Raw genomic sequence first — 40,877 nt, forward strand, 5'->3', positions numbered from 1 at the left:
ATACTTTAAAAGGTATTGAATGTATTTACGGTCTATATAAAAAGAACCGCAGGTCTCTTCAGATCTGCGGATTTTCGCCATGCCATGAAATTAGCATCATGCTAACAAGTTAACACAAAGTATTATTTTAAAATTGAGATTAGACATTTATTTTTCAACTTTGCAGCAGAACCTAATTTTTTCTCTTTGTAAATAAATGCAAAGAGATACCATAAGGATCTCTTACATAACCATAACCTTCAGTATAGAATTCTGGACTAAATGTTTTCAATACCTCACTGCCTTTTTCTATTAACTGGTCATATACATGTTTAGTTTCTTCTACTTGGTCAAAAGTGAGACAAAGAGATATATTATTACCTTGTGTTATGGGCAAACCTTCAGTGTCATCTGCGATCATAATTTTTATATCTCCAAATTGAAGTACACATTGATCAATTTTATTTAAATCATTTTCGTCAATATTAAGTTTCTTATCTATAGGTCTATCTTTAATACGTTGAATATACAGTGTTTTAGCGCCAAACAGCTCTTCATACAACTTTTTTAAACCCTCTGCATTTTGAGTGATTAAAAAATATGGACTTACTTGAAATTTCATGTTTTTTCCTCCTTAGATTTGTTATAAATAGAGTATATACTTAATTAGTGTCATCTATTGACACTAAAAGGAGAATAATAATGAAAAAATCTGTTAGATTATATAATATGATTGAATATTGTAATGAAAATAGGAACTTCAAATTAAATGATTTAATGTCAGAATTTAATATTTCTCGTAGTACCGCTTTAAGGGATATAAAAGAAATTGAAGCATTAGGAGTACCTTTATATAGTAATCCAGGGAAAAATGGTGGTTATACGATCATAGGTAATCGAGACCAAACGAAAATAGCAATCTCAGATGAAGAGTTGAAAGCTTTAGTATTTACACTTTCGAGTATTTCAAATGTGAGTAATCTACCTTTTCAAACAGAATATCAAGAAATATTAAAAAAATTATATAATAACTCGAATAAAAAAGAGTTAATAAACCAATATAATGATCTATTTCAATATTTTAATGAAGATAAGTATCAGTTCAAAAGTTATAAGTTATTTAATGAAATCATTAGATTGATAATTGAGAATAAGTCTTTTGAAACCTGTTATTCACAAAACTATATTAAAGAACAATATAAAGGTATTGGCATTATGTATAAAAATCATCAATGGTATTTTGTTGTAGCTAATATAGAATCAAAGTTAGTGAATCTATTAAATATTTCGAAAATAAAAGAACTATATGAAATGGGAGAGACTCAAGAGTGTAATGATATAACTATGCAGAATTTTCAACAGTTCATGGTTAAAAATGAAACAGCTATTGATATTCTTATTAGAAGCAATGTTATGGGATTGAATATCTTGAAAGGCTACCTGTGGAGTGACTATATGATTGAAAATATTGACGAAGAGACATATTTATTTAAATCAAAAGTGAACGCGAAAGATATAGATTTTATAGCTAAGTTAATTGTCACAGGTGGTGTCAATGTAAAAGTAGAGACCCCTAATAGTTTGAAAAATGCTGTTAAAGTTGAATTAACTAAAATAATAAACATGTATTAATAGTAATTTAATCATAATTGTAATAACAAAAAGATGACAACATTAAACAATTTAAATTTATACAAAAAAGCATTACCAAATTTAAAATTGGGTAGTGGTAGTGCTACAGCATACATAAATAGTTATAATTAAATAAAGATGGGTCAATGAAGGTGAATTAAGTGAATAAAAATATTACAGCTCTAAAATCTACTGAAAATACTACATATATGCAGTATACGGTTCATATCGATGATCAAATTATAAATAATATAAAAGAGTGTACCAAAAAGTTTAAAATTTTGCCTATGGAAGATAAAATTCCATTATCACCGTTGTTACAACCAGAATATGCAGGAGAGGTACAAGATTTTATTAGTACATATGAGCAGTTTATGATTAATTTTGGTAAAGTAATATTGGATAGTCAAGGCATAAAAATACAGTTTGAAAGTGAATCATTAAGTAGTATTCAACGAGGCATTCAAGAACATTGTTACTTAAATGAGCGAACAAATGACATTGATGTGACTAAAGAATGGTATTTATGCAAATTTTCAAATCAAATATTAGAAGAGGATAAAAATCAATTGTATAATGCTTTAAAGCAACTCATGAATGATTCTAAAAATAAAAAGCAAGCTTTTCAAGAGGTGTTTAAGGTTCATATTGATATTTATCTCTACAATAAAGAAAAATCTGAATATAAGTATCAAGTATCTAGTTATTTCAATCTTGTAAAAGAAAATCCTAAAATAACTTATAAAAAAAGACATTTACAAGAGAAACAAGGTGTCAAGGGTACAACTTTCACGAACAAATTAAAATTATTGAACAAAATGTATGGTGTAGATGTTGCAAAATATCAGCCATTTTATAATTCTAATAATCCTGAATATGAAAGAGGTCAATTTGGTGAAAGATACATTTCTCAAAGATCTAACTATGAATTTAATAGACTTCAATATCAAATTATAGATATGTTATCGAAAATACTTGATAAGCATCCATTACCAAAGTCAGATAATAATTATAAACATATTCCAACTATTGAAAAAGCAATATTAAGTGGGGATTCTCATAGTTTTTATGAGTATTTTGAAGATATAATGAAAGAAATTATAAGTATGGAAAATTCTTCTTTAAAGGAAAAATTATTGACTGATTTTACATATCAATCTCAATGTAGATGGTACTCTGAAAGTGAAAAATTAAAATTGCAACTTGAAAGTTTTATGCATAAAGTTTTGGAGAGCAATTATTATGAGGGTAACAAATTATATAGAATGTTGTCTCATGCAATTGAAGAAACAATCAATGAGGCTGATGAAGATAAGGTTCATTTCAATTATTTTAAAGATTATTTTTTGACAGACGGTGGGGTGAAGAATTGGGAGCAGATTAGCGAGAAAATTACTGAATTCAATGGTAAAGTTATTAACGATATCCAAAATGAATATAATAAGATTCAATTTAATAACGCAAATCGAAATCAGAAACTAAACTTTAATTATTTATACCATTGCTTTGAGTTTAGTAATAACTTAGTAAAAGCAAGGGTAAATGGAAATAGAGGTTACATTTTATATTTTGTAGATAAATATAAAATAAAAATGCCCTTTTTGGATCAATTATTAATCAATTATTTGAATCAAGAAATAGGTCAGGAAAGTATTAATTATAATATGCAAACATTGTTTGAAAAAGAAAGATATGATAGAAGTAGTACCATTGAAAAATTAGTAGCAACAAGCAAATTTAAGTATGAAAAAGATGATTCAGATTTATTCAAACAACTTTTCAATGATGTTGAAAATTCAATAGACAGATTAGGTATTTACTTACTAAATAATGGTATAAATTCGAATGATGAAAATGCAAGATATTATAGATCGTTTTTAAAGGAACTTAGTAGAATAAAAAGTAAATTAACGCCATTTTCTCTTGAAATAAGTAAGTCTAGCGGAAGAGAGCAACATTATCCTGATGATGCTATTGATGATAAAGATGAGAGAAGAAAAAATAAAGAAGAAACATATCATGCTTTTGATGATAAAAGCGATATTGACTCCAAATTAAAGAATAAAATAAATGTTTCTATCGATAATTTATTGTCAGTTAAAATTAAGAGCAATTTGTATGATATTAGTCCAAATACAAAAAAACAATAACTATAATGAGCCAACTCAAGAATGAGTTGGCTTTTTAATTGTAATTTTACGCTTCCATTACAGGAATCAATGTTATGGAAGCCATTAAGCAATTAATTTGAGTCATTTATAGTATAGGTACAACGTTGTGATGTTCACATGATAATCAGCCCGGGAGATTATTGTGTAATAACTTATAGAAGGAGCAAATCACCATGTATCAAGCAAATATACGTGATTTAATTACAAAATTGCCTCAAAGCAATAAAACAGAACACTTTTTAATGAACAAATTTTCAAATCAAGATAAAGTTCAGCAGCTACAAAGACAAATTAGCCAACAGCTAGATCAACAATATAATGAGCTTTTGGCTAATGAAAAAGCTAAGCTAGACCAATACGTGGAAGTACACCATAATTTAGAACCATTAAAGAAAGAGATTGAATCAGAATCTATTAACCTTGATACCGATAAATTACCTGATATCAAAGCGACAATGCTTGAAAAGGCTAAGAACGATGAACATTTTGATAAAATCGAACAGCTATTTGATAGATTAGATCAGTCATTAAATGGTACGAATCGATTATATACGCAATTATCGTTGATTGGCACACGAACACATCGGATCACAACGAAAAGATTTAATGTTCAAGGCTTGCCTAAATTAGTCCAACAAATGATTTTACCTTCGCAATTTAAAAAGGTTTATACAATAGATTTTAAATCATTCGAACCATCAGTTGCTGCGTATATGACACAAGACGAACAACTGATTGACTACTTGAATCATGAAGAAGGGTTATACGATGCATTACTGAGAGACTTATCTTTGTCAAAAGAGAAGCGCGTGAGTGTGAAACGTGCATTTATAGGGTCATTTCTTTTTGGCGGTCGTTATAGTAGCTCTAAATTCAAAATCAATCAAGAGGTTAGTGAAATTAACTGGCTACAAGTAATGAGCAAATTCAAGAAGGTCATTGAATTTAAGGAGCAAGTCGAAAAATATAAAACAATGCCTACGCCTTACGGCATTGAACATGATATGAGCGCATTTCAAGGTAGTAGTATTATGGCAATTTATGTACAAACGGTAGCAAGCTATATTTTCAAGCACATTTTGTTGGAAGTGTACAAAGCACAGTGCGAAAAAAAAACGTTCAAGATTATAGTGCCGATACACGATGCGATTATGATTGAATGTAATGATAAGGGGATTGCACAAAATGTAGCACAGCTCATGAAAGATACAGCTAATCAACTGTTTAATGGTGAATTTGCACATGTGACAGTGGAAGCTTTAGGAGGTATAGACAATGAATAATGATAGAGGAAAAAGTCTTCAAATTCCCCAAAGTACATTGTTAAAAGAAGGATCTATATACGTTGCTACGTTACATTCTGTGTACGAGAAGAACTTCTCAGGTGATATTAAACATCAGTTTACGTATGAAGTAGAACTTAACCAAGAAACGCACTATGTAAATCGCAATATTACCGTAAAATCTATGAGTCACCAATTATCAATTGCTGATTGGATTAAACGTCACAGTAACTATAACGTAAACCACATTAATTATGATCCATACATTGATCGAAAACATTTGGTCCTTGTAGGGCAATATAACGGAAATTATTATATTCAAGATGTAGCACCATTAGATGAATTTGGAGGGGTATTGTAATGAATCATATTTTAGAAATGTTAATAAAATTATTAAAAGTGGGTATGGAGGCAATCGACCGTAAAGGTCTGATTGCCATCCTAACAAGTAGTATTGGAAATGATGAAATGGATGATTCTGAACAAGCTGTAATGGTGTATAACGAGCTTATCGATAAGCTACAGCTTAACATTCCTAAAGATGTCGACTATAGACCTAACATATACAGTTATTTTGGTATTCAAAAAAAGCCAAATGACACAATATTAGTGGAAATGATGATATGTATTTTTCATATCAAGCGTTTTGATTCAGAGTTGTTTGTTTTCAAAGATAAAGGTTGGCAAAAGGTAAGTGAAGATGAATTGCAAGGGTTGATATCTAAAATGATACAAGTGTTGCTAGTTGATTATAAACCTTCACTAAGTACTTTGAAAAACGTAGTAGATGGCATACAGAAATCAACGGACATAGAAAAACTTGTTGAGCATAGACAGTACATTGGTTGTGGACGAAATATGTTCAATCTAAAGACCTTTAAAGTGGTTGATAATGACCTTGAAATATTCCCTAAAACACGCTTAGATTTGGAATTAGATATAAATGACACGATTACGGACAAGATACCCCCGAATTTCAAACAATATATGTTAGAGTTGGCGAATTATGACCATGATTTACAATATTTCCTTTTCCAACATATGGCAGTGTTATTGACGGCAGATACTAAACTACGTCGTGGACTTTTTTTGTATGGAACTGCAAAAAATGGGAAATCGGTCTATATTAAATTAGTTAAGTCATTCTTTTATAGTAATGATATCGTATCTAAAACACTTAATGAACTTGGCGGGCGTTTCGATAAGGAAAGTCTAATTGGTAAACGAATTATGGCAAGTGATGAAGTGGGGAAAGCTAATATTGATGAAGCAACTGTGAATGATTTCAAAAAATTACTATCTGTTGAACCAATTCATGCTGACCGTAAAGGAAGAACGCAAGTAGAAGTTACTTTAGATTTAAAACTCATTTTTAATACGAATGCTGTACTCAATTTTCCATCATCACATGCAAAAGCATTAGAGCGTAGAATTGCTGTTATTCCATGTGAATATTATGTTGAAAAAGCTGACCCTGACTTAATTGAAAAGTTACAGGATGAAAAGAAAGAAATCTTTCTTTACTTGATGTATGTGTATAAGCAAATTGTAAAAAATGATATCGAGTACCTCCAAAATGATCGTGTTACTGAAATTTCTCATGATTGGTTAAATTTTGGATATGAATTTGTTTCTAGTAAATCAGCAAATATTGCACATCAGAAAGCGTGTATTAATTTACTCAGAAAACTTATAGAAATCAAACCAGGGTCACGTATCAAAGTGTCTAGGCTAAATGAGGTTATTAGAGATGAAATTAAAGTAAGCTCTCAAGTTATTAATGATTTGGTTCAAGCTAACTTTAATGTACAAAGTAGACTAAATAATGGTTATAAGTATTGGGTCGATTTAGGATGGAAAGAAACTGATAAAAAAGATGACATGATTTCATTCGATAAAAATGAGAATGTAACAGATGATGAATTCTTATACGAAGATGATTTGAACTTAGGTTGGGAGGACTTTGACGATGAATAATGAACAAATTGAAGCATTTGTAGAAGTGCTTGTGCCTATCATAGAAGAACGTATCAATAAAGGTAAGTAATCTAATTACGTACTACAGGCAGTTGCCTGTAGTACTCATATGATTAAGTGGTAAAAGTGATAAAAATGAAACGAAATTATAAATATATATTATCTATATGTTGTTACAAGACCGATGGTCTGTAGCAATAATCTAATAAAAGGAGCGGTATGATATGAAGGGTAAAATTGCACTTTATTCACGTGTTAGTACGTCTGAGCAGTCAGAACATGGTTATTCTGAAAAGGAGCAGGAACAACTACTCATCAAAGAAGTTATGAAAAATTTCCCAGGTTATGACTATGAGACATATACTGACTCAGGCATTTCAGGTAAAAATATTGAAGGTCGTCCGGCAATGAAACGTCTATTACAAGATGTTAAGGATAATAAAATCGAAATGGTATTAAGTTGGAAATTGAATCGTATTTCTCGCTCAATGAGAGACGTGTTTAATATTATTCATGAATTCAAAGAACATGACGTAGGGTATAAATCGATTTCTGAGAATATTGATACATCCAATGCTTCTGGAGAAGTACTCGTTACAATGTTTGGACTAATAGGATCTATAGAACGCCAGACTTTGATTTCCAATGTGAAACTTTCTATGAATGCTAAGGCAAGGAGCGGAGAGGCAATCACCGGTCGTGTTTTAGGCTACAAATTATCACTTAATCCATTGACACAGAAAAATGATTTAGTTATTGATGAAAATGAAGCTCATATTGTACGGGAAATCTTTGATTTATATTTGAATCACAATAAAGGATTTAAAGCAATCACGACAATTCTAAATCAAAAAGGATATCGTACCATTAATCAAAAACCATTTTCAGTGTTTGGCGTGAAATACATTTTGAATAATCCAGTCTATAAAGGCTATGTCAGATTCAATAATCATCAAAATTGGGCTGTTCAGCGAAGAAGTGGTAAAAGTGATAAAAATGATGTGATATTGGTCAAAGGTAAGCATGAAGCCATTATAAGTGAAGATGTATTTGATCAAGTTCATGAGAAACTAGCTTCTAAAAGTTTTAAACCGGGTCGACCTATTGGTGGAGATTTCTACTTACGTGGCCTTATTAAATGCCCAGAATGCGGAAATAATATGGTATGTCGACGGACGTATTATAAAACGAAAAAGTCCAAAGAACGCACAATCAAACGCTATTACATTTGTTCATTATTCAATCGCTCAGGAAGTTCTGCCTGTCATAGTAATGCGATTAATGCTGAAGTCGTCGAACGCGTAATCAATGTTCATTTGAATCGTATTCTTTCACAACCTAATGTTATTAAGCAGATTGCGTCAAGTGTGATAGAAGAACTGAAACAAAAGCATAGTAAACAAACAGAAATAAAATATGATATTGATAGTCTAGAAAAACAAAAAGCAAAAGTTAAAACACAACAAGAACGATTATTGGAATTGTTCTTAGATGATGAAATGGATAGCGAAATGTTAAAAGCTAAACAAAGTGAAATGAATCAACAGTTAGAAGTATTAGACCAACAAATTAAAGAAGCAAAACAAGCAAATCAATCACAGGATGATATACCCAATTTTGATAAGTTAAAAGCACGACTCATTTTGATGATAACACGATTCAGTGTGTACTTAAGAAAGGCTACACCCGAAGCTAAAAATCAACTTATGAAAATGTTAATTGATTCAATTGAAATTACGACAGATAAACAAGTAAAACTTGTAAGGTATAAAATTGATGAAAGTCTTATCCCTCAATCTTTGAAAAAAGATTGGGGGTCTTTTTTTATGCCCAAATTCCAATTTGAAATATATGGTCAAAATGATTATTTCATCGACCAAATTACCACTTTTACCACTTAATCATATTAGTGATAGAAGTGAGGGAAATGAACTGAATATCAGATATATATTATAAAAATGATGTGATAAATGTGTGCATCAATCAAATACACTAGGAGGTCATAATTATGACATTGGAACAACAAGTCAAAAACTATATTACGAATCTATTCAAATTACCCAAAGACGAGGTGTGGGACTGTGAAGCAATTGATGAAGTTGCTGATAATATCATACCTGATCAATATGTAAGACTCGGGTCAAAGAAGTATTGGATATGTTAGAAACAAGCAATAAAAAGGTTAGCATTCTGACAAATCCTCAAACAAATGAGATGATGCACCCGTTGAATCTCTTTGCCAGAAAAGCATGGACAATCAAATCATTAAAGGAAATGAAAATAAATAATTTATGACACTTTCTTATTAGTTAGTTATTTTAAAAAGTCTTTATTATCAAAATAAATATAGAGAAGTTTTGTAAATTTGATATATAATGATAACAAACGAAGTGTAAATGCATCGCTTATTATATCATTAGTGATATTATTGGTAATTTTATTAGCAGTAGGATTAGATACAGCAAGTCATATGTATCAGGTTGATTGAAGATATGTAGACCTCTAAAAAGTCTAGCAGCAGTTTATTATATCGTCGTAGTTTGGGGTTACTAATTTAAAATAATAAGGGGAGATAAAATGAAAAATTTATTAATGGTCTTAGCATCAGTAGCTTTATTAGCAGTTATCTTAGCGGCAGGAGTATTTGGATATAAGAGTTTTACAGATATTAATAATAGTAAAGAAGATAAGAACGGAGAGGAAGTAAAATCAAATAAAGAAAAAGAGTCTAAAAAAGAAGCAAAAAAAGAGCAAAAAAATGAAGAACAGAATGTTGAAGAATCAACTGAATTAGCACAAGAACAAACTGTAGAGAAAAATAAAGAACTAGATGTAAATGCGGAAATTGCTAAAGCAGATAAAGATGGTGACGGTGTTGCAACAAGAGATGAAATGACACCAGAATTATGGGAATTAACCAGACAAGGAAAGTTCCAACCAACTTCTCGTGAAATATATTATCAAGATCCAAACGCAAGTGAAAAAGATGATGAGCCAGTAACAGATAATGAAGTTAACAATATTGATGATGAAGAAGAACGTGGAGATGTAGGTATGGACATGGAGCAACAACAAAGAAACATTGATGCTCTTAAGGAATCAGAATAAAATAATAAGGAAAGTAATTATTTAAAATATCAATGATGATAAACATCCTAAATGCCCTTTATGAAAAATATTATGGATGCCGACTTGATTTTATTAGCTTGAAGAACAAATCAAAACGTCTCAACAATCTAATCTAGAAGAAACAAAAGTACCAGACTTTGATAAGTTGAAGAGTCGTCTAAATTTGATAATAAGTCGTTTTAGTGTTTATTTAAGAGAAGCAAATCCTGAAGCAAAAAATCAGCTTATGAAGTTGTTGATTGATTCTGTTGAAATTACTACAGATAAAAAAGTGAAGCTCATACGGTATAAAATTGATGAAAGTCTTATCCCTCAATCTTTGAAAAAAGATTAAGGGTCTTTTTTTATGCCTAAATTTAACTTTGTGATAAATGTCGCAAATAAAAATAGGATTGAAAATTTATCACTTTTACCACTTTTTTAGAGTGACAAAAGTGGAGGAATTTTGAAATATTTTATAAATATATATTTTATTTATGGAGTACACATTATTAATTAAGGAGGTCATTATAATGACGCTAAGCAAACAACTTAAAACGTATATTACTGAACGATTTAAATTAAATTATCAAGAAACTTGGGCTTGTGAAACCGTAGATGCGGTGGCTGAAGATGTATTACCTGAAAAATATATTAAAAATAGTCCACTTGAAAATAAAATTTTAAATACTTTTACCTATTACAATGATGAATTACATGAAATTAGCATTTACCCTTTTTTATGTTATCTAGATAAGGAATTAGTAGCAATAGGTTATTTAGATAATTTTGATTTAGACTTTATATTTTTAAATGACACTCATCAAGTCATTATTGATGAACGCTACTTGTTACAAAAAGGGGGCGAGTAATTATGAACTGGATCAAGGTCGCTCAACTATCTGTCACAGTTATCAATGAATTAATTGAGATTATGAAAGAAAAACAAAATGGAGGGGAATAGTATGAACATCAATCGATACATTACACGAGGGATTAGTGAACACATATCTCTAGACCTTCAAATTTTACTTTGGAATATGGTAAAAGAACGGGACAATCAACCTCATACAGATTATCTACACATTTTTAGACTGCAGGAAGATGAGAATATACTCTCAATCACACATGAACAAGAACAACCCGCATACAAATTGGAATATCACTATATAAACTATGTAAAAAATCAAAAAGCAATACCTAAGAAAGTCTACGTCATCCGAGAAGATGATGTAGACGTTTTTTATTATGTCATGCTTTTACCTGAAGAATATTAAAAGGAGTGAAGATGATGAATACAATCAAAAGTACGATACACACAGAAGCGATTTTTAGCGATGATGAACAACACCGCTACTTACTCAAGAAAATTTGGGATGAAAAGAAACCTGTTTGTACGGTGATAACCATGTATCCTCATTTAGATGGCGTATTATCACTCGATCTTACGACTGTTCTTATCCTCAATCAATTAGCGAACTCTGAACAATATGGCGCTGTATATCTTGTAAATCTATTCTCTAATATTAAAACCCCAGAGAATCTTAAACATATTAAAGAACCTTATGATAAACACAGCGACATTCATTTAATGAAAGCTATAAGTGAAAGTGACACAGTGATTTTAGCCTATGGTGCTTATGCGAAGCGTCCCGTTGTTGTCGAACGCGTTGAGCAAGTGATGGAAATGTTAAAACCTCATAAAAAGAAAGTAAAAAAGCTCATAAATCCAGCAACGAATGAAATTATGCATCCGCTTAATCCTAAAGCGCGTCAAAAATGGACATTGAAATAAAGGAGGATTATCTATGAACCATGAAACTAAACAATCAGATTGGCGAACGGTTGCTAATTGTTTAGAATCGAAAAATTATATATCGATTGTAAAAGGATTAGTACATCATTTCACAGCGATTGAAGATGAAGAAATACTTGATAAAATCTATGAAGATTTTATGAATGATGACTCTATTACAACGGTCCTTAACAATGATTTACAAGATATTATTAATTATTACCTATCAAAATAAAAATATATTACTTTTAATAAAATTAGAGCATCCTTCACTTTGCGGTGAGGGATGCTCTTTTAGTTTATTTTTTATTGATTACTCGCCATAAGTTCTGCTTGTTCTACGACCTGCTCTACAGCCATTTTTTGTAAATCTGGCGGATAGCCATATTTCTTAAGCAATCGTCTAACAGCTACACGCATTTTAGCTTTTGCGCTATCACGTTTAGACCAATCAACACTCATGTTTTCTTTCACTGTTTTAGTTAGCTCGTGAGCAATCGCACGTAGTTCTTTGTCTTCCATCGCTTTTTTCGCTGTTTCATGTGAAACTAAAGCATCGTAAAACGCAATCTCATCCGAATTTAGGCCTAATTCATTTCCTCGTTGTTGTTCTTGTTTAATATCTTTGGCAAGTTGAATGAGTTCTTCAATCACTTTTGATGTTTCAATGGAACGACTATTATATTTATTAATCGAATTTCCTAACATCTCAGAGAAGCGCTTAGATACTGTCGCATTCGTTTTCATTAATGATTTAACTTGCCCTTTGAGTAATCGATTTAATAATTCTACCGCAACATTTTTTTGTTTCAATCCTTCGACATCTTTTAAGAAATCATCAGATAGGATTGATAAATCGGGTTGTTCAAGACCTAGCGTTTGATAAACATCAATGACATCTTCAGTCACAACAGATTGTGACACAAGTTGATTAATCTCTGCTTCAACTTCTGCAGGTGTTTTACGTGTTTTTCCTTCTTTTGGCGGTTGTAACAATTTAACAAGTCCTGCTTTAACCGCTTTAAAGAAGGCAATTTCATCATTGAGTTCTTGGGCTGTAGGTTCAGTCGCACAAAGCGCAAAGGCTTTACCTAACTCTGTGACCGTTTTAATAAAACGTTGACGTTCATCTTCACCTAAACCAATCACATAATCCATCGTATTCGATATTGTATAATAACGTTCCGATTTTTTCTCTGAATTAAATTTAGAATAATCAAGATTATATAACATATCTTGAATCACATCATACTTCAATAACATCAATTCAACCGCTTTATCTGTATCTATTGCCGTTTGAGCTTGATCAGATTCTGTATATTCTTTAAGAGCTTCTTTTAAGCTTTCGGCGATACCCACATAATCGACAATTAATCCACCCGGCTTATCTTTAAACACTCGATTAACTCGAGCAATTGCTTGCATCAAATTATGCCCTTTCATTGGTTTATCAATATACATGGTATGCATAGAAGGAACATCAAACCCTGTGAGCCACATATCTCGAACAATCACGAGTTGTAATTCATCATTCACATCTTTCATACGTTTTTCTAATACACTACGACGTTTTTTAGGACCAATATGTCTTTGGAAAGAAGTTGGGTCACTAGATGAACCTGTCATCACTACTTTGATGACCCCTTTATCATCATCATCTGAATGCCATTCTGGTTTTAGACGAATGATTTCATCATATAAATCAACAGCAATTCGACGACTCATCGTTACAATCATTCCTTTACCTTTCATCGCTTGTTGACGTGTTTCAAAGTGTTGGATGATATCTTTGGCTAGGGCTTCTACACGAGGTTTTGCGCCTGCTAAAGCTTCAATACGGGACCATTTTGATTTTAAACGCTGTTTTACATCCTCTTCTTGATCTTCAGTAATGTCATTATACGCTTCATCTAAATCTAAACTTTGAGGTAGATTTAATGGAATTACACGACTTTCATAGTAAATTTTAACCGTACTTCCATCAGCTACGGCTTGTGTCATATCATAAACATCGATATAGTTTCCGAAAACCATTTGCGTATTTTTATCCGTTGAAGCTACGGGTGTGCCTGTAAATCCTACGAATGTTGCATTCGGTAAAGCATCTCTTAAATATTTGGCATAACCATATTTAATGCCTTCACCTTTATCATCATATTTAGCGTTAAAGCCATATTGTGTACGATGTGCTTCATCTGCCATGACAATCACATTTTTACGTTCAGTTAGGGCAGCCATGGTCGTTTCATTTTGTTCAGGTTCAAATTTTTGCATTGTTGTAAATACAATACCACCCGACTCAACAGATAATAACGATTTTAATTCTTTACGTGTTTCAGCTTGTTTTGGTGTTTGTCTTAATAATCCTTTACCAGATCGACCTTTTGATTTAACAAACGTACTGTACAGCTGGTTATCTAAATCATTACGATCCGTCACGATGACTAAGGTAGGATTATTAAGCATTTGAATTAATTTTCCTGAGAAAAAGACCATAGTCAAACTTTTACCAGACCCTTGGGTATGCCAAATAACGCCTCCTTTTCCATCACCTTGCCCAGATGAAGCTAATAAAGCTCTGTCAACCGCTTTATTAACGGCATAGTATTGATGATACGCTGCTAGAATTTTACTGATATGTCCTTTGCCATCATCTTGGAATAAGACAAAATAGCGAATTAAATCAAGTAAAGTTTCTGGATTCAACATGCCATGTATGAGTATGTCTAAGCTAGATAAACTTGATGATGATTCAGTTTCTCCATCTTTAGAACGCCAAGTCATAAAACGATCATAATTTGCGGTTAGGGAGCCCCCCTTTGTATTAATACCATCACTTGTAATAAGTACTTCATTAAATGTAAATAATTGTGGAATACGCATCTTATACGTTTCTAATTGATGATAACCGTCTTCGACGCCTACAGTTTCATTAGTTGAATTTTTAAGTTCAATGACAACGATAGGTAAGCCATTGATAAAGAGTACAATATCGGGACGTTTTGTATAGTCTCCATTAACGACCGTGAATTGATTGACTGCTAAAAAATCATTGTTTTGTGGATGTTCAAAATCAACGATTTTAACAATTTCTACTACCGATTGTCCTTCGTCATCATAGTCTTCGATTTCAATACCATTAATCAAATTTTCATGAAAGGTAAGGTTATTTTCTAAAAGATTGGGCGACTTCTCTAAAATTAATTCATGCATCGCTTTTTCAATAAAACGAGGATGGATGTCTGAGTTGATTTTTCTTAATGCTTTCTCTAAACGTTCATGAAGGACAACTTCTTTATCACTTTTACGTTCTGGCGCTAGACCTGTCATACTAATCTCATTACCTTTTTTATAGTCGTAGCCTAGTGATTGTAACCATTCTAATGCGACTTGTTCTAAATCATCTTCATTAAATTGAAAGTTCATCCGTATTCACCTCAACATCATCAGATATTTCTAGTTCTCCAGACATTAGTTTAGGGAGAAGAGTATCTCGTAATTTTACTAAATTATTAGTTTCTTTATTAAGATTACTAATATTTTTAAAAAGATTTAAATGAATTTGATTTGCTTTTAATAACATTGGATGATTTAAGTTAGGTAAAGCAATTTTAAAATTTTCAAATACTTTCTTAGTGTAAAATTCTCTAGCAGAACCTGATGTTTGATTACTTACATTTTTATTTATTATTTTTATTATATTATAAATTAAAGGATTATTTATATTTGAATTGAGAGTTCTAAATCTCCACATATTTTGATTTTGTAAAGATGGTAAATTAGATTCTGTAATAATACCTATATTACCTATAGATCCCCCAACTGTTACTAATAAAGTATCAAAAATTTCCAATGAATATTTATTATATTTTGATATATTTATATAATCATTAGAAACAAATTTTAAATTACTCATCTCAATTAAGCAGCTAGTCTTAGATATATTTAAAGTTCTTAAGACTGATAATTTACTACTGTAAATATATTCACTTGATTTAAATGCGTATCCTGTTCTAATATCTGTTATATTTTTTAATGCATTAACATTCCAATTTAAAGGTATTTTACCTAACTCACTATCAACCATTTCTCCACCACTAGATTTATAAGGATTACCATTTTCATCTGGAAATTCAAAATCTACAAACCAGCGTTTGAATAGTGTTTGCGACAGTTCTTCAAGGTTTGCTATGATTTTTTGATTTAGCTCAATTTTTTTATCTAAATTAGATAATATTGTTCCAATATGTTTTTGTTGCTTTTCATTAGGTATATTTACAATAAAATTTTCTAAAGTTTTTTTGTTTACGGAACTAAAAATAGTTCCTGTTGCTTGAGATTCCAATTCATTAATTTTTGACTTCAATAAATAAAATAAAAATTCTTGATTATTATTTATTGATCTTATTGCACATAGTCCCCGACCAATACATAGATCGACAGGTGCTATATTTATATCTCCCACCGGAGCCCTAACTGAAAATAAAATATCATTAGCATTAGCTAATTTAGTAACTTTTTTTGTATAAGTATCAATAACTGGATAAATGTGCTGAAAAGTTCTATTTCCTTGTAAAAATGGTGTACCATCAATTTCACTATAAAATTCTGATTTAGGAGATTGCCCCATAGTTATAATAGATATCTCACCTAATTTAACCTTTTTAAACTCCATAACCTAACCCCTCCAGTGATTTACGGATTTGGTCTTCAAGTTCTTTTGATTTAGCAAATTGTTCACTTAATTCAGAAGTAATGCGTTCCATTTTTTGTTCAAATGGTTCTTCATCCTCTTCAACATCGGCTAAACCGACATAACGTCCAGGTGTCAAAATATATTCGTTATTTTTAACTTCTTCCACCTTAGCTACTTTACAAAATCCAGCTATATCTTCGTATGATTTATCGTTTGTACCTCTCCAAGCATGATATGTTTGTGTTACTTTTTGAATATCTTGATCTGAAAATTCTTTTAATGTTCTAGTTACCATACGACCGATTTCACGAGCATCAATAAATAAAATTTCATTTTTACGTTCTTTTTTACCAATTTGACCTTTATTATTACTAATGAACCAAAGACATACAGGTATTTGTGTTGAATAAAAGAGTTGACCAGGTAAAGTAACAATACATTCCACTAAATCTTGTTCAATAAGATTTTTACGAATTTCTAATTCATCTTTTCCACTTGTAGACATTGATCCATTGGCTAATACAAATCCTGCTGTACCATTAGGTGCTAATTTTGAAATCATATGTTCAATCCATGCATAGTTGGCATTACCTTTTGGAGGTATTCCAAATTGCCAACGATAATCATCAAGTAATCGTTCTTGTCCCCAATCACTTGCATTAAAAGGAGGATTGGCTAATATGTAATCTGCCTTTAATCCTTTATGTAGATCGTTATGGAATGTATCAGCATTTCGTTCACCTAAGTCATTATCAATACCACGGATAGCTAAGTTCATTTTTGCTAATTTCCAAGTCGTAGGGTTAGATTCTTGTCCGTAAATCGCAATATCGTCTAATCGACCTTGATGTTTCTCAACGAAGCGTTCACTTTGTACAAACATCCCACCTGAACCGCAACATGGATCGTAAATACGACCTTTATAAGGCTCAATCATCTCAACTAATAATTTTACAATTGATGATGGTGTATAGAACTCTCCGGCATTTTTACCTTCGGCACTTGCAAACTTAGCAATAAAGTATTCATACACTCGGCCCAATACATCTTGTTTACGACTTTCAGTATCGCCAACCTTAAATGTAAATAAATCAATAATGTCACCTAATTTTTCTTTATCTAACGCAGGTCGTGCATATTCTTTTGGTAACACACCTTTTAATGATTCATTTTCATTTTCAATTGCAATCATGGCTTTATCAATTATTTGTCCAATTTCTGGTTTTTTCGCATTATCATTGATATATTGCCATCTTGCTTCTTTTGGTACCCAGAAAATATTTTCCGCTAAGTATTCATCTTGATCTTCTTCGTCAGCATAAGGATCTTGCTTCAATTCTTCATACTTTTCTTCAAAAGAATCTGATACATATTTTAAAAATATTAAACCTAATGCTACATTTTTATACTCAGCAGCATCCATGCTTCCTCTTAATTTATCTGCAGCTTGCCATAGTTTTTCTTCAAATCCAATAGTTGCCATTTAATAATTCCTTTCAAATTATTCTTAGCTTAAATATAGCAAAATATTGAATTTTGATGTACATAATCTAATTGATTTTATAAAAAATAACAAATAGACTAAAAATATTAATTAGATTATTATTAAATAAAAGTGGAAAAATGGAGCGGTGTCGTAATATTGCTCTTATAAAATATAACTAGGTGGAATTATGAAAAATTTTAAAGTTCAAGAAGCTAAAGAAACTCCATTAAGTGCTCAAAATGCAAATGTATTCATTAAATGTGTTAAAAAATATAATTGGCTTAAAGACATAATAATAAATGGTTATTTCCAATTTAGGTATGTAACTGAAGAAGTAGAATATTTAAATATAGAGACTACTGACTTAAGTGGAAAGAGAATTCCTATCGAAGACATTACGTTTCCAATGTTATGTTTTTGTGATATACCATTAAATCAATTAAAAGATCATAATAAATGGTATGGAGACTATGCGATATGTATGAAAAAATCTTGGGGAGTAAACAAAAACCTACAGCCATTGCATTATGTATCGAATACTAGTGAGTATATTAAAATGTATCAAGAAGTGTTTAATAATATAGTTAATAAACCAGACACTGATGAAAAAGTATATGAATTTATATTCGCTTCATTATTTTTCTTAAAACATTTTAAAGGAAGCCAATATTGTGAAAAAACTGATAAAATAGAAGAGAAAATATTCATGGATGAACAAGAATGGAGAAGTATAAAATTAGTTGATGAAGATTTAGATCCTTTTTACATCAATGAAAATAGTGACTCTAAAAGAAATTATTATAATGAAGCTTTAACAAAATTATCAAGTAATAAATTAGAATTTAATTGTGAAGATATTAGGTACATTATTGTTGAAAAAGAAGAGGACGTTATTCAGCTAATAAATGATATTAATTGCTCTAATTACGATGATCAAGAAAAAAGCTTACTCATTTCAAAAATAAGTGTCTTAAATCACTTAAGAGAGGATTTTATGTAATGCTTAGTAAAAAACAAATTAAAAAAACTTTAAACAGCGATAAAATGCCGTCATTAATTGTTAATGAATTAGATAGAGAATTGCAGAATAAATTGAAAAAACAATATCCAAGTAAAGAAGAATTAATTAAAGAATTGAAGTATGACGCAGTTAATGAGAATTCTGCAGTATTAAAAAATGAATTGACGAGTAAACTAAAATTCAAACTTAAGGATTATCAAAATTCAAATGAATTTTTATTTTACTTAAAAAATAGTCAAAAGATGATTGAAATACATGATTATAAAATGGAGCAATTTTTTGAAGATATACCTCTTGAAGATAGTGATGTTTATAAATCTATTGCGAATAATGAAGATACAGAAACATATATAATAATGAAAGCTCCAGAATTTAATGAAGAAGATAAACTAAATATATCAATTAAAGTTGATGGGAAATTTAAAGAATTAGATTTTTATAGAAAAGCATATGATAGTAAAAAAGAAATGAAATATTTATATCGGGACCGATATATAAAGATATCCATGTTAATAGAAAAAAATTTAGAATATATTAGTTGGGGATTTCATCATCTTTTTAATGAAAATAAAGGGGAGGTAAATACAACTAATATAATTGATACTTATAAAATGTTAATAGCGCTAGCTAGTGGCGAAATGTATACAGCAAATAAGATAAAATTTAATAATGATTCAGCAAGTAAAAATAAAGAAATCTTAGAATCTTTAAACAAAGATTTAAAATTATTTGAAATTATTCATGAATTTCAAAATTCGTTGGATAAAGAATTTAAGATATCCACCCCGTTTAATTCTAAAGAAATTATAGAAGGAGTAAAAACCTACTTTTTATTATATAAACAAAAACTAATATTGGAAGAAAAGCGTTTAGAAAGTTTACTAATCAAAACATCTTCCTTCGATTTAGAAGATATAAAAGGAAAAAAATTCACCTTAATTCAAGAGGAAGAAGTAACAAAAACTATTTTTACTCAAAAAATCTCTTACACACAATATCAATGTTATTATCAAGTAAAATCCTCAGACTATGAAAAATTACAAGATGATGAATTTAAACTAAAATTTAATCCTGAAGATGTAATTACTACTATTTTAAAAGCTTCATTCAACACAACCGAACCTATCGGATTAGAAAATATTGCTTTTGAAGAAGCGGAAACTTTAGATGCCTTTATTAGTAACTATAAATCAAATTAAATACTCTTTAAGATGGGTTTCACTCGTGAAATAAATAAAACTAAAAGATACTTTGGTTTCATATTAATAGCACTGAATATAAGAAAGGTAACAGCTCAATAAGCTGAAAATAATACGAAAATTTATAAAAAAAAGACGATTTCTATATTATATCAATAGAAATTGTCTTTTTTCATCTATTTAGAAATGTTATATCTACAGAATTTTTTAGTAAAATCACTGGTAGGGAGAAGCATATCATAAGTGATGCGGTTTTTTCAGATGCTGCATAAAGTGCTTTTTAATATTCAATTGTAATATAAAATTTTTATAATAAATGTTCCTAAAAAGTATATTATAAATAATATTATTTATAATTAAATATAATAAGAGAAGTCATTAATATAATTAGAAAATTGGAGGAAAATTATAATGAAAGTTATATATTTTGATGAAGGTACTGCAACAGATTACTTAAAAATTATTAATAACGGATTAGAAGTACTAGAAAAAAAGGATAAAAAAGGCAGTGATAAGAATCTAGGTATAGGTGCTAAATTAGGAATTGGTCCAGCTTTTTCGAGATTATTTGAAACTTTTTTTTCAGGAGAAACAAGTGTAGCTGGAAGACTAAGTCATACTTCTGAGAAATATATCGAAAAAACATTAACTAGCGCTATATTAAGCGACTTTAAAACGATTGCAGATAAAGAGGATTTTATAACCAAATTTAGCAATTATTCTCTTAATTATATTCCTAATTCTATAGCCCATTTTCAAACAATAGCACCATATTTAAGTATGATGGAAGGTAAACTACAATTAGATAATGAAATATCTATTGATATAAGTAAAATGCACAAAACGTTAGAATTCAGTAAAGGGTATTATGAAATGATTGCTGAAAATGAGAATGAAGAAGTTATTTTTAGATTTAATAATAAAGCATTTTCAAATAATTATAGTATTGCTGATTTATCTCAAATGAAATTAACATTATACGGAGTCAATGTAGGAGAGGTTGATAAAAATAAACTAGATTTTCAAAGTGCAATACAATCATTTGAAAATCAAGATAGGATTATAACTTCTATTTCAGAAGAAGATACATTTGATGAATCTAGCAATATATTAGAAATGTACGATATTATATTAGCAGGGATTGATAATAACGATGAGCAAAATTAAAATAATAGTTGGTCCAAAGTCATACTTACAAAGTTTTTTAAATTTTAATTTTATTTCTTTAGAAGACTATGTAATAAAAACTGAATCATTAATAAGAAATATCGTATATAAAGTTAATGAAGAGGACTATAAAAATTTACTTGAAAATAAATTTATATTAGCTAAAACTGAGTCTTATTCTGCTATTAATGAAGAAGCACTAAATAATTTTATACACTACATTCAGCAATCTATAAAATACGGAGAAGGAATTTATCTTCAAAATCCTCCGAAACTTATAATTAATCAAATTAAATCTTCTTTTGATTGTGATGAATACGAAATATTTAAATACCAGTATCCAAAAACTGATTTACAAGTGTTAAAAGATATAAACTACAAAACTAGTAATCAAATTTTAGGACAAGATACTTCAATTCATAGAATTTTGGCATCGATGTATAAATTAACTAAAACAAGTAAAAAACCGATTGTTTTAATGTTTTACGGACCTTCAGGCGTTGGTAAGACGGAAATAAGTAAAATAATCAGTGAATGTTTAGGTGGTAAATTATTAAGAAAACAAATGTCAATGAACAAAACAAACTATATGTTTGATTATATATTTGGTAATAAACATGGGAAGTCGAGTTTAGCTAAAGATTTATTAGAGAGAGAAAGTAATGTTATTTTATTAGATGAATTTGATAAGGGGTTATCCGAAATAAATAGTGCTTTTTACCAACTCTTTGATGAAGGTATTTTTGAGGACTCTCATTATGAAGTTGATATGTCTAATTCGTTAATAATTTGTACAGCTAACTATGACGAAGAAAATGAAATAAGAAATGATTTAGGGGATCCAATCTATTACAGATTTAATGATTTAATTAAGTTTCAACCTTTAAATGTTAATACAAAAGAAAAAATTGTTAAAAGAATTATTGAAAAAGAATTTAATAATTTATCAGATGAAGAACGAAATTTACTACCTGATTCAGAAGATTTATTAAAAAAATATATGAAATGGGTTGAACAATTTACTAACTATAGGCACATTGAAAAAATCATAGAACTAGATATAAATATGATTTTAGTTAATGCATTAATCATTGAATATTAGTGATAAATTTGAAAAGAGACTAGAATATAATTTTTATAGTTATATTCTAGTCTTTAAAAAAATTAATAAATATTAATTTAATTTTTTTTACTTATTTGAGTTTTATAGAGATTCATTAAATAAGCAATTCTTTCCTCATCATTAGCAAACCCACTTTTTTTGTATAGCTTTTCTACTTTATCATCAAGTTCGTTATGCTTCTTTTTTAAATTTATAGGCATAGCTTTTTTATCATATAAATCTGCTAAAGTATTTCCTTTTTGTTTCCAATATTTTCTGATTTCTAATATTTCTTTCACGATATTTTCAATATAAATTTTTTCTTTGTTAGAATAAGTAGGGAATACAAAATTATTATAAACTAATGTATTTGAATATCTATACCTAGATTCTAGTTTACCACCTATTGTTTTAACCCAAAGTGCATGCATTTTACTCTGAAGAACTCCCATTATAAAAAGTGAAGCATTTTCTAATTGAAAAACTGCATCTGAAGCAATTGTAGGATATTCAAAATAATCCATAGGAATATACTCTCTATTTTCTGAGGAAACTCTAGGTATGATTAAAAACTTTGAATTTTTAATTACTCTATCTTCACCAAGTACAAAAGGATATTGTGCTAACTTTTTAGTGGAGTTTCGTGAACTTTTAATTCTACTTTCTAAACTTTTTGTCCTACATTTTGTATATATGGTATTTTTCTTATTATATTAGGTGGCATATCTTTCAGATATAATATATATCTAGTTTCTCCATCTAATAATTCTTTAGCACCTATAAATTCATGAATGTATTCCTCTAAAATAGGATGTTTTTTTATTAATTTATTTTTTAAATCTTCATCAAGTTGAAAATTCCCTTTTCCATCGTTAGCCATGCTTCCAAAACGCATAATTGGATAATTTGAAATTTGTTTCTTTGAAGATTTTAACATTAAATATGGGGCATCTATTAAATACTCATTTATAATTTTTACCTTTTTTAAAACTGGTTGAGTTTGAATATCTTTATACAGATAGAGAAATTTCTCTTTTTCTTCATTCATTGAAAATCCAGCTATACAAACATGTACGGTAGCTCCATTATTATCCCATTTGAAAGATTGATGCGCAAAATTTATATATATTCCCATTTCGAAAAGTTTTTTCCAAATTATGTTAGCTTGTTTACCTTGAAAGACAGAGTTTGTGGAAACTAAAGCCGCTTTTATAGACGGATTTAATTGCATAAGTAAAGCTGTTTTATAGTACCAAGCACATACATAATCCAAATCACTTGAACCTGTAATTTTAACAACTTTTTTAAAAGTATTTTTTTGTTCTTTGGACATTATTCTAGCTCCTATAAACGGAGGATTACCAAGCACATAATCTAATTCGTTAGGAGGTACTATTTCGCTCCATTCTTTTGTTAAAGCATCACAGACTTCAATGTTAGCACTTGCATGAAGCGGTAATCTTAAATATAATCGACCGAATAATTCACTTGCTTCAATATTCATTAAATGATCCATCATCCATAAGCCTATTTTAGCAACTGATACTGCATATGGTAATATTTCCATTCCATAAAATTGATTTATTTCAACTTGAATAAAATCATTAATATCAAATAATAAAGCTTGACCTTGATTTATTTCGTCAATTACTTCATGCTCTAATCTTCTTAGTTCTCTATATGCTACCATTAAGAAATTACCACTACCACAAGCTGGATCTAGAAATTTTAAATTAGCTAATTTATTATGGAATTCTTCTAGTTTTTTATATTTAATCTTTTTAATTTTAATTTGAGAAATGTGTTCAAATTCATTACGTAGTTCATTTAAAAATAATCCATTAATAACTTTTAGGATATTAACTTCTGATGTGTAATGAGCACCTAAAGAATGTCTTCTTTCTTTATCCATAGCTCCTTCAAACATTGAACCAAAAATAACGGGAGAAATTTTGGACCAATCTAATAATGAAGTTTCTAAAATTATATTTCGAATTTTACTATTTAAAGCTAAACCTGAAGGTTGAGATATAGCAAATAACCCACCATTGATATAAGGGAAATCATTTAGTGAACCAGATTGAAATCTTTCGTTTATCGGAGTATTTAAAGTCTGAAATAAAGTTGTTAATTTATCTACTAAATCACTACCATCTTTTTTAGTTTCATTTTTTATGTAATTTGTGAATTGATTAGTGTCAAAAATACCGCTATCTTCAGCAAAAAAGCAAAACACTATCCGTGTCATTAAAAGGTCAGAAGCATTTTTAGGATATTTACTTTCTAATATATAATCATGTAAACTTTCCATAAGTTTAGCGGCTTTGGCGTTCACTGGATTCATAGGGATATGAGTATCTTGTATTTTATTTAATAAAAAATTAAAATTATCTATATATTTGTGTAAATCTTTTACATTAAATTCAATTGTTTTATTATTAGTTAAATCGATAAGTTGAATAGTATTAAAATTACTGAGCATTACAAATTTTGGTATGTCTTCATTATCTAAATTCATCACATATTTGTATGCTTGAGATTTCGCTTTATCGAGTTTTTGTTTTTTTGACTTCATTTCAATTAATAATAATCCATTTAGCAAATGATCCGCATATTTTTGTGAACCATCAATATTAATTCGCCATTCAAATCCAATATTAATTTTTTGAATAGGTATATTAAAAATTTCTAAGAAATCTCTTATCCACATTTGCGCTTGTTGTCTTTCATCTTTGTCTTCCTTATGTAGGGTAATGAATTTTAGCGCATTATCAATAATTTCTTTATTCATAAAATCGCTCTCTTCCGAATAATATTATAATTGGAAAAATATATAATTATTTAATCTTAATTGTAATGGGATATTACAAATTTTTCTATCATTTAAGTAATATTTCATTTATTTATTAAAAAAATAAAAGATATAAGCATCCCTCACCGCAAAGTGAAGGATGCTCTATTTATAATGTTCATTTTGATAGGTAATGGTTAATAATTGTCTGTAAATCATTGTTAAGTACGGTTGCTATAGAGTCATCATTCATAAAATCATTATAGATTTTATTCAATATTTCTTCATCTTCAATTGCTGTGAAGTGATGTACTAGCCCTTTTACTATTGATATATAATTTTGCGATGCTAAACAATTAGCAACTGTTCGCCAGTCTGATTGTGTGGTTTCATGGTTCATAGATAATCCTCCTTTTATTTCAATGTCCATTTTTGACGTGCTTTAGGGTTAAGTGGATGCATGATTTCGTTCGTTACTGGATTAATGAGCTTTTTGACTTTCTTTTTATGAGGTTTTAACATTTCCATCACTTGCGCTACACGTTCGACTACAACAGGGCGCTTCGCATAGGCACCATAAGCAAGAATCACTGTTTCACTTTCACTTATCGCTTTCATCAAGTGAATGTCGGTGTGTTCATCGTATGGCTCGTTGATATGTTTGAGATTTTCTGGACTTTTAATATTAGAGAATAGATTTACAAGATATACAGCACCGTATCGTTCTGAATTCGCTAATTGGTTGAGGATGAGAACAGTTGTGAGATCGAGTGATAATACACCATCTAAATGAGGATACATCGTTATCACTGTACAAGCGGGTTTCTTTTCATCCCAAGTTTTCTTGAGTAAGTAGCGGTGTTTTTCATCATTACTGAATATAGCTTCTGTGTATATCGTACTTTTGATTGTATTCATCATCGTCACTTCCTTTAGTATTCTTCTGGTAAAAGCATCACATAATAAAAAACGTCTACATCATCTTCACGAATGACGTAGACTTTCTTAGGTAATGCGTTTTGATTTTTTACATAGTTTGTATAGTGATATTCCAATTTATATGCGGGTTGTTCTTGTTCATGGGTAATAGAGAGTATATTCTTATCATCTTCTTGTAGTCTAAAAATGTGTAGGTAATCTGTATGAGGTTGATTATCTCTTTCTTTTACCATATTCCAAAGTAAGATTTGAAGGTCTAGAGATAGTTGTTCGCTAATGCCTCTTGTGATGTATCGATTGATTTTCATATTATTTTACCTCGTCTTGAATTTCTTTCATGATGATAATTGCTTGACTAATAATCGTAACAGATATTTGTGCCACTTTGATCCAATTATTCATGGTCTTTCCCTCCTTCTTTTAATAAATGACGTTCATCGATAATCGTATTTTTAGTATCAGTGAGGTAGAGAAAATCCATATCAAAATGATCCAGATAACCAATACTGATGAGTTGGTTATTGGCGTACATAAGAAATGGATAGATACTTAGCTCATGTAGTTCATCGTTATAGTAGGTATAGGTTCCAAGTGTAAGATGCGCAAGTGGGGTATGGTCTACAAAGCGAGTAGGAAGTATATTTTCTGCTGCTTCTTCTAACGCTTCACATTCCCATGTTTCGTTGTTAGATAGTTGGAATAGACGAGTTATATATTGTTTGAGTTCTTGAGTGGTTGTTTTCATATCATTGCCTCCTAGATAGTGTGATAGTGATGTAATTCATATACATCATTGGGATAATATATATTTGATTTGTCATTTATTACGGATTCCGCTGACAATATGAGAAAATTCCATATAAAAACCCGCTACAAACGTTGGTGTGACAAGGAAATCCCGTTATCCCGCTCATTTCTCAGGAAATATAGCTATATATTTATATATCATTTGGGATTGTAGATGTCAGTACGACTTACTTTTTCTTTTTATATTATTTATTTATAAATAATAATGGGATTTCGGGATTACGCTTGCGTAATCCTTATCCTACATGTATTTATCAAATCCCATTGTTATCCCGTTGGTTTATCATGATGGGATGTTCTTTCGTCATTCAATATAAGCTATAAATTGAATCATCAATGATATATATATCGAAATTTTCTATTAGTTGAGTGTTATTGGATGACGAAAGGACAATAAGTATAAATTTAACTTGTTTAAGGAAAAAATAAAGGCGAAGTGCTCCTCAGCACTTCGCCTAAAATTTATTCAAGAGAACTATTTATATTTTAATTGATTTATCATTTATAGTGCAGTAATACCACCATCTATAACAAATTCTGATCCTGTAGAATAAGAAGCATCGTCAGACCCTAAGAAACATACAAGTTTAGATACTTCTTCGGGTTGGGCAACTCTTCGCATTGGAATTGTTTTTTCGAATTCTTTAACGGCTTCTTTAACATCGTTTTGTTCTAACATTGGTGTTTTTATAACACCTGGGTGTACTGAATTAACTCGAATATTGTATGGAGACAATTCTTTAGCCGCAGCTTTTGTCATACCTCTGACCGCAAATTTTGTATCTGTATAGCCAATTGCACCACCAACAAGACCATTCATTGAAGAAATATTGATGATTGACCCTTGTTTTTGACTTTTCATAATTTTTGATACAGTTTTGATGCCTAAAAATACAGATACTTGATTAATATTTACAATCTTCATATAATCTTCTAATGATATTTGGTCAATTGTTTTATTGTATGTGATTCCTGCATTATTAACCAATACATCAATTCGATTCCATTTGTTCATAACTTCTTGAATGACATGATTCCAATCCGTTTCTTTAGATACATCATGTTTGATAAATAAAACATCGTCTCCAAGAGAATTAGCTGTTTTTTGACCTAATTCATCATTAATATCAGTTATCACGACTTTTGCGCCTTCAGCTATCGCTTTTTTGGCATGAAGTTTTCCCATACCTTGTGCACCACCTGTAATAACGACGACTTTATCTTGTAATTTTCCCATTTTAAAACATCCTTCCTCTAAATTAATATTGTTCATAATTTTATTGTATACCTAACTCAATCAAGAAGCTAAAAAAGTCACTTATATATGAATATAGAGTGTTTGAGATAAAAATAAAGACGAAGTGCTGAGGCGCACTTCGTCGATAGGGGTATTATGGAAGAGTTGTTTAGTGATTTCATGATTGAGTTTTAATGTGACATAGAATTGCTTTTTACGATGTTCGTCTTTACGAATATCTATTCGGTCAATGACTGTGAGATATAACGCTTTGAGTTGTGATTTATCCATGGATTCTACGTTTTGAAATATGCGACGTAAAACAGCGGATAGTTGTTTCGTATTATATGATGTTTTCTCTTGATTTTGTTGTTGCTTCAGTTGATTAATTTGATTAATTTGATTCGTAATGTCATTCAGTTGTGTTTCATATTTATGGATTGTTTCTTTGAGTATTGTTGTTAAGTCTGGATTATCTTCGATTGTTTTAATCAAGTTGTCTAGTTTCGCATGGATTTCATCGTATTGTTGTTGTTTATAAGCGATATCATGGTTCAATGCACCAATATCGACTTTATTCTCTTGATTGACACGTTCTAAGACTTGGTTAATGACTTTATCACTTTTGACAATTTCGAGTATTTGATCCATGACGTATTTCTCAATCACATCAGCTCTAACACTATTCGCAGAACATACTTTTGACCCCTTGTTGCGAAAGTTACTACAAGAATAATAGCGTATTCGCTTCTTGGTACCATCTTTCAATGTGTTCGTTGTGTTACTAGCTGCCATTGGTGCACCACATTGTGGGCAGTGAATAATACCTGTTAATAGGTTGGTTCCTTTTCCATGAACTTGGGGTTTTTGACTAACTTGCTTCATACGTGAATGTACTTTATCCCATAGTTCTTGACTAATGATAGGTGAATGCTTCCCGTCAGCTATTATAGGATTGTCATTAAGACCTTTACGTCGTTTCTCATTCCAGTCTTTATACTTCGCAAATTGAATTTTACCGATGTAGAAGGGGTTGGTAAGGATATAAGCTATAGCTGATGTACTAAATGGATTACCTTTCTTTGTTACATAACCTTTATGATTAAGTGCGTTAGCCATTTTTCGATAACCATGACCTTTAGCATATGACTCAAAGATATATTTGAAGATATTCGCTTCATGTTGATTTATCATGAGTTCATGCTTGCTATCCGGTATTTTGTCATAGCCCAGCGGCAAATTGCCTTGATAATAGCCTTCTTGAGCACGTCGGGTTTGTCCCATGAATACGTTCTCGACAATATTGTTTCTTTCAAATTCAGAAAAGCTTGCAAGTATTTGTAACATGAGTTTACCCGAAGAAGTGTTGACTTCCATACGTTCAGATAAGCTGAAGAATTCGACATTTTGACGATGAAGGTCTTCAACTATTTTCAGTAAGTCTGATGTATTACGTGCGAGTCTATTCGTTTTATATACCATGACACAATCGATATGACCTTCGTTCGCATCTTTTAACAAACGTTGTAGTTCTGGTCGGTTTATAGACTTTCCTGATATACCACGATCGTCGTATATATCTTTGACCTCGAAATGATGAAAGTTACAATATTCTTTGATTTGATTGATTTGTCCGTCGATACTATATCCTTCAGTACTTTGCATTTCTGTTGATACACGAACATAGATACCGACACGTTTTTGTTTGAGTTTTTGCATGATTTTTTCATCCTTTCTGATTAAGCAATCGATGATTATACCGCTTGATTAACAATGTTTAGTGGCTCATCTTTTAAATAGATTCCGCTTAATTCTTTATTTTTAGTAATATGAATTTCATCAATATAGGGATACAGCATGTTTAACGTGAAACTTTTCTGTATAGTCTTTTGTAGTGATGCTTTTATCCGAATATCACTTATTACTTGTATAGGTTTATTCTGTAGATTAATTGATTGGGACTGTTCTCTGAATGTTTCTACATCAATTTTTCCTTGTGCTAAATTTTCAATAAGCTTTTCCTGAGTTAATGTGTTACTAGTATCATGCATCCTTTGTTTTTTGAGCTGTTTCTCAATAGCATGTTTGATTTTCGAATAGAGCTGTTGGTCTCGAAAGAATTTTTTGCAAGATTCTAAGACCTGTTTTTCTAGGTTTTCAGCGTTTATGCCTTTAAAGTCACATATAAAACGTGATGCATTCATGTTTTTAGGGCAGACATAATAACGTAATGAATGATTGGTTTTTCTAATGGCCATATTGGTAAGGGTTGAACCACAATAAGGACATTTGATCTTTTGTTTGAGTAAATTAGCAGAAGGTGTGCGCTTTACTTGTTTATTTACTCGTATTGCTTGAGCTTGTTCGTATATACTGGTCGAAACAATAGATGGGAACATGTTGTCATATTGTCCATATTGATTGATAACGCGACCACAATAATTAGGATTCGTGATAATAGCGCGTACTTGGTAGGGTTTACGATTAATACATTTATCATCTGTTTCTAGGTATTGCGCGATTTTCTTATAACCATAGCCTTGAAGATAATAATTGAATACAGCTTTGACGGTAGGTGATTCATCATTATTAATGATGAAAGTACCATTTTGATAGTGATAACCGAAAGACGCATGGGTTGTTATGAGTTTACCTTGTTTTGCCTTTTCTTTAAGACCATTCTTGACTTGTTCACCAATATTATCGGACTCTAATTCTGCGAGACTTATGAATATATTAAGTTTTAGGCGATCAAACGCTTTATCCATATCAAAATAGCCATCATGAATACTTAGAATATGAACATGATACTTTTGACACAGTTTCATAAGTTTTAATGCATTTTTCAAATTACGATGTAGTCGATTCAAGCGATAACAACATAATACTTCACATTGTCTTTGTTGAATGCGTTCGATGACTTGTTGATAACCTGTTCGATTATCCGTTCTGCCTGATTGCTTATCGCTATAAAAGATGATGTGTTGGATATTGTATTTTTTAGCGAGCGCTTCGATAGTTTGTTTCTGTGCGGTGAGTGATTGTTGCTTGGTTGTACTTTGGCGTAAATAACCAATAGCTTGTTTCATCGAGTTTCCTCCTTCCAAATTGATAATATATATTTATGAACGAATTTATAGATGAGCCCAACACCTGCTGGTGTTGGGCGTTATTATTAGTCATCAGCATGATTAATTTCTTCAACAACTAAATCAGCTAGTAATTCAATCAATTCATCCATTTTATCTACTCCTGTACGATTTCATCTTTAAGTTATTAAAAATCAATTAAATCATCGTTCTGTTTTTTCCATGATTCAAGTATCTTTTTGTTATCCAAGTTAATTTCAGCTTTAATAGGTTCAGCATCTTTAGTTAGACCAAAAATAGACGCATATTCTGAATCTAGCTTTAAATGGTAAAAGACAAGTGACTGTTTTTTGCCATTGTCATCTTTGACTGTTCGTTTTGTTGTAATTCGATCATGGTCAGATTCGATAAATCCTTTATCCCTTAGTGCATTAACAACATTATTGACATCTTGGAAGTGATTCTCTATCAACATATCTTTAAATACAGATGCAATGATTTTGACTTCGATATAATCATCTTTTAAGGCAATTAGTCCATGGTTCTCAATCATATTCTTTAACGCTGTATCATCAGAAAACTTACCACGGTTTTGTGCTACAAATTGCGTAATGACTTCGATCGCTTTATCTGCCAGTGAGCGTTCAGAGACTGTATGACCATGATAATCAATAAAGTAGTCTCTTATTTTAGCGATATCAATATCTGTAGCTAAAACATGACTAAGAATCTTGGCCGAAGTAGTGATAGCCGCATAGCGCTTAAACATACGAATACCAGTATTATTTGTTTCATCCTTCAATTTATCTTTAAACCAATGATGTAATTCAAAAACGGATCAAAAAACAAAGGGTCCTAGAAACTAGGAGCACACTTACACAAGAACAATTGATAGATAAATTAGCTAAAGGAGCCATCGATGCAGAAACGTTCAGAAAACAATCTCAATCGTTACTTCAACAATCAAAACCAACACTATCAATAAATGAGCAACAAATTCAAAGGTCTTTTGAAAATGTAATTCAACAACACTTCACGTTAAGCATGTTATACCGATATATTGATGAAATTCATATTTCTAAAAACAAAAGCCTTGTGGGAATCTATTTCAAAAATGAACCGCTAAACATTGTAAACCAAGCTACGCAATCATCGATTGCTTAATTAATGAAAGGATGAAAAATATGAAAGAAATGAAAAGAAAATCTGTAGGATGTTATGTTAGAGTTTCAACAATTTCTCAAGACATTGATAAATTTAGTATTAATGGTCAAATTACACAAATAAAGGAATATTGCCAACAGGGAAATTATGAATTGCTATACTGATAATTAAAAGTACCCCCGATCGAACGAAAATATCTTTTTGATGACTATTAGTGATAATTGTAATTTTATCCATTAATAGATGAATGGATTGGAATAATACTAAGCCTATTGCTATTCCACCGAGTAAAATTACCCACCCGCCTAATTCAATACTTTCCGGAATCATTTCAAAAAATAATAAGCCAATTATAAGGCCTGCACATAATGAATAAATAAAGCCATGACCACTTTGAAAACCTTCCATTATCCAAGCGAGTCCACCGCCAACACCAATTCCAAGTGCGGAAGCTAACGCCCGATCATCCATACTGCACTCATCCCACTATTCTTAAAAAGGCTTTGTTTATTTTACTCTAAAAAATCAAAACAAAATATATGAATTCATATTAAATATTATTTGACTCTTTATTCAGATGGTTATATCATATATATGAACATATATTAATATATGTAGATAAATAGTGATTATTATATATAAGGTTTTGAATTGAAACCTAAAGTGAGGGAAGGATAATGGAAGAAAAAAAGGAATTAGAGGAAGTAAATAATAAGGACTTAGATGATGAAACATTATTTGTCGTATCGCAAACATTTAAAGCGTTAGGTGATCCTACGAGAATTCGGATTCTCCATTTGCTCTTTTATAAGGAGTATTCGGTAAACGGTATTGCTGAAACGCTACATCTTAGACAATCAACAGTTTCCCATCAATTGCGGTTCTTGAAAAATTTACGGTTAGTAAAATTCCGAAGGGAAGGCACAACATTGTTTTATTCCCATGATGATGAACATACTATGAATATGCTAAAACAGGCGATCGATCACGCCTGTCATCACTAGTATTCCGTAAACCAGTAATAAGTGTTAATAATAATTCACGTCATTAATATTGTTATATGATCATATAACAATATTATAGGCATATGAAAAGGGGGTTTTGCAATGGATATGGAAAACAAAGAAACAGAATGGAAAGCGTTGTATGATATCTCGAAGGAAAGTGAGATGGGTGTAGCAGAGAGGGTTAGTGAATACGGTTGATAAATTCATAGGATGTATTATTGGATACAAAAAGTTTGGATGTGGTCAATTAACGTCCTGGTTTAGTAAAGCTTACTGCGAATATATTGGAACCCGATATATCATATTTATTTAGAAAGGTGATAGAAATGAAAAATATTCAAGAGCAACAAGCACACGAAAGTCATAGCCACGATCATAGTCATGATCATGATCACGGAAAAATGCCAATTATTTCATATTTTATTGGCTTAGTGTTGGCTATAATTGGGCTTTTTTTAAGTGATGCAAATTTATTAATACAAAACATCTTATTTTCAATTGCCACAATCACAGCCGGCTACCATGTAATTATTCTCGAAGGAATTGGAGAGACAGTTGAAAATACTAAATTAAAGGGAAAATTCACTCCTAATTCTCATATTCTAATGGGATTAGCTGCAATCGGAGCTTCTCTGATAGGGAGTTTTTGGGAAGGAACCCTTTTGATACTTATTTTTTCCGGCGCTCATTTTCTTGAAGATTACGCTGAAGGAAAAAGTAAAAGAGAAATTACTAAGCTACTCGAAATGAACCCAACGACAGCTAAATTAATCCTACCTGATGGAAACACAAAAATTGTTGATGTCAGTGAATTAAAAGTTGGAGATCAACTCCAAGTGCTGAACGGTGATCAAGTTCCAATTGATGGGATTATTTTATCCGGTACTACCTCAATTGATGAATCTTCTATTAATGGAGAAAGTATACCGAAAGAGAAGTCTAAGGGTGACGAAGTTTTTGGAAGTACGATTAATGGAACAGGTACTTTTACTATGGAAGTCACTAAGGAAAACAAGGATACTGTATTCTCTAAAATTTTACAATTAGTTAGTCAAAACCAAGATAATCAAACAAAAGCTGCCAGTATCATTCAAAAATTCGAGCCTAAATATGTTAATATAGTTTTAATCGCAATACCATTAGTAATGTTACTTGCTCCTTTTCTATTTGATTGGACATGGTCGCAAAGTGTTTACAGGGGATTAGTGCTTTTAGTCGCAGCTTCACCGTGTGCTTTGGCAGCAGCTACTGTATCTGTAACATTGTCTACAACATCTAACCTAGCTAAAAAAGGCGTGCTTTCAAAAGGAAGTACTTACCTATCACAATTAGCGGATATAGATGCAATTGCCTTCGATAAAACAGGAACCCTTACGAACGGAGAACCTAAAGTAACAAATTACTATTTCACTCATTCTGTGAACGAAGAAAATATTATTGATATTATAGTCGCCCTTGAAAAGGAATCCAATCACCCACTCGCTAATGCTATTTTAGAAAAATTTGAAGTTAAAAATAAAATAGACATCGAAGTTACTAATCAAATTGGAAAAGGTCTGACAGGAGATTATAATGGAAAAAATTATCGTATTGGTAAGCCTACTTCTTTTGAAAGTGCTTCTGAAGAGTATACCCAGTTCAATCATGATTGGGCATCAGAAGGAAAGACGGTTGTATACGTAGCAGAAAATGAAGAAGTTATTGGGATTATAGCTCTAATGGATATTCCGAATGAGCATGCTAAAGAAACAATTAATTACTTTAAGAAACTTGGTATCCACACGACTTTAATTACTGGTGATTCGGAAATGACGGGAAAAGCTGTAGGCGAACAATTGGGAATAGACGAAGTTATCGCTAATGTAATGCCTGAAGATAAATCCAGAATTATAGAAGAACAAAAAGAAAAATTTGGAGTTACTGCCATGGTTGGAGATGGTGTGAACGATGCACCGGCCCTTGTTAATGCTGATGTTGGTATAGCTATGGGGGGCGGTACTGATGTGGCAGTAGAAGTATCTGATTTGGTTTTAATGCAGAACAATTTATCTAAATTAGTACAGTCTCATAAAATTTCCTCAAATATGGGTCGTGTTATTAGGCAAAATATTATTTTTTCAATGGCAGTTGTTGCCTTTTTAGTTGTCATTAGTTTGTTAGGATTAACTGATATTACAATCAGTGTAATTGTTCATGAAGGAAGTACTTTAGTTGTTATACTAAATGGACTTCGATTATTAAGATCTAAATAATGAACGAATCGATTGACATGAATGAACTTTGAAGTGTGGATTCTACAATGTTCCCATAACATTGGACACTAAAAAACAGAGCAATCTAATAAAGATGTTATGAGTAAAAACAATGCCTTGCATACCGTTTTTATCATACGGGCGGTCAAATAAGCAATTAAAGAGCATGGGAAGTATAAAATCATAAACAGTGACTTAAGGCAGCCAGTTTACATTCAAAAGTTAAATTGACTGTATTAAAAGTTTCGAAACGATTAATATCCGTATGGGGGCAAGCGTCGAGCCAAAGATAATGCCAGGACAGAGCGTCTTTTTCCGTTCTTTTAAGTGGGAAAGGTTTTACCTTCTCTATGCCAAGACAGTCCCAGAGCTAAAAGGGCCAGTTGCTCTTTTTGGGCGTTTGTGAACGGTAATCGCAGGAAGGGGATTTTCCCAACCGCACCTGGTTTTCCATCACAATAAAGTTGGCGGCATTTGTTCTGATATTCTTGGGAATACTTACACTATGAATGGCCGTATTAAGTGATACAGGAGCTGCTATTATTGTAATACTGAATGCTCTCCGCCTTTTGAGGGTAAAAGAATAAAAGTAAGGATAACTAGGTAAAGCTGTTCAATCAAAAATTGAACAGCTTATTTTTCATCAAAATCAAAAACGTTTATTATAATACCTACACTTGTTCTGTTAAATGTACCGATTTTTTAACCTTATTGTATCAGTAATATCTTGAAACGAAGTAAGCGACTAAAATTTCTCTTTTATCATACGTTTATAAAAATACACTTTTAAGAACGGTTTGAAAATTTTTGAAATAGATCAAAATAATCTTCTGGTTAAAAAACCTGTAGATATGATTTCTCTCTTAAATTTTTGTTTGATTAGATTAGACCCTAATAAGACGCATTCAATATGTCTACACGTGAATTTAGTCTTTGAAAATGTAAGGACCATTATTATTATAAAAACCCCAGTATAAAACGATACGCTGAATACAGCAATAAATAAAAAAGGCATGTACTGTGTAAAATATTTATTAAATTATATAAATTTATATATATATAAATATTTTTTAAATAGATATTTATTCAATAATATAAAAAGGACTATAAGCTATATCTAAATACTTATAGTCCTTTTTCATTAGCATAAATATATAATTATTAAGAAAGTTGTATATCTTTGTAACCTTCGTTTACATTAATAATGTTGTGATAACCTTTGTGTTCTAAAATACCAATAGCTATAGAACTTCTAATGCCAGATTGACAGTGTACATAAATAACATCATTTTTACTGAAAGGTAAATCTGTGTCTAAAAGTTTGCCGTGTGGTACATGAACCGCTTGAGATAAGTGGCCATTATTCCATTCATTATCATTACGTACATCCAATATATGTGATTCGTTACCTGTAATATCTTCACTATGAATGGAACGTGTTTGAACTTTAGATTGAGGTAATTGATATCCAGCAACATCATCGTATCCAATGAGTTGCAAGGTGTGCGTTGCTTTTGAAACAAGGTGATAGTCTCCAATCAAGTTAATTTCTTGATCATAGTTTAGATACCAGCCAATTTGATTGATGAAATTTTTATCATATGGAATATTGATTGTACCTTCAATATGTCCACCATGATATGCCTCCTTACTGCGGAGATCAAAAGTTAATCTGTTTGTATTTGTAGCTGGATAAACCGTATAAGGTTGATATAAATTCATACCGAATTGATTAATTTTTTTCATTTGTGCAAAATGATGTGGTGGTGCAGGTTGGTCAGAAATGAGTTTATCGATAAAGGTAGCTTCGTTATTTTCAGAAAAAGCCCAGTTCGTTTGTTTTTCATAGCCAAGCGTAGATGTTGGAATAGCACCTAAAGATTTACCACAAGGACTACCAGCGCCATGGCCAGGCCAAATTTGAATGTAATCTGGCAAGTCTTTAATACTTTCAATCGATTTAAACATTTGTTTAGCGCCTATTTCAGATGATCCTTCTACTTTAACCGCTTTTTCTAGTAAATCAGGTCTACCGATATCTCCTACAAAAATAAAATCACCACTGAATAGTCCCATTGGAACTTGTGCTCCAGCACCTTCGTCAGTAAGTAAAAAACTTATACTTTCTGGCGTGTGACCCGGTGTATGAAGCACTTTTAATTTTATATTTCCTACATAAATATCGTCATTATGTTGAACAAAATAAGTGTGGTTAGGCATATTTTTATAACCTAATGTGTCATCACTTTCACCCGATACATAAATATTAGCATTTAACTTTATAGCAACATCTCTAATTCCTGAAGCAAAATCTGCATGTATATGTGTTTCAGCTGCATGAGTAATGGTTAAACCTTCTTCATCAGCAACTCGAATATATGAAGATAAGTCACGAATAGGATCAATAATCATGGCTTCTCCAGTTTTTTGACAACCGATTAAATAAGATGCTTGAGATAAATGTTTATCATAAAATTGTTTAAAAAACATAATATCATTCCTTTCTAATTATATAAATAAATTGTGATTAGCTTGTTCTGTATATCCAATATATGCACCTACGCCACCGTATTCTACATCATCGCGTAGTTCTTCTTTTGTAATGCCCATCACATCCATACTCATTGTACAAGCGATAAGTTTAACACCTTGCTCAACTGCTTGATCAATAAGAGAAGGTAAAGTATCGACATTTTTCTTTTTCATGACATAACGCATCATTAGATTGCCTAAACCAAACATATTCATTTTAGAAATAGGCATGTTAATTGGTGAATTTGGAAGCATGAAGTCAAAAAGTTTTGCAATACCTTTTTTCTTAATGCGTTGACTTTGAATTTTTTTAAGTGCATTTAAGCCCCAAAATGTGCAAAAGATGGTTACATCTCTACCTGCAGCTTTAGCACCATTAGCAATAATCATTGCTGCAACTGCTTTATCTAGCTCGCCGCTAAATAAAACAATTGTTGTTCCACTTTTCGTGTGTGTCACTTCTATATTTTTATTTTCTTCTTTTTGAATAATAGCGTGAATTTCATTACCAAAATCGTTGAGTCTAACAAGCGTATGTCCAGTTTGTTTGACCCAACTTTTAATATCATTTAAAAATCCGTGATCAGTCACAACAACTTCTATTTGATCACCAATAGCGATGTTTTTGATTTCTTTACTAATATTAACAATAGGTCCTGGACACTGTAGATTACTATAATTGAATGTCTTACGATTATCTTTAATTTCTCTATCTTCTTTTACTTTAGATAAATTATCATTATGATGTTGTTCTTCGTATGCGGTATAACCTCCGTCTAAATTCACCACATCGTATCCGCGTTGTGCAAGAAATTGACTGGCTTTTCTACTTCTATTACCACTTTTACAATAGATATAGTAAGTTTTATTTTTGCTTTGTTTAAAAGTCTCTATATTTTCAACTGAATGTAATAAAGCATTTTTAATGTGTCCTAATTCAAATTCTTCAGGCTGTCGAACGTCAATTAATTGATCCTTAGAACCCAATTCTTCTAATTCCTTTTTAGTGAAATCATTAATGTGTTTCGTTTTATATTGTGACATAATTACCTCCTTTTAAATACCTATGGGGGTATATTATAACGAATTAGATAGTTTGTCAAATACCTATGGGGGTATTTGACAAAATAAAATTTAATCAATATGATGTAATTATTAAAAATGAATGTGGAGTGAAATATATTGGAATATAATAAAAAGATGATTAATCGTATTCATCGCATACAAGGACAGCTTAATGGAGTTATTAAAATGATGGAGGAAGAAAAAAATTGTAAAAACGTCATTAGTCAATTAAGTGCTTCTAAAAGTTCTATTCAACGGTTAATGGGTATTATCATTAGTGAAAACTTAGTAGAATGCGTCAAAATGTCTGAAGAAAATAGTGAAGATTCTCAGGCACTAATTAATGAAGCAGTTGAATTATTGATAAAAAGTAAATGATAAGTATAACCACCATTATAGTAATGTTAGTTATTGGTATCTTAGGAGGATTTATTTCTGGATTAGTCGGTATAGGGGGAGCAATTGTTATTTACCCGGCTCTCTTATTATTACCACCATTATTTGGTTTACCTACTTATAGTGCTTATATTGCTTCAGGATTAACTTCAAGTCAGGTGTTTTTTAGTACATTGAGTGGATCTTTAAACGCATATAAAAATAAAAATTTTTCTAGAACGCTTATACTTAATATGGGAAGTGGAATGGTAATAGGTAGTATGCTAGGTGCAATCTTAGCGAATTTAATAAATGTTCAGTTTGTTAATACGGTTTATATTATTATTGCATTACTAGCTCTTATTCTAATGTTTATAAAAGTTACACCATCTACTAGTCATATTAAGTTTAATCGTCTACTTTTAATTACAATAGGTGGTATCATCGGTTTGGTATCTGGTATTGTAGGAGCTGGTGGCGCATTTATTATTATTCCAGTACTACTTGTTATATTTAAATTACCAATGAACATGGTTGTTACAAATAGTATTGTAATTGCATTCATTTCTTCTATTGGAGCATTTATGATTAAATTATTACAGGGTTATATTCCTATTAATAGTGCAATACCGTTAATTTTAGGTAGTATACTATTTACGCCTCTAGGTATGAAAATGGGTCAGAAAATACCTGACTATATTCAAAAAACGATAATATGTATTTTAATCGTCATTGCAATTATTAAGTTGATATTTTAAAAACATGGGGGTGGGACAACATTCATTTTGAACTTGATTGAATATATAGTATATTTAATAAAATGCAGCTATTGTGGCGTAGAATTTAAGAATTAAAAAATGATTAATATAGTTTGAAAAGACTGAATATAAATACTAGAAAAATAGCCAGTAAATGAGTTTATTATGAATTCATTTCTTGACTCTTTCAAATAATACTATGAGAAAAATGGTGCAAAACTTATGGTGGGGTGCAGGTTATAATA

At 30.7% G+C, this 40,877-nt stretch carries 35 protein-coding genes and 7 pseudogenes; 25 read left to right on the top strand and 17 right to left on the bottom strand.

Translation table 11 applies throughout. The features are described 5' to 3' along the window. Positions 1–113, top strand: a pseudogene (locus KA878_RS11105) (IS6 family transposase); the annotation flags it as partial. A gap of 59 nt (positions 114–172) precedes the next feature. Here KA878_RS11105 and KA878_RS11110 read toward each other — a convergent pair. Further along, the gene (locus KA878_RS11110) at positions 173–601 is read right to left on the bottom strand and encodes a VOC family protein (RefSeq protein ID WP_000671996.1); all 429 of its coding nucleotides are present in this window, start codon (positions 599–601) and stop codon (positions 173–175) included. Between the two features lie 80 nt (positions 602–681). Here KA878_RS11110 and KA878_RS11115 point away from each other — a divergent pair, with 80 nt between their 5' ends. The 14 genes and pseudogenes from KA878_RS11115 to KA878_RS11175 all read left to right on the top strand — a co-directional run bounded on the left by KA878_RS11115 (position 682) and on the right by KA878_RS11175 (position 12,180). Then, positions 682–1,611, top strand: coding sequence for a helix-turn-helix transcriptional regulator (locus tag KA878_RS11115; RefSeq protein ID WP_000750311.1), 930 nt, complete (start codon positions 682–684; stop codon positions 1,609–1,611). 39 nt (positions 1,612–1,650) lie between these two features. Beyond that, positions 1,651–1,743 (top strand): annotated as a pseudogene (locus KA878_RS14715) (LEM-3-like GIY-YIG domain-containing protein); the annotation flags it as partial. 29 nt (positions 1,744–1,772) lie between these two features. Next, positions 1,773–3,761, top strand: a complete 1,989-nt coding sequence (locus tag KA878_RS11120) for a hypothetical protein (RefSeq protein WP_001038847.1) — start codon at positions 1,773–1,775, stop codon at positions 3,759–3,761. A gap of 194 nt (positions 3,762–3,955) precedes the next feature. Then, positions 3,956–5,065: a DNA polymerase gene (locus KA878_RS11125; RefSeq protein WP_000283873.1), complete on the top strand. Its 1,110-nt coding sequence runs from the start codon at positions 3,956–3,958 to the stop codon at positions 5,063–5,065. Continuing rightward, on the top strand, positions 5,058–5,426 hold the full coding sequence (locus KA878_RS11130; RefSeq protein WP_001058155.1) for a hypothetical protein: 369 nt from the start codon (positions 5,058–5,060) through the stop codon (positions 5,424–5,426). The genes KA878_RS11125 and KA878_RS11130 overlap by 8 nt, the downstream gene beginning before the upstream one ends. Next, positions 5,426–7,042: a DUF5906 domain-containing protein gene (locus KA878_RS11135; protein WP_001015575.1), complete on the top strand. Its 1,617-nt coding sequence runs from the start codon at positions 5,426–5,428 to the stop codon at positions 7,040–7,042. The genes KA878_RS11130 and KA878_RS11135 overlap by 1 nt, the downstream gene beginning before the upstream one ends. 224 nt (positions 7,043–7,266) lie before the next feature. Continuing rightward, a complete protein-coding gene (ccrC, locus tag KA878_RS11140; RefSeq protein ID WP_070677204.1) occupies positions 7,267–8,943 on the top strand; it encodes a cassette chromosome recombinase CcrC in 1,677 nt (558 codons plus the stop codon). A 107-nt stretch (positions 8,944–9,050) separates the two neighbouring features. Then, a pseudogene (locus tag KA878_RS11145) lies at positions 9,051–9,182 on the top strand (SAUGI family uracil-DNA glycosylase inhibitor); the annotation flags it as partial. Positions 9,183–9,619: 437 nt separating this feature from the next. Further along, entirely contained in the window at positions 9,620–10,150 is a 531-nt protein-coding gene (locus KA878_RS11150) for a hypothetical protein (RefSeq protein WP_053038301.1), read from the top strand. 97 nt (positions 10,151–10,247) lie between these two features. Further along, positions 10,248–10,595, top strand: a pseudogene (locus tag KA878_RS11155) (cassette chromosome recombinase CcrC); the annotation flags it as partial. Positions 10,596–10,683: 88 nt separating this feature from the next. Next, positions 10,684–11,022: an SAUGI family uracil-DNA glycosylase inhibitor gene (locus KA878_RS11160; RefSeq protein WP_031796882.1), complete on the top strand. Its 339-nt coding sequence runs from the start codon at positions 10,684–10,686 to the stop codon at positions 11,020–11,022. 93 nt (positions 11,023–11,115) lie between these two features. Next, a complete protein-coding gene (locus KA878_RS11165) occupies positions 11,116–11,427 on the top strand; it encodes a DUF960 family protein (protein ID WP_031796883.1) in 312 nt (103 codons plus the stop codon). Between the two features lie 14 nt (positions 11,428–11,441). Further along, positions 11,442–11,945 (top strand): DUF1643 domain-containing protein, encoded by a 504-nt coding sequence (locus KA878_RS11170; protein ID WP_053038302.1) that lies wholly within the window; start codon positions 11,442–11,444, stop codon positions 11,943–11,945. Between the two features lie 13 nt (positions 11,946–11,958). Next, the gene (locus tag KA878_RS11175; protein WP_002437519.1) at positions 11,959–12,180 is read left to right on the top strand and encodes a hypothetical protein; all 222 of its coding nucleotides are present in this window, start codon (positions 11,959–11,961) and stop codon (positions 12,178–12,180) included. 71 nt (positions 12,181–12,251) lie between these two features. Here the strand turns inward: KA878_RS11175 and KA878_RS11180 are convergent, their stop codons facing one another. From KA878_RS11180 to KA878_RS11190, 3 genes are read right to left on the bottom strand one after another with little or no spacing between them, the layout of a single operon-like run. Then, positions 12,252–15,371 carry a type I restriction endonuclease subunit R gene (locus KA878_RS11180; protein ID WP_053038303.1) on the bottom strand — a complete coding sequence of 1,040 codons (3,120 nt, stop codon included), beginning with the start codon at positions 15,369–15,371 and terminating at the stop codon, positions 12,252–12,254. Continuing rightward, positions 15,355–16,620 (bottom strand): restriction endonuclease subunit S, encoded by a 1,266-nt coding sequence (locus KA878_RS11185; protein WP_193839844.1) that lies wholly within the window; start codon positions 16,618–16,620, stop codon positions 15,355–15,357. Before KA878_RS11185 ends, KA878_RS11180 begins: the two co-directional genes overlap by 17 nt. Further along, positions 16,610–18,124 carry a class I SAM-dependent DNA methyltransferase gene (locus KA878_RS11190; RefSeq protein WP_119882041.1) on the bottom strand — a complete coding sequence of 505 codons (1,515 nt, stop codon included), beginning with the start codon at positions 18,122–18,124 and terminating at the stop codon, positions 16,610–16,612. The genes KA878_RS11185 and KA878_RS11190 overlap by 11 nt, the downstream gene beginning before the upstream one ends. Before the next feature lie 190 nt (positions 18,125–18,314). Here KA878_RS11190 and KA878_RS11195 point away from each other — a divergent pair, with 190 nt between their 5' ends. The 5 genes and pseudogenes from KA878_RS11195 (at position 18,315) to KA878_RS11210 (ending at position 22,616) form a co-directional block, all read left to right on the top strand. Next, positions 18,315–19,127, top strand: coding sequence for an abortive infection system antitoxin AbiGi family protein (locus KA878_RS11195; protein WP_053038306.1), 813 nt, complete (start codon positions 18,315–18,317; stop codon positions 19,125–19,127). Then, positions 19,127–20,347: a hypothetical protein gene (locus KA878_RS11200; RefSeq protein ID WP_053038307.1), complete on the top strand. Its 1,221-nt coding sequence runs from the start codon at positions 19,127–19,129 to the stop codon at positions 20,345–20,347. Before KA878_RS11195 ends, KA878_RS11200 begins: the two co-directional genes overlap by 1 nt. A gap of 12 nt (positions 20,348–20,359) precedes the next feature. Beyond that, a pseudogene (locus KA878_RS14405) lies at positions 20,360–20,619 on the top strand (hypothetical protein); the annotation flags it as partial. 139 nt (positions 20,620–20,758) lie between these two features. Continuing rightward, the gene (locus KA878_RS11205) at positions 20,759–21,514 is read left to right on the top strand and encodes a DUF6414 family protein (protein ID WP_048667869.1); all 756 of its coding nucleotides are present in this window, start codon (positions 20,759–20,761) and stop codon (positions 21,512–21,514) included. Continuing rightward, on the top strand, positions 21,501–22,616 hold the full coding sequence (locus KA878_RS11210; protein WP_048667868.1) for an AAA family ATPase: 1,116 nt from the start codon (positions 21,501–21,503) through the stop codon (positions 22,614–22,616). Before KA878_RS11205 ends, KA878_RS11210 begins: the two co-directional genes overlap by 14 nt. Before the next feature lie 77 nt (positions 22,617–22,693). On the opposite strand, the gene KA878_RS11215 is transcribed toward KA878_RS11210, so the two are convergent. From KA878_RS11215 to KA878_RS11260, 10 genes and pseudogenes are all read right to left on the bottom strand, one after another. Beyond that, positions 22,694–23,311, bottom strand: a complete 618-nt coding sequence (locus KA878_RS11215) for a type IIL restriction-modification enzyme MmeI (RefSeq protein WP_312883984.1) — start codon at positions 23,309–23,311, stop codon at positions 22,694–22,696. After that, entirely contained in the window at positions 23,281–25,407 is a 2,127-nt protein-coding gene (locus KA878_RS11220; protein ID WP_193839846.1) for a DNA methyltransferase, read from the bottom strand. Before KA878_RS11220 ends, KA878_RS11215 begins: the two co-directional genes overlap by 31 nt. 178 nt (positions 25,408–25,585) lie before the next feature. Beyond that, positions 25,586–25,807, bottom strand: coding sequence for a hypothetical protein (locus tag KA878_RS11225; RefSeq protein ID WP_048667865.1), 222 nt, complete (start codon positions 25,805–25,807; stop codon positions 25,586–25,588). A 14-nt stretch (positions 25,808–25,821) separates the two neighbouring features. Then, complete coding sequence (locus KA878_RS11230) at positions 25,822–26,325, bottom strand: DUF1643 domain-containing protein (protein WP_031926264.1); 504 nt, start codon at positions 26,323–26,325, stop codon at positions 25,822–25,824. Between the two features lie 14 nt (positions 26,326–26,339). Next, positions 26,340–26,654 carry a DUF960 family protein gene (locus KA878_RS11235; RefSeq protein ID WP_193839847.1) on the bottom strand — a complete coding sequence of 105 codons (315 nt, stop codon included), beginning with the start codon at positions 26,652–26,654 and terminating at the stop codon, positions 26,340–26,342. 86 nt (positions 26,655–26,740) lie between these two features. Beyond that, positions 26,741–27,091: an SAUGI family uracil-DNA glycosylase inhibitor gene (locus KA878_RS11240; protein ID WP_193839848.1), complete on the bottom strand. Its 351-nt coding sequence runs from the start codon at positions 27,089–27,091 to the stop codon at positions 26,741–26,743. 564 nt (positions 27,092–27,655) lie between these two features. Next, positions 27,656–28,390, bottom strand: a complete 735-nt coding sequence (locus tag KA878_RS11245) for a glucose 1-dehydrogenase (RefSeq protein ID WP_048667862.1) — start codon at positions 28,388–28,390, stop codon at positions 27,656–27,658. An 81-nt stretch (positions 28,391–28,471) separates the two neighbouring features. Next, positions 28,472–30,109 carry a cassette chromosome recombinase CcrB gene (ccrB, locus tag KA878_RS11250; protein ID WP_049426124.1) on the bottom strand — a complete coding sequence of 546 codons (1,638 nt, stop codon included), beginning with the start codon at positions 30,107–30,109 and terminating at the stop codon, positions 28,472–28,474. Positions 30,110–30,144: 35 nt separating this feature from the next. Next, entirely contained in the window at positions 30,145–31,479 is a 1,335-nt protein-coding gene (gene ccrA, locus KA878_RS11255; protein ID WP_048667859.1) for a cassette chromosome recombinase CcrA, read from the bottom strand. Between the two features lie 187 nt (positions 31,480–31,666). Next, positions 31,667–32,296, bottom strand: a pseudogene (locus KA878_RS11260) (cassette chromosome replicative helicase); the annotation flags it as partial. 8 nt (positions 32,297–32,304) lie between these two features. Between KA878_RS11260 and KA878_RS11265 the strand changes: the two are divergent. Next, positions 32,305–32,643 (top strand): annotated as a pseudogene (locus KA878_RS11265) (cassette chromosome recombinase CcrA); the annotation flags it as partial. A gap of 111 nt (positions 32,644–32,754) precedes the next feature. On the opposite strand, the gene KA878_RS11270 reads toward KA878_RS11265, so the two are convergent. Then, on the bottom strand, positions 32,755–33,114 hold the full coding sequence (locus KA878_RS11270) for a ZIP family metal transporter (protein WP_001631039.1): 360 nt from the start codon (positions 33,112–33,114) through the stop codon (positions 32,755–32,757). 206 nt (positions 33,115–33,320) lie between these two features. Here KA878_RS11270 and KA878_RS11275 point away from each other — a divergent pair, with 206 nt between their 5' ends. Next, positions 33,321–33,647 carry an ArsR/SmtB family transcription factor gene (locus KA878_RS11275; RefSeq protein ID WP_000391495.1) on the top strand — a complete coding sequence of 109 codons (327 nt, stop codon included), beginning with the start codon at positions 33,321–33,323 and terminating at the stop codon, positions 33,645–33,647. Between the two features lie 329 nt (positions 33,648–33,976). After that, positions 33,977–35,902 (top strand): heavy metal translocating P-type ATPase, encoded by a 1,926-nt coding sequence (locus KA878_RS11280; protein WP_000790094.1) that lies wholly within the window; start codon positions 33,977–33,979, stop codon positions 35,900–35,902. A 1,161-nt stretch (positions 35,903–37,063) separates the two neighbouring features. Here the strand turns inward: KA878_RS11280 and cstB are convergent. Together cstB and KA878_RS11290 are read right to left on the bottom strand one after the other, a co-directional pair. After that, positions 37,064–38,392 (bottom strand): persulfide dioxygenase-sulfurtransferase CstB, encoded by a 1,329-nt coding sequence (gene cstB, locus KA878_RS11285; RefSeq protein ID WP_031795575.1) that lies wholly within the window; start codon positions 38,390–38,392, stop codon positions 37,064–37,066. Between the two features lie 18 nt (positions 38,393–38,410). Further along, positions 38,411–39,478 (bottom strand): DsrE/DsrF/DrsH-like family protein, encoded by a 1,068-nt coding sequence (locus KA878_RS11290; RefSeq protein ID WP_000085030.1) that lies wholly within the window; start codon positions 39,476–39,478, stop codon positions 38,411–38,413. A gap of 138 nt (positions 39,479–39,616) precedes the next feature. Here KA878_RS11290 and cstR point away from each other — a divergent pair, with 138 nt between their 5' ends. Both cstR and KA878_RS11300 read left to right on the top strand, forming a co-directional pair. Further along, positions 39,617–39,877, top strand: coding sequence for a persulfide-sensing transcriptional repressor CstR (gene cstR, locus KA878_RS11295; RefSeq protein WP_000456195.1), 261 nt, complete (start codon positions 39,617–39,619; stop codon positions 39,875–39,877). Next, complete coding sequence (locus KA878_RS11300) at positions 39,874–40,632, top strand: sulfite exporter TauE/SafE family protein (RefSeq protein WP_000623679.1); 759 nt, start codon at positions 39,874–39,876, stop codon at positions 40,630–40,632. The genes cstR and KA878_RS11300 overlap by 4 nt, the downstream gene beginning before the upstream one ends. Positions 40,633–40,877: the final 245 nt, after the last annotated feature.

The sequence above is a fragment of the Staphylococcus sp. GDY8P57P genome (assembly GCF_017892585.1).
GTDB classification, from domain to species: Bacteria; Bacillota; Bacilli; order Staphylococcales; family Staphylococcaceae; genus Staphylococcus; species Staphylococcus borealis.

Coding starts and splice junctions, on each gene's coding strand:
- KA878_RS11110 (WP_000671996.1), bottom strand. CDS start 601: ATGAAATTTCAAGTAAGTCCATATTTTTTAATCACTCAAAATGCAGAG.
- KA878_RS11115 (WP_000750311.1), top strand. CDS start 682: ATGAAAAAATCTGTTAGATTATATAATATGATTGAATATTGTAATGAA.
- KA878_RS11125 (WP_000283873.1), top strand. CDS start 3,956: ATGTATCAAGCAAATATACGTGATTTAATTACAAAATTGCCTCAAAGC.
- KA878_RS11130 (WP_001058155.1), top strand. CDS start 5,058: ATGAATAATGATAGAGGAAAAAGTCTTCAAATTCCCCAAAGTACATTG.
- KA878_RS11135 (WP_001015575.1), top strand. CDS start 5,426: ATGAATCATATTTTAGAAATGTTAATAAAATTATTAAAAGTGGGTATG.
- ccrC (WP_070677204.1), top strand. CDS start 7,267: ATGAAGGGTAAAATTGCACTTTATTCACGTGTTAGTACGTCTGAGCAG.
- KA878_RS11150 (WP_053038301.1), top strand. CDS start 9,620: ATGAAAAATTTATTAATGGTCTTAGCATCAGTAGCTTTATTAGCAGTT.
- KA878_RS11160 (WP_031796882.1), top strand. CDS start 10,684: ATGACGCTAAGCAAACAACTTAAAACGTATATTACTGAACGATTTAAA.
- KA878_RS11165 (WP_031796883.1), top strand. CDS start 11,116: ATGAACATCAATCGATACATTACACGAGGGATTAGTGAACACATATCT.
- KA878_RS11170 (WP_053038302.1), top strand. CDS start 11,442: ATGAATACAATCAAAAGTACGATACACACAGAAGCGATTTTTAGCGAT.
- KA878_RS11175 (WP_002437519.1), top strand. CDS start 11,959: ATGAACCATGAAACTAAACAATCAGATTGGCGAACGGTTGCTAATTGT.
- KA878_RS11180 (WP_053038303.1), bottom strand. CDS start 15,371: ATGAACTTTCAATTTAATGAAGATGATTTAGAACAAGTCGCATTAGAA.
- KA878_RS11185 (WP_193839844.1), bottom strand. CDS start 16,620: ATGGAGTTTAAAAAGGTTAAATTAGGTGAGATATCTATTATAACTATG.
- KA878_RS11190 (WP_119882041.1), bottom strand. CDS start 18,124: ATGGCAACTATTGGATTTGAAGAAAAACTATGGCAAGCTGCAGATAAA.
- KA878_RS11195 (WP_053038306.1), top strand. CDS start 18,315: ATGAAAAATTTTAAAGTTCAAGAAGCTAAAGAAACTCCATTAAGTGCT.
- KA878_RS11200 (WP_053038307.1), top strand. CDS start 19,127: ATGCTTAGTAAAAAACAAATTAAAAAAACTTTAAACAGCGATAAAATG.
- KA878_RS11205 (WP_048667869.1), top strand. CDS start 20,759: ATGAAAGTTATATATTTTGATGAAGGTACTGCAACAGATTACTTAAAA.
- KA878_RS11210 (WP_048667868.1), top strand. CDS start 21,501: ATGAGCAAAATTAAAATAATAGTTGGTCCAAAGTCATACTTACAAAGT.
- KA878_RS11220 (WP_193839846.1), bottom strand. CDS start 25,407: ATGAATAAAGAAATTATTGATAATGCGCTAAAATTCATTACCCTACAT.
- KA878_RS11225 (WP_048667865.1), bottom strand. CDS start 25,807: ATGAACCATGAAACCACACAATCAGACTGGCGAACAGTTGCTAATTGT.
- KA878_RS11230 (WP_031926264.1), bottom strand. CDS start 26,325: ATGAATACAATCAAAAGTACGATATACACAGAAGCTATATTCAGTAAT.
- KA878_RS11235 (WP_193839847.1), bottom strand. CDS start 26,654: ATGAAAATCAATCGATACATCACAAGAGGCATTAGCGAACAACTATCT.
- KA878_RS11240 (WP_193839848.1), bottom strand. CDS start 27,091: ATGAAAACAACCACTCAAGAACTCAAACAATATATAACTCGTCTATTC.
- KA878_RS11245 (WP_048667862.1), bottom strand. CDS start 28,390: ATGGGAAAATTACAAGATAAAGTCGTCGTTATTACAGGTGGTGCACAA.
- ccrB (WP_049426124.1), bottom strand. CDS start 30,109: ATGCAAAAACTCAAACAAAAACGTGTCGGTATCTATGTTCGTGTATCA.
- ccrA (WP_048667859.1), bottom strand. CDS start 31,479: ATGAAACAAGCTATTGGTTATTTACGCCAAAGTACAACCAAGCAACAA.
- KA878_RS11270 (WP_001631039.1), bottom strand. CDS start 33,114: ATGGATGATCGGGCGTTAGCTTCCGCACTTGGAATTGGTGTTGGCGGT.
- KA878_RS11275 (WP_000391495.1), top strand. CDS start 33,321: ATGGAAGAAAAAAAGGAATTAGAGGAAGTAAATAATAAGGACTTAGAT.
- KA878_RS11280 (WP_000790094.1), top strand. CDS start 33,977: ATGAAAAATATTCAAGAGCAACAAGCACACGAAAGTCATAGCCACGAT.
- cstB (WP_031795575.1), bottom strand. CDS start 38,392: ATGTTTTTTAAACAATTTTATGATAAACATTTATCTCAAGCATCTTAT.
- KA878_RS11290 (WP_000085030.1), bottom strand. CDS start 39,478: ATGTCACAATATAAAACGAAACACATTAATGATTTCACTAAAAAGGAA.
- KA878_RS11300 (WP_000623679.1), top strand. CDS start 39,874: ATGATAAGTATAACCACCATTATAGTAATGTTAGTTATTGGTATCTTA.